The sequence below is a fragment of the Pseudomonas tremae genome (assembly GCF_001401155.1).
Taxonomy (GTDB): Bacteria; Pseudomonadota; Gammaproteobacteria; order Pseudomonadales; family Pseudomonadaceae; genus Aquipseudomonas; species Aquipseudomonas tremae.
The window spans coordinates 1-57,671 of record NZ_LJRO01000305.1; the positions used below are offsets into that span (position 1 = coordinate 1).

Consider the following 57,671-nt stretch of genomic DNA (forward strand, 5'->3'; position numbering starts at 1 on the left):
AGCGCGGGCACCTTGCAAGTGGGCAACGGCGGCACTCAGGGTTCGATCTTGGGCAATGTGTTGAATAACGCAGCGCTGGTCTTCAATCGCAGCGACTTAACGACCTTCGGCGGCGCCATAACAGGCTCGGGAAGTGTCAAGCAAACCGGTGGCGGCACGTTAAGCCTGACGGGTGTCAGCAACTACCTCGGCGGCACGTTTCTGGATGCGGGTGCCCTGTCGATCGGCAATGCCAGTGCAATAGGTTCCGGCACCCTTGCCATGGCGGAAAATACCCAAATCAACTTTGCCAGCAGCTTCAACCTGCCCAACCGTATCACCCTCACTGGCGACCCTTATGTGGATGTCGCAGCAGGCGCGACTACCGAGCTCAGCAACGTAATCGCCGATGGCAGCCTGCCCGGCGATCTGGTTAAGCTAGGGGCAGGCACTCTGGTGCTCAGCGGTGCCGATACCTACACCGGCGCCACTGAAGTCAGCGCGGGTGTTCTGAGTGTGCAAGGCAGCTTGGCCAGCAAGGTGACAGTTGATAACGGTGCACTGCTGATGGGGTTGGGTTCCGTGGGCGGGCTTAACGTGTTGGCTGGCTCTACGGTAGCCACAGGCGGCACGGTCATTGGCACCCTGACCGTGAATGGCAACCTGAATGTGGCTGCTGGCTCGGCCTACCGGGTCAATATCAACGACGTTGGGCAAGGTGATCTGCTCAATGTCCACGGTAGAGCCTCATTGGCGGGTGGCTCGGTTCATGTTGCTTCCAGCGGAACGCGCTGGAGCCTTAGCCATCGCTACGTGCTGGTTACCGCGAGCGGCGGTGTGACCGGGCAATTCACTGATGCCACCGCTGACTTTGTATTTTTGACCCCCAATCTTAGCTATGACGCCAGCAACGTATACCTGACGCTGGCACGCAACGACTTCAGTTTCGCGTCGGTAGGTAACACGCAAAACCGACGGGCTACGGCGGTTGGGCTGGAGTCCCTGAACCACGACTCCGATCTGTACCAGGCCATCCTGCCGCTGAATGCGAGTGCCGCGCAGTCTGCATTCGACAGCCTGGCTGGGGCCAGCCTGGCCAGCACGCGTACAGCGATTATCGAAGACAGCCGCTACGTAGGTGATGCCATTGGCCAGCACCTGCTTGAGCCTGCTACGTCGCCAGCTTCGGGTGCCAACGTGTGGTCAAGTACCTGGGGGCATTGGGGTGGCGATGCAGGCAATCCCAACGCAACAGCCCAGCACTACAATGGCAGCGGACTGGTGGTGGGGGTAGATGGGCAATTGTCGGACCTGCGCGTCGGTACGTTGGTCGGCCAGCATCAGCTGGACAACAGTGCGGGCGGCGGCAGCCGTGCCAGCAGCACAGCGACTGACTTGGGCGTGTATGCCGACACCGACCTTGGCGCGCTGCATGTTCAAGGCGGCGCTGCCTACAGCTGGTACGACACCAACAGCCATCGGAATATCGACTTCGCACCCTACGCTGGAAATGCCGATGCCCACTATGGCAGCGGCGTGGCTCAAGGGTTTATTGACACCGGGTACCGCTTCAGCTTTGGTGATGTGGCGCTGACACCCTTCGTCAATGTGGCCCGCGTGTTGATGCATCAAGACGGCTACCACGAGCACCACAGCGACACCGCCCTTGATGTACGTGGCAGCAGCAGTACCGTCAACTACGGCACCCTTGGCCTGCGCGCCAGCTACAGGGCCAGCGCTGGCACCGAACTCCACGCCAGCCTGGGTGAACAGCATGCCTGGGGTGACATCATGCCCGTCAATGAACAGCGTTTTGCCAGTGGTGGCGACAACTTTCAGGTCGTCGGAGTACCAGTAGCCCGCAATACGGCGGTTGGGAAGTTGGGCGTTGACTTTGCCGCTAGCCCAGCGTTAACCCTAAACTTGAATGCTCATGAGCAGTTAGGTAATGGCAGCACTGATCATGATGTGCGCTTGTCGGCGGAATATCGGTTCTGAGTAACGCGCGGTGCACCTCTGAAAAAAACTGTAGTGCCAGCGCCCTAGGAGAATTGCATCAAATGAAGGACAGACCACATGTACAGGCAATGGCCGACTACTTTCGAACTGATCCAGCTTATGCAGCGGAGTTGCTTGCCGAAGTCCGTTCGGACGGTGACCAGGACGAGCTGGCTATTTTGCTGCGACAAATGGACGAGGCATTCGTGATCGACTACAAACTTCCCGGCTCCGCGTCCGTGGAACAGCCATGAAACAGTCAGCTTGGACGCACGACGGCAGGCCGGTGGATGCGGCTTCTATCCCCAACGCCTAAATGCATCAGATGACATGCTTAGCTCCCTGCTTTTCAAAAATTCAGACCAAACACTAACTGAATTTCAGCTCATTGCCAGCCCGACATGTGCTTGGGCTGTCGGACGTTGAAGGGTGATCATGAGCCTTGCCAATGGACCGGCGTTTCTGATTTGGAGACATGCGAACATCATTCATACACTGGATGGTATATTTCATGGTTTCTGAATTTGATTTATTTATAACTAGTTGATTTAAATGTAATTTAATCTTCTATTGATAATAGAGTGGGAATGATTGGACGTCCGGCACCAACTAGCAAGAAATGCCCTGGAGCCCGCGTAATTGCGGGCTTTTGGCTTTTTGGGTCTGGCAAATTCTGGCAGCTTTGTGCATCGCCAAACACCGTGTTTATGTGGTATCGGGCGCTGACTGAGCCAAATGCCATGCTTGGTGCTCGATACCATGTCGCCTTATTAGGGAAGGGCATGGTATCAAAACTCATCATTAACCCCGGTTTCATTGGGTTTTAACCTGGTGCATGAGTGCTTTTCTGCGCATGGTATTTTTTTCCATGGAATCCCACTGCAAGCAGGGTCAACCTGATCGGCGATTACCTCTGGCGGCAGAGCCGCAAGCTGGAAGAGGGTAAATTCAGGCGTTACGACAAGTCGGAAAACCCTAACGTACGATTTTTTCCGAATTCTGTAGGCCCCCAGGCAGAACTTTTTCTTCCCTCGTGCCACTCATGGTTGATTTTACGGGTGAGTTGACCCGCTTCCAGAAAGCCGAAGAGGATCAGTATCATGGTGGGTATCAGTGGTAGAGCAGGGCCATCGGGCGCTTACTATAGTGGGCACACAGACCCTGAGCCAGCATCCGGGCGCGCACGCGATTCCAGCAGCGAAGCCAGCTCCTCGAACAGCCCGCAGGTGCCGCCCTCTTCTAACGCGCCCGCATCTCCGATACCAGCCGGACGTCAGAGGCTTTTGCGATCCAGGCCGTTGTCGAGCCAAACCAGAGAGTGGCTCGAGCAGGGCATGCCGACAGGGGAAGGCACTGGAGCGCGCAACAGGCCGCAAGCATCTGCTGATGCAGCAGCGCCGCATGCAGGTACAGCAGCAAGACGCACAACGCAGGCACCTGCTGATGCAGCAGCGCCGCATGCAGGTACAGCAGCAAGACGCACAACGCAAGCACCTGCTGATGCAGCAGCGCCGCGTGCAGGTACAGCAGCAAGACGCACAACGCAGGCACCTGCTGATGTCCGCGTACCGCGCGAAGGGGCAGTGGCACGCGCCAATAGGATCGTTCAGCAATTGGTCAGTGCGGGCGCTGATCTTGCCCATACTCGCAGGATGTTTCGCAATGCCATCAATGGGCACGGGGTAGCTTTTTCTGCAGCCGAACAGCGTATTTTGCTGGAGCATTTCCCTGACATGCTAGCGACTGGAATCAGCCAAAACTCAGAGCTTGCCACTGAGCTCCGTGATGCGCTCCGTAGCGCGGTTCGCCAACAGGCAGCACAGGCAGCACCGGCTGTGACGCCAACGCCGCCGAGGGCCAACCCTGCGGCATCATCAGCGGGCAGCAGCCAACGTTCGTTATTTGGACGGTTCGCCCGGTTGATGACGCCGAACCAGGGACGGTCCTCGAACACTGCCACCTCTCAGGCGTCGGTAGACAGGCGCCCGGCACGCGTCAATCAGGTACAAACACCCCCTGACAGGACTGCGATGCGCAATCTTGGCGATAATATGGCCAATGTCGCACTGCAGGCATTTGCTGAACAGGGGGGGCGATCTGGAGCGCCTGCGCGCTGCTATTGAAAGTTATGTAATGCAACGCCATCTGATACCCGAGGATATAGGGCGCAGGTTGCAGAGTGTGGGTATTCTCCCAACTATTGACTCTAACGAAAGCATTCTAAACAACCCCCTGCTTAATTTGAATGTTGCGCTAAACCGCAGGTTAGGTGCGTCTCCGGTCGTTGAACGAGCGCCTCGTCCAGCCGTCCCCACTACAACTGATCGGAGGTCTATGTCGGCTGCTGAGATGAATAGACGCACAGCCCTGAATATATCCTCACAATTTAGTCAGCTGCGTACGATCTCGAAGGCTGAATCCGAAGAATTGGGTTTCAAGGATGCGGCAGACCATGGCTTGGAAGACGCGACGCACTGTCTTTTTGGTGGGGAATTGTCGCTGGGCAATCGGGGTCAACAGGTGATAGGTCTGGCGTCGATACCTTACGGCCAGGAGGGAGATAAGGAACTGGTGTTCATGGATATGAAAAAACTTGCCCAATACCTTGCAGGCGATCCTAGGCATCCGATGCACAGGCAACCGCTTAACGAAGGCAATATCGCTAGTTACGCCTTTAGGATCGTTCCGTGATCGCGCGTACAGCAAAAACCTGGTATGCCGGCCTCTATGTATAGGAATTTCAATAATTCCTATACAGGGTCATGAACTGAAAAAACATCATCGACGCCCTGCCAACGTGGCGTCGATGTTGGCAAAAAAACTCTTTTCACCCCCCACCGGCGCCGAAAAAGGGATCGAAAGCGACTTTTCTGTCCCTTTTCGAGAATCTTGACGCGCCTCTCTCGTATCATGCCTGCACGTATCTGTTGCCGCTGACCGAAAACTGACCCAGTAGGGGTTTTAATAACAAACCGCCGAAATTTCCGTCGTCCCATCACACCCGGTCTGCAGAATCAGCGCTACTGTGTTGTCCACCCGAAGGCTTCGATATTCGCATCCGCCAAAACCAAGGAACCCGTTCATGAAATCCCGATTTTCTTTCAGCTCATCTCTCCTGATCATGCTGTCGCTGACAGGGTGCGCAGTGAATATGGATGCTTCAAAGCACGATCAGTCTGGAGAAAACGCTCTTTATGGCAGTTGGCATGTTGCAGGCGTAGCGGTATCAGACTCGGGCGTGCAAGCGCTTGAAACTGATGATCCAAGCCTCATGGGCCGACGTCTCAGTTTCAGCCACGACCAACTTGCATGGAAGGCTCCAACAGACTCGACGGAAGATGTATGCAGGGGGCCTGTTTTTCACAAGCTTCCGGCGATGTCCGGAGCTGAACTAGAGCCGCAACTCCATAAGCTTGGCATCGAAAAAGCTGTGCTCTATGGCGTTGAATGCAAATCTGGAAGCTGGGGTCCTTTTGATAAAGAAACCCCGGTATTTTTTATGGCACAGGATGGGTCGCTAGCTCTTTCCTGGTATGACGGCGGAATGCTGAAGCTCGTGCGAGACTGATCACGGAAAGGTCTCGCTGCCGCTCAAGCCATGTGCCTGTGGGGCGAGACCTTGGAAGGGAGTAGTTTTGGCGTCTGCGAATATACGGAGGAGTGCACAGTGGCCTGCATCGAGAGATACTTGCGCGCTGTCTTTTCAAGCAGTTTCAGGCGCTGCTTCCACTGACCAGTCATTCATCCAGCAGAAGCTGCACCACCCCCATTCAATCAATTAAAAACTCACCTGCCCGGAAAAGAGCTGGATTTGGGTTTCTCATAAAAAACCGTCTCTCCCGGCGTCCTGTCCATTACATCAATCAGTTTGAGCCAGGTATCCAGGTCATCCGTGCTGATCTTCGTATCGCGCTTGTCCTTTTTCCAGAGGTTATCCAGCAAGTCGAAGAAGCCCTTGTCGTTGAGGATAAACTCTGCAGCCGCTTTTTCCTTCTCGTCGCCGCTGTTTAGAATCTTCTCGAAGTCTTTCTTGCTGACGATATCGTCCTTGCCGTTCCAGTCGTCCCATTTCTCGCGGATAGTTTCGATCTCTTCCTTGTGCGCGTCGTAATACGCCTTGTTGTATACGTCCATTGGCAAGCCGTTGGTGTTCTCGCCAATGATGCCGTTTTTGTCTTTATGCGCGCTTTCGTCCAGACGGATCATCGACGAGCCTTGATCCTGAGGGGTTTCAAGGAAGTGTTTCCACTCATCGGTCTGGTAATCGAAGATGCTCTGATCGGTGGGTGCATCCCGGCCTTCGTATTCGTAGAAGCTGTAGCGTCCGTACTCCAGCTTGTCGCCCCAGTCTTCTTGAGCGAAGCCCAGGTTGGCCTGATCCTTGAACCATTGGCCTTCCTTGTCGGTGGCCTTTTGTTTTTTCTGGTGATCGACGAACACGCTGATGATGCCGGTAATGATCCCCAAGCCTGCGGTTACCAGAAATAGCGGCGCGGTTGCACCAGCTAACGCGCCGATAGCGCTCGCAGTTCTGCTGAATGCCACGGCAATCCCGATGCCGGCCGCGGCAGTGCCTGCGGCACCCGAAACGATTTGCAGACTGCCATTGGCAATCTCCAGGTCGCTGCCTGTCTTGATGCCATTTTTGATGGCGATCCCGCCCATGACGATGTCGGCGATGCTCATGACGTCCGGTGCGATGCCGAGTACCTTGACCACTGTACCGGCGATGCGCGCCGAGACACTGGACGACACCTTGCCCGCTCCTTCCGGTGCGGCACTTGCAGCGCCTTGTGTAACAGATTGTGGGTCTACCAGACCTGCACCCCCTGCATTGCCAGCCACGGCCTGACCCACCGAGTTGCGCATGCTATCGACGACGTCATCAGCCTGGATCGGGTGATTATCGGCCTCGAGCATCACATTGATCGACTCGCGATCGATCTCGTCGTTGCCAAGCATTTCACTCAAGTTGACTCGATCGTTTTCCGCCGGAACCGGCTGGCCATTACGCTCCAGTTGATCTTCAATCCCGGCAGTGAATGCTTCACGAGTCGGCGGGGTGATGTCCTCTGCAACGAAGCGCTGCACGGCGGCGTCGTAAAGTTCGTATAACGAGTCGCTGTAGCTGGCGTAACCAGAGCCGGAAGCAGAGTCCGGAACCGGCGTTGTGGCAGCACGCTCCATCTCGACTGCCATGCTGTTCAGACTTTCAGCATCCAGGGCTGGAAGGTCGATTGAGGCGCGCTGAGAATTGATGCTCTGCACCACCGCATCCTGATTGATATTCAGCCTCAGGTCTTCGGCCAATTCGTTCAGATTGGCGTACTTCGAATAATCTGCGGGCGGGTTGCCGCCAGAGCGGGTCACGATCTCGTCGAGCAGTTCGCGACTGACATCCTGCGCGAGCGGCCCTGCATCGTTGACCTCATTGATAAGGCCAATCTGATCCATCACGTCGCCGATACTGCTACCAGCTCTGATGCTGTCCAACTCGTAAACGCTGTTCAGCCGACTTTCCAGACCGTCATCCACAGCAGGGACGTTGTTGGTCGCCTTCTCGTCTTCGATCTTTTTGCCCCACAAACCTTCCTTGCCCCATATTTCCGGTATGGTCTTGCTCAGCCCGATCAGCTCCGCAACGTTGGTCTTTGTAAACAACTCGAACACGCCGGTTTTTTCGAACTGCGCGCCGGAGCCCAGGAAGGTGATGAAGTCTTTGGCAATAGCCAGGCGCTCCAGAGGATCGTCCGCTAGCTGGCCGTTCTTGGCCGTCAACATGTAGATGGCGCCACCCAGGGAGGTAAAGCCAGCTGCAGTACCGAATACGCCGCTCTGGTTGAGTTTGCCGATAGCTTTCTTGAAACCCTCTTTATCCTCGGCACCCACGTATTTATCGGCCATGTAGTCGTTGTACTTGTCCAGCGTAATTTCGTTGTTTTTTAGTTTGGTCGTCTGCTCCAGAAAGTCAGTGGCCTTTTTCTTGTCGTTTATCATTTCATTGATAAACTTCTCGATCGTCTCCTGGGTACGGCGGGGGATATCGGCCATACCTTTGATACCCTGTTTGAGGGCAGAGAAAATGTCCTTCAGGGCCAGTTCTTTATATTCATCAGGGATGCCGCCGGGGTCAGCCATCAACTTGTCGACTTCGGCCATCACGCTGTTTTTTTGCAGTTCATTCTGCGCGTCTTTCGCCAACTGCGGATCGAGAAGTTCCAGGCTGGAAAGCAAACGTGCAACGTCAGATTGTCCTTCGGACTTTTTACCGGCCTTGTCCAGATCAGCGAGGTAGTCGACAAACTCGCTGCTGACCAACTTATCGTGCAGGTCTTTGGCCAGTGCTTCCTTGTCGCCACCGCTGACTTTCTCGATGGCGGCGTCCATCTCGGCCTGATATTCCTTGCCTATCTTGTCTTTCTCGCCATCGCCATTGGCAAACAGCTCCGTCAACGCCTTATCGATGTTATTGCCGTTGAGGATGTCCTGCATGTCAGCATTGGTCAGAGTTTCGCCTTCGCTGTCGAACCTGCGCCATGACTCGGCGCCGCGAGGTTCTTCGATATAAGGCGTGATGGTGCGCCCACTCTCCATCCCGGCCTTGGCTTGAATGGCCATGACCAGTTTGTAAACATCGCTGTCCTTGTCGACTTTCTTGTCATCGACCAGTTTTTGGTACTTGTCCATCAGGTTTTTTGTAGCGAGTTCGACCACGGTCAGGTCTTCGGAATTCTTGTCCTTTTCGTCAGACTTCACCCCTGTGGGTTTACTGAGAAGATCCAGTTCGTCGAGATTGCCTAGGCCGTATTGATCACGGATCTTCTGCACATCGCTCTGAACGCCTGCGCTGCTCTTGTCGGCAACCCGGTCGTACAGCTCTTTGTTTTGGTATTCGGAGACCACATATTGTTTGCCGTCTCGGCTCTCGAACTCAATCACACCGTTGCCCAGTTCGTCCTTGGTGCCGGCCTTGATGATGTCGTGATCCGCGACATAGACATTCTCGTCTGCCACTTCCCGCCCGTTATCAGTAACGCGGTTTTCCACGGTGACGCGCGACAGTCCCATTTGCTGCGCAGCAGTAAATAACTCTGGTGTCAGAGCCTTGGAAACAGTGACCTTCTCGCCGTCTTGTTTGACGTAGGTAATGACGTCGGCCGTTTCAAGCTGGCCTTGCCATTCGAAGTTCTTGATATCACCCCATGCAGGCAGCTCGGTATTGCGATCGGCGACCTGAGTGCCGTCAGTGATGGCTTTTTCGACTTGCGATTTTTGCGCTGGTGCTTGGCCAAGGGCATCGAGTTGCTTAAGGAACTGATACAACTTTGGATTGGTCGATGCCGCCACTACAACACCTTGCCCATCACGCTCATAACGCATATCGCCGTTTTCCTCGACCGAGACGCTAGTGCCTTCAACAGGCGGCCACTGTTCATTGTCGGTAGCAGTACGGTCCGGTTTTTTCTGCTCATTGCCTTTGGCCGATACGATGCTGCGCTTGAGCTTCGATTCGAAATCCACAAGACCTTCGCGGGGGAGCGTATCGTTTTTGGGCGTGATGTTCATGAGCGCCTCGTCAGGTAAGGCGAGCCTTGACAGGCAAGGCCGCAAGAAAGCGAAAAAGGAGTTTCGCGATTCTTACTGCGATCACCTGCAAATCGTTGTGAAAAGTTGTGAAACGTTGTGCCATTGATTAAAGCGATGGTGGTTTTGTCACACTCGTCAGAGGACTTGTACCCAGGCTGACATGAGCAATGGAGCCCTTCGTCTGGGCTGGTATCGACCCATCAGCAATGCCAGAATGAAAGTGACCCGAATCCAGGAATTCGGATTTTTACGGCACGGACGCGTACAGGCCGTCATCAAGCCTGTTTAAGGGATTTATGGTTTCTATCTATGTGTGTGGCGAAAACAAGCCTCGACGGGTCAGCGACTGGGTTATAAAAAAGAATACTCAGGACGAATTCACGCTGACGTGTCATTACCCCTCTCAACCGTCTGACGACAGCCCGCTTAGCGACTGTAAGATCGTTCCCACCCTTGAGCTGAAGGGCATGCTTCTTCTGAAAAAAGGAAGCGCTGTGCTCAATCCCGTCGAGAAGGTGGAGATATATGGCGAAAAATACGCGCTCGTTCAGTATCCGAAAAGCCTGAAAAAATACCTGTTCAAGATGGACAACATCGAACTTGTTTCACCGACGTCGATCACCGATGAACCTGCATTCACTTATTTTCGCTCTGTGGCTGAAGCTCGGGTTAGCAACGCGGCTGATGATGACAAAAAGGGCATCGCCGAAAATGTTGCTCGCCAGATGGGGAGCCTTTCGTTGTCTCCGGCCACAGCGCTACATGCCTACTGTAAAAGGCAGCAAGCAAAACTGGACTCGCCGGGGAAGTTTATCTTTCCATTCGGGCTTAACGAAAGTCAGCTCAAGGCAGTCGAGCAGGCTTTCAGTTCGCAAATAAGTGTGATCGAAGGACCACCCGGTACTGGCAAGACGCAAACAATCTTGAACGTCATTGCCAATATTCTCTTGCAAGGGAAAACCGTGGCGGTGGTGTCCAATAACAATCCTGCGGTCGAGAATGTCTATGAAAAGCTGGGCAAGTGCGGGCTGGGCTATCTGGTTGCGAGGTTGGGTAGCCAAAAAAACCAGAAAGCATTTTTTGCCGATTTGTCTTCTCGGCCTTCAGCAGGCCTTGAGCCTGCGCCTTCAATTGAAAGTATCCAGAGCGTTCTGCAGCAACTCAAACGCTGTCTGAGCGCGCAAAATGCAGTGGCCCAGTTACAGATCGAAATTAACGAGCTGGAGATAGAACGGCGCTACCTTCTTGAGTGGCAGCAGGAAAATGGAATCGTGCCTGTCCATGACAGGTACAGGTTGTCGCCACGAAAAACGACGGATTTGATGGCCTACCTGCCGCGCATTCCCGGTGATCGGATCCGGATCAAGGACCGGATCGGGTTGCTGTTCAACTTCAGAATAGTGCGCACCCGGTCGCTGAAAGACCGGGAGAAGCGCATGTCAGCTTTTTATAGCTTGCAGCTTCATTACTACGACGCGGTGCTGCAGAAGAAAAAGTCCGAACTGTCTGGTCATGAGGAAGCGCTTAGGGTCGGTAATTTCAAGGCACTGCTGGAAGAGCTGACGGCCTCTTCGATGCACTATCTGAAACACCATTTGCAGTCTCATATTCCTGATGATGACAGCTTCGATATCAATTACAAAAAGCGGCTCGATGCGTTTTTAAAGCGCTATCCGGTCATCGGCAGCAGTACGCATTCGATCGTCAATTCCCTTGGGGGCAGGGCGGTTCTGGACTATGTCATCATCGATGAGGCCTCGCAGCAGGACATTGTCCCCGGCGTACTGGCGCTGAGTTGCGCGAAGAATCTTATTATCGTGGGTGATCGAAAGCAGCTTGCCCATATTCCGGAGAAACTGGGACTGGAGGCGCCAGCTCCTTGGTATGACTGCGAGAAGTACAGCATGCTGGACTCATGCATCAGTGCATTCGGGGATTCAATCCCGATGACATTGCTCAAAGAGCATTACCGATGTCATCCGCGGATCATTCAGTTCTGCAATCAGCAGTTCTATAACAATCAGCTTGTTCCGATGACGCAGGACGGCGGCGAACAGGCACTGACGCTGGTGGTAACCGCCAAGGGAAACCATACGCGCAACAATTCCAACCTGAGAGAACTGGACTCATTATTGGCGGTGCTCGAGGGCAATGGGGAAAGTCTCTGGGAAGGCGAGGATGGAAGAGGGTTTATCGCACCTTTCAAGAATCAGGCGGTACTTTCCAGTTCGTGTCTGCCAGCAGATTTCGTTAATGACACTGTGCATAAATTTCAAGGGCGAGAGTGCGACGAGATCGTTTTTTCTACCGTTCTGGACAAGCATAAAAGCCCGAAACGCTTGAGCTTTGTAGACGATGCTCGCATGGTTAATGTGGCAGTTTCCAGAGCCAAGAGCAGGTTCACGCTGGTCACGGGCGACAACGTATTCAAGGCTGGTAATGGCCATATCGCCGCACTTATCCGCTACATGGAATATTACGCAGAGAACGGGCAGGTGCATCGTGCGCCGGTTATCTCCGCGTTCGATCTGCTCTACAAAGAGTTCGACCAATCACTGGAACGCTTGGACCAGAGGCTCGACCCTGAAGACGTATCAGTCAAGTCCGAACGAATTGTGGCGCAGATACTTCGTGAGGCGCTGGAACACAAAGCCCGTCAAGGCATCATGTTTCATCGCGAGGTTCTGCTCAAACAACTTGTGTCGGTAACCCGCGCCGACTTCACCACACGAGAGCTGGAGTTCATGAACAACGCGGCCCGCTGTGATTTTGTGCTCTATTTCAAGGTGGGGAAAAGCCCGTTGGGTGTCATTGAAGTCGACGGCGGTCACCATAACGATCCTGTACAGATTGAGCGCGACGCTGTGAAAAACAGCATTCTGAGTAAATGCGCTATCCCCTTGCTTCGTTTGCGGACTATCGAAAGCCATATCGAAGAAAAAGTAGCAGCGTTTCTGGATCAATGGACGCCACGCGCAACGGATGAAGATTCTGCAACTGCGCCGCCTTGAAAGTCATCACGTCAGGCGAGCAATTCTTCTCTCCACTGGCGAGCATTTCCAGGGCAGCAAGGCTTCGTGAGCCGAGCGCCGAAAAGCGGAAACAAGCAACAGATGTCAGTTGATCTCGGAACCCATTCGCGCTGGGTGACCACCGATGAGTGCGTTCATGCTGAAAATCCGAGAACTGAATTGAGCGCTAACTTGATCAGGAATAATTGATAAAAAAATTCTGAGGAGTAAGTGATGAAAGCTTCAAGATCTATCAGTGCGCCCAAGGCTACCGAAGTCCTGGCTGATGACTCTAAACGCAAAGACAAGAATGCAGGCTCCCTCGCGTCTGATGCTGGCAGTCGTGGTGCCCCTGATAAAAAGTCAGACGAAAAAAGTGGTTCGCGTCTGGACAAGGCTACTTCAGCCGTAAACTTTGCATCGTCGCTCGTCAATGCGGGAACAAAAAGCTATACCGCCCACCAGACACTGAGCGATGGTCTGCATAAGGCAAATAAGCCAGAACAAGAAAATGTTACTTTCGCGTCTTCCGATGAGCGCGCTGAACTACAGAGCCCGGCTGTCAGCCAGGTAAGCGCTGACCAAAAGTCTGGTTCTTTAGCAGCCTTTGCAGATTTACTCACGCAGTTGCGTTCAACGGCTACGCGGTTATTAGATGACATTAGCGCCAAGCCAGTGCCACAGGTAGCCATCAATCGGCACGATACACCGCCGCCTCCGGAAAAGGAGTACCCGGGTGTTGTCAACGCTGATGGCTCGATCATCGAGACGGAAAAGGATTTGTCTGACAAACCGAGTGATGCTTCAGGCCGGCCGCGGGGCGATACCCGCACTGCGGAGCAAATTATCGATGCCAATCCGATTCTGAAAAACCTGGGTGATCAGAAAGATATAAAACGTACTGAAGCCTACGCCAGGATAGGTGACTGGACTCAAAACAATGCTGATCCAAAAGCCCGGGCGGATGCTGCATACAATGCCGCCAAAGTGCTCAACTGGATCAATAGCTCAGATCAGGCAGATGGCGCCCCTCGCCAATGCACGAACGACAGTGACTTGCAGGGTATTACCCACGACGGTGATGCCAGGCATGGTACTGAAGCAGGTAATTGGAAAGACTTCGTCGAGCAGGGCTACGCAGCGCTGAAGGGCGATCATCGTCTGGATAAAGCCAATGATTCACATGTTCGGCCTGACGGTTCAAACAAGGACAATTTTCAGGCGTTTGCAGGAGAGGCAGGTAAAAAGCTATGGCCTTTGCCGGCCGCCAGTAATGTGTTGGTCGCGGTAGGTGACTCGAAAGGCGGATTGACAGGTGCTTTGAAAGCCGGTGCAGGTGCGGCGGCGCAGACAGGCATTGCGGCTGCTGAAGGTGCTGCAGGCGGGGTCAAGGGTGGACGTGCCAGTTCGGCTTCCGTAGTTGCTCTGGGTGCTGCGGGGGCAATGTCCGAGTCTCAGGCCGCGCCGGATTCGGTAAAGACCATTGCTGGCATGGTGTAGAGCCATATGCCCTTTTTTGATCACCCGACAGGTGTTGATAAAAGGGGCATTTAGCACCCGAGGAAATGCACCGCTTATAGTCTTGATACGTTTCTACAAACAGGCATAGCTACACAATCACAGCCTGAAGTTGCTGTTTTGTGCGCGCTTCTTCATATAAGGCATGGCTGGAACGAGCCAGGCAGCAATAACCTCTCGCGACTCTGACGGCCGCAGCGTTCGTCGCTGCTTTGCCGGCTTGTTTAAGCCCCAACATCAGTTCGCACCCTCTGCTCTTATCTTTCCCCAAATGCAGGTGTATCGTATTCGCCCTTCGCATCTGCTCGCAGGTGCCCTCAGTTTTCGTTTCAGAGGTCCCGCCGTTCATGTCCTTCACCCGTCGTCAAATCCTCACAGGCATTGCCGGTCTTGCCGTAGTCGGCCTTGGAGCAGGCGGTGCTTCGCGTTACTGGATGGGACGTCGCGAATCGGAGGCTGGTTCGGACTTTGTGCTGATCGCCGCTCCGCTGGATGTGGAGCTGGTGGCGGGCCACAAGACGCCTGCCTGGGCATTTGGCGGTTCTGCGCCAGGTACCGAGTTGCGGGTGCGGCAGGGCGAGTGGTTGCGGTTGCGCTTCATCAATCAGTTGCCGGTCGAAACCACCATTCACTGGCATGGTATCCGGTTGCCGCTGGAGATGGACGGCGTGCCTTACGTTTCGCAGCTGCCGGTCAAGCCGGGTGAGTATTTCGATTACAAATTCCGTGTGCCGGACGCCGGTAGCTACTGGTATCACCCGCACGTCAGCAGCAGCGAAGAGCTGGGACGTGGGCTGGTCGGGCCGTTGATCGTAGAAGAGCGCGAACCGACCGGCTTTGCCCATGAGCGCACGGTCAGTCTGAAAAGCTGGCATGTGGACGAAGAGGGCGCATTCACCGAGTTCAGCGTGCTGCGTGAAGCGGCGCGTGAAGGCACGGCTGGGCGGTTATCTACGTTGAACGGCGTTGCGCAGGCCGTCATCGATCTGCCAGCCGGACAGATTACCCGAGTGCGGCTGCTCAACCTCGACAATACCGTGACCTATCGGCTCAATCTGCCGGACGCCGAGGCGCAGATTTATGCGCTGGATGGCAACCCGGTCACACCGCGCCCGTTTGGTGAAGAATACTGGCTGGGGCCGGGCATGCGCATCTGCCTGGCAATCAAGGCACCGCCTGCGGGTGAGGAGATTTCATTGCGCAACGGCCCGGTGCGTCTGGGGACATTTCGTTCGGTTGCCAATAATGATGCTCCCGGCTCGTGGCCGCCCGAGCTGCCAGCCAATCCGGTATCCGAGCCCGATCTGGATAAAGCCGAGAAAATCAATTTCAATTTCGAGTGGGTTGGTTCGATGTCGGTCAACACCGGCAATGGCAAGCCACCCAGCCTGTGGCAGATCAACGGCCAGGCCTGGGATATTACCGACAAGACCTGTGCTGATCGCCCCATCGCCAAACTGAAGCTCGGCAACAGCTACATTTTCGAACTGAAGAACATGACGCAGTATCAGCACCCGATTCACCTGCATGGCATGAGTTTCAAGGTGATTGCGTCCAATCGGCGCAAGATCATCCCTTACTTTACCGATACCTTCCTGCTGGGCCGCAATGAGCGGGCGCGGGTCGCGCTGGTGGCGGATAACCCAGGGGTGTGGATGTTCCATTGCCACGTCATCGATCACATGGAAACCGGCCTGATGGCCGCCATTGAGGTGGCGTGATGAGGCAGCCGCCGATCATTGACCGCAGTAACGACCAGTACTTTATGCGCGAAGCGTTGGCGTTGGCGGCCCAGGGTGCGTTGCTGGGTGAAGTTCCAGTCGGCGCGGTTGTAGTTCACAACGGTGAGATTATCGGCCGTGGTTACAATTGCCCGATCAGCGGCAGCGACCCCAGCGCTCATGCCGAGATGGTTGCGATTCGCGAGTCTGCAAAGGCGCTGGACAATTACCGGCTGCCGGGCAGCACGCTTTACGTGACACTTGAACCGTGCAGCATGTGCGCCGGGTTAATCGTGCATTCGCGTGTGGCGCGCGTGGTCTACGGCGCGCTTGAACCCAAGGCGGGCATTGTTCAGAGCCAAGGGCAGTTTTTCAGTCAGGCCTTTCTCAACCATCGCGTCCTGTTCGAAGGCGGAGTGCTGGGCGAGGAGTGTGGCGCGATGCTGAGCGAATTTTTCAGAATGCGCCGAGCGGCCAGAGAGGCGAGTAAAGGCCAGGCGAGTTAGAGCGCCGGTTTTTCTTCGTTGCTGGCAGGCGCCGGACCGGGCGGTACGGCGGGTTGCGTCTTGTCGACACCTGGCACGTGCAGATTGCCATCGGCCACTTGGCTGCCTTCAAGCTGCGGCTGAGTGACCCAGGTCAGAATGTCGTAATAGCGGCGAATGTTGGCAACGAAATGCACCGGCTCACCGCCTCGGGCATAGCCGTATCGGGTTTTGCTGTACCACTTCTTTTGTGCCAGACGCGGCAGCATTTTTTTCACGTCGAGCCATTTATCGGGATTCAGCCCCTCGGTTTGGGCGAGTTTGCGCGCATCTTCGAGGTGGCCGCTACCAATGTTGTAGGAAGCGAGAGCCAGCCATGTGCGATCCGGCTCTTTAATAGAGTCGTCCAGTTGATCCTTCACGTAGGCAAAATACTTTGCCCCGCCTTGAATGCTTTGTCGGGCATCCAGCCGGTTGGTCACGCCCATGGCTTGAGCCGTGTTCTGGGTGAGCATCATCAGGCCGCGCACACCGGTTTTTGACGTCACTGCCGGTTGCCACATCGATTCCTGATAGCCGATAGCGGCCAGCAACCTCCAGTCGACTTGCTCTTTCTTGGCAGATAACTGGAAGTGCTTTTCGTATTTGGGCAGGCGCTCCTGCAGGTGCTGGGCGAAGGTATAGGCGCCGACGTAGCCAAGTACGTCAACGTGCCCGTAGTAGCGGTCCTTGAGGCGCTGCAGCGTGCCGTTCTTCTCGACCTTGTCGAGGTAGGCATTGATTTCGTTGAGCAGGCTGTTGTCTTCCCCCGGAGCAACGACCCAGCGCTGTTGGCGGGCCTCGCCCAGGTCGAACGCGACGCGTACGTTGGGGAAATACACCTGATTCATCGCCAGTTCGTTGGAGTCGACCAGTGTCAGGTCAATCTGGCCCTCATCCACCATCCGCAGGAGATCGACGACCTCGACCGCGTCCGACTCTTCATATTCAATGGCAGGATTCTTTTCCTTGAGCGCCGCCAGCTGTTCGGCATGGGCGCTCCCCTTGAGCACCACTATACGTTTGCCCACCAGCTCGGCGGGGTCAGTCGGGCGCGACTGGCCATTGCGGTACACAACCTGAGGGGTGACTTCCAGATAGGAGTGCGAGAAACGCGCCTGTTGCTTGCGCTTTGGCGTGTCGATCAGCCCGGCTGCGCCAAGCACCGGGCCGCCCGGTTTGTTCATCTGATCGAACAGATCGTCGAGATTGTCGGCCGTTTCGATTTTCAGTTCGACGCCCAGATCTTCGGCGAAACGCTTGACCAGCTCGTACTCGAAGCCGGTTTCACCGTTGCGATCCTGGAAATAAGTCGCCGGGCTGTTACGGGTGATCACGCGCAGAACACCGTCCTCCTTGACTCGTTCCAGTGTGGTGGGTTTCTCCACGCAGGCGCCGAGCATCAGGAAGAGTCCGGTTGCGATGAGCCACTTGGCGCAACGTGGGCGGAAATCTGGTCTGAAGAACATCGGTGCAGTATACGCAAAGCGCACCGGGCGCCATATCTCGACAGTGATGCTTGCGTCTGATAGGCGAAGGTATTTTTCAGGCATTTGTCGGCTTTTTTCGAGCGCAGCGACATTTGGGCGCATGAGGGGCTGCCGTTTTGAGTGATCAAAGGCCCGGTTTAGGCTAGAATACGCGGCCTCAAAGCACACCCCTTCTCGAGGCTGTCCCGAAGATGTTGATCCTGCGCGGTGCTCCTGCCCTTTCTGCCTTTCGCCACAGCAAATTACTGGAACAACTGAAACAAAAAGTTTCAGCTGTCAGTGGCTTGTACGCCGAATTCGCCCACTTCGCTGACGTCACCGACGTTCTGACCAGCGAAGAACAGCAGGTTCTCGACCGTCTCCTGAAATACGGCCCAAGCGTGCCGGTTCAAGAGCCGAGTGGTCGTCTGTTTCTGGTGTTGCCACGTTTTGGCACCATTTCTCCCTGGTCGAGCAAGGCCAGCGATATCGCTCGCAACTGCGGTCTGAGCAAAATTCAGCGCATCGAGCGCGGGATTGCCTTCTATGTAGAAGGCCAGTTCAGTGAAACAGAAGCTCAGGCCATCGCCGACAGCCTGCACGACCGCATGACGCAGCTGGTATTGGGTGATCACGACCAGGCCGCGGGTCTGTTCAGTCACGCTCAGCCAAAGCCGCTGACCGCTGTGGACATTCTGGGAGGCGGTCGTGCTGCGCTGGAGAAGGCCAACGTCGAACTGGGCCTGGCCCTTGCCGAAGATGAAATCGATTACCTGATCACCAGCTTCAATGGCCTGGGGCGCAACCCTCATGACATCGAGCTGATGATGTTTGCCCAGGCGAACTCCGAGCATTGCCGCCACAAGATTTTCAACGCCAGTTGGGACATCGACGGGCAAAGCCAGGAAAAAAGCCTGTTCGGCATGATCAAGAACACCTATCAGATGCACAGCGAAGGTGTGCTGTCCGCTTACAAGGACAACGCGTCGGTGATCGTCGGCAACGTCGCCGGGCGCTTCTTCCCGGACCCTGAAACCCGCCAGTACGGTGCGGTACAGGAGCCGGTGCACATTCTGATGAAGGTCGAGACCCATAACCACCCGACTGCGATCGCTCCGTTTCCTGGCGCAGCCACCGGTTCCGGCGGCGAGATTCGCGACGAAGGTGCAACCGGTCGCGGCGCCAAGCCCAAGGCCGGTCTGACCGGTTTCACCGTGTCCAACTTGCAGATCCCCGGTTTCGTGCAGCCTTGGGAAGTGCCTTATGGCAAGCCCGAGCGCATCGTGACGGCGCTGGACATCATGATTGAAGGCCCGCTGGGTGGCGCGGCGTTCAATAACGAGTTCGGCCGTCCTGCACTGACGGGTTATTTCCGCACCTTCGAGCAATCCATTACTACGCCGCATGGTGATGAGGTGCGTGGTTACCACAAGCCGATCATGCTGGCAGGCGGTATGGGCAATATCCGCGAAGATCACGTCCAGAAGGGCGAGATTACTGTCGGTTCCAAGCTGATCGTGCTGGGCGGTCCGGCCATGCTGATCGGTCTGGGCGGCGGCGCGGCGTCTTCGATGGCGACTGGCACCAGCTCTGCAGACCTTGATTTCGCTTCTGTTCAGCGTGAAAACCCTGAAATGGAGCGTCGTTGTCAGGAAGTCATCGACCGCTGCTGGCAGCTGGGCGATCGCAACCCGATCAGCTTTATCCATGACGTCGGTGCCGGTGGTTTGTCCAATGCCTTCCCTGAACTGGTCAATGATGGCGATCGCGGCGGTCGTTTCGAGCTGCGTAACGTGCCCAATGACGAGCCGGGCATGGCCCCGCTGGAAATCTGGAGCAACGAATCACAGGAGCGTTATGTGCTCGCGGTCGGCGTCGAAGACTTCGAGCGCTTCAAGGCTATCTGTGAGCGTGAGCGCTGCCCGTTTGCAGTGGTCGGCGAAGCCACTGCCGAGCCACAACTGACCGTGACCGACAGCCACTTCGGCAACAGCCCGGTGGACATGCCGCTGGAAGTGCTGCTCGGCAAGGCGCCGCGCATGCACCGCTCGGTCGAGCGTGAAGCCGAGATCGGCGATGATTTCGACCCGAGTACGCTGGACATCGAAGAAAGTGTGCAGCGTGTGCTTCGTCACCCGGCCGTGGCCAGCAAAAGCTTCCTGATTACCATCGGTGACCGCAGCATCACAGGCCTTGTGGCTCGCGATCAGATGGTCGGCCCCTGGCAGGTGCCTGTGGCTGATTGCGCCGTGACGGCGACCAGCTTTGACGTCAACACCGGTGAAGCAATGGCTATGGGCGAGCGCACACCGCTGGCGCTGCTGGATGCCCCGGCTTCGGGCCGCATGGCGATCGGCGAGACGCTGACTAACATTGCCGCCTCGCGTATTGCCAAGCTGTCCGACATCAAGCTGTCGGCTAACTGGATGTCGGCTGCCGGGCATCCCGGCGAAGATGCGCGTCTGTATGACACCGTGAAAGCGGTCGGCATGGAGCTTTGCCCGGAACTGGGGATTACTATTCCAGTGGGCAAGGACTCGATGTCCATGAAGACCCGATGGAGCGACGAAGGCACCGAGAAAAGTGTGACTTCGCCGCTGTCGCTTATCGTGACCGGCTTTGCGCCGGTGGTCGATATCCGTCAGACCCTCACGCCCGAACTGCGCATGGACAAGGGCATCACTGACCTGATCCTGATCGACCTGGGTCGTGGCCAGAACCGCATGGGCGCCTCGATCCTTGCGCAGACGCACGGCAAACTTGGGCGCGTCGCACCGGATGTCGACGATGCGGAAGACCTGAAAGCATTCTTCACCGTGATTCAGGGCCTGAACGCCGATGGCCATATTCTTTCCTACCACGACCGTTCTGATGGCGGTCTGCTGGTCAGCACGCTGGAAATGGCGTTCGCCGGTCACTGCGGCCTTAACCTGCACCTCGACGGTCTGGCTGACAATGTTTCAGAAATCGCGGCCATCCTGTTCAATGAAGAGCTGGGTGCGGTCATCCAGGTTCGTCAGGACGCTACGCCTCTGGTGCTGACGCAATTCAGCGCGGCTGGTCTGGCGGATTGCGTTGCGGTGATCGGGCAGCCGATCAATAACGACGAAGTGTCGATCAGCTTCCACGGCGAGCCGGTGTTCAGCGGCCAGCGCCGTCTGTTGCAGCGTCAATGGGCCGAGACCAGCTACCAGATCCAGCGCCTGCGCGACAACGCCGAGTGTGCCGATCAGGAGTTCGACGCACTGCTGGAAGAAGATAACCCGGGTTTGACTGTCAAACTGGGCTTCGACGTCAACGAAGATATCGCTGCGCCTTACATCAAGACTGGTATCCGCCCTCAAGTGGCCGTTCTGCGCGAGCAGGGCGTCAACGGTCAGGTCGAGATGGCTGCAGCCTTTGACCGCGCCGGTTTCAACGCAATCGACGTACACATGAGTGACATCCTCGCCGGTCGTGTCGATCTGAACGACTTCAAGGGCATGGTGGCTTGTGGCGGCTTTTCTTACGGCGACGTGTTGGGTGCCGGCGAAGGCTGGGCCAAGTCGGCGTTGTTCAACAGCCGCGCGCGTGATGCGTTCCAGGGCTTCTTCGAGCGTTCCGACAGCTTTACGCTGGGCGTGTGCAATGGCTGCCAGATGCTCTCCAATCTGCATGAGCTGATTCCAGGGAGCGAGTTCTGGCCGCACTTTGTACGTAACCGCTCCGAGCAATTCGAAGCGCGCGTGGCAATGGTGCAGGTGCAGGAGTCGGCGTCGATCTTCCTGCAAGGCATGGCCGGTTCGCGCATGCCTATCGCCATCGCGCACGGCGAAGGTCATGCGGAATTCCGCAACGACGATGCGCTGCTCGAGGCAGACGTCTCCGGTACCGTGGCACTGCGTTTCGTGGACAACCACGGCAAGGTCACAGAAGCCTATCCGGCCAACCCGAATGGCTCGCCACGGGGTATCGGCGGCATGACCACCCTCGACGGTCGCGTCACCATCATGATGCCGCACCCGGAGCGGGTGTTCCGCGCGGTGCAGAACTCGTGGCGTCCAGAGGACTGGAATGAAGATGCGGCCTGGATGCGCATGTTCCGCAATGCGCGGGCGTGGGTTAACTAAGGCTCGTGTACAAGCTCGCTTTCTTTGTGCCAGCGAGCCATGTAAACGAGGTCAAGAGCGCTGTATTCGCAGCTGGTGCAGGGCGAATCGGTGCTTACGATCAATGCTCATGGCAGGTACTCGGCCAAGGCCAGTTCCGCCCGCTGAATGGCAGTCAGCCATTTCTCGGGCAGAGTGGCGTGGTCGAGCAGGTGGACGAATGGAAAGTCGAGCTGGTCGTTGCGGACGAACTGATCGCGCAAGCGGTAGTGGCGCTCAAACAGAGTCATCCCTATGAAACGCCTGCTTACGAAGTATGGCGTCTGGAAGAGTTCTGAGGCGCATCCAGGGCTGGACGCAGAGCGTCCGGAAAGGCATTGCAACGCTGAGCGTCAGGCTGATTATTGTGCCAATGCTCCGCGTTGGCATGCAGTTCTAGACGCTCTGCGTCTGGTCTTGATTGCGTGGGGCAGCGCTCTAACCCTTTGCAATGATCAGGGCCGAATTTCGATCATTGTCCCGTCTTTCACCAAGTCCCAGACTTCGCGCATGTCGTTGTTCTTCATCGCAATGCAGCCGTTGGTCCAGTCGAGGGTGTGGAAATACCACTCTGGATATTCCTCATCCACCGGCGTGCCGTGGATCATGATCATGCTGCCCGGTTTGACGCCTTCGTTGCGCGCCCGCGCCGAGTCGGTGATGTTCGGGTAGGAAATGTGCATCGACAGGTTGTAATTGTTACTGGGCTTGCGCCAGTCGAGCCAGTAGAAACCCTCCGGAGTACGTTGATCGCCTTCCTGAAGTTTGGTGCCCTTGGGGTTTTTACCCAAGGAGATGCGATAGGTCTTCAAGGCTTCACCGTCGCTGATCAACTGCAACTGACGCGCCGATTTGAGTACCAGCACCTTGTCGATCTTCTTGCTGGCAATGCTTTCGGTATTGATAACTTTATTGTTGATGATTTTCTGTTCGCTGCCCTTGGGCACAATAGTCTGCGTGAAAGCAGCCTGCGACAGTGGCAAGAATGACATGCAGAAGAACGCGAGCAACCAGCGCATTACGATTTCCCTGACGGCCTTGATTCATGGATAACGATCGTTATCGATGACAGGCCGATGTTATTTGCAGCCCTGGCTCAGGTGTCCAGCATCGGACGTGACGGGGGGAGGGCGCTGGTATGAACCGGGTAAGTCTGCCGACGCCGATCCGCGAAGAAGCATTCTAGAGTACGCCTGACCGTCATGAAAGCCAGGTCCGCCCACGGAATGTCGGCTTCGTCGAATAACTGCACTTCCAGGCTCTCTATACCGGCGGAGAACGTTTCGGAGGCCATTTCTGCACGATAAAAAACATGCACCTGATTGATATGCGGAACATCAATCAGCGTATACAAGTGTAGCCCGGCCAATGTGGCGCAGGCTTCTTCGACGGTTTCCCGACGCGCGGCCTGCTCGACGGTTTCGCCGTTTTCCATGAAACCGGCCGGCAATGTCCAGAAGCCCAGACGCGGCTCGATGGCGCGACGGCAGAGCAAAACCTTTTCACCCAGCGTCACCAGACAGCCCGCGACAATATTCGGGTTCTGGTAATGGATGGTATGACAATGCTCGCAGACGTACCGCAAACGACTGTCGCCCTCGGGGATACGCTGAATGACCGGGTTGCCGCACTGGCTGCAGAATTTCATGTTTTCAGTCGATAGTGAACGCAGTCGCTATCTTGGCCTGTCGTGCCGCAGCTCGGCAACCCTCGGGTTTATCTGAGTTGCCTTGCAGGGGGTTGGGCACGACGTTGCTTTGGTGCATGATGCCAGACAGGCAACAGAACGAGATTTCCCATGCTGGATGAGCTACTTCGCCGAGTCGTCAGTCACACGCCAGAGACTCTCGACACGGATCAAGGCTTCCCCGAGGCGGCCGTGCTGGTGCCTGTCACCCGCAGCGAACAACCCGAGCTGATCCTCACCCTGCGTGCCAGCGGCCTGTCGACTCATGGCGGTGAGGTGGCTTTTCCGGGTGGTCGACGCGATCCGGGCGATCCCGATCTGATCTTCACGGCTTTGCGCGAGGCGGAAGAGGAAATTGGCCTGCCTCCCGGCCTTGTCGAAATTATCGGTCCGCTCAGCCCGTTGATCTCCAAGCACGGGATCAAGGTCACACCCTATGTGGGGGTCATCCCCGATTTTGTCGAGTACCGCCCCAATGATGGCGAGATCGCGGCAGTGTTCAGCGTACCCCTCGAGTTCTTTCGTCAGGACACCCGCGAGCATACGCACCGCATCGATTACGAGGGCCGGAGCTGGTATGTGCCCAGTTATCGCTATGGCGGTTACAAGATCTGGGGGCTGACCGCGATCATGATCGTCGAACTGGTCAATGTGCTGTACGACAGTAAAATCAGCCTGCATCATCCGCCTGAACGCTCGACCACCTGAGCTGACGATTGCTACATCACCTGTAACCATCATCTGTAACAAGCCGAGCCATGAGCGGCCAGTCTGAGGTAACCGCATGAAGTTTCGCCTGGGAGAATCCCGTGTTCAGACCGACCCGCAAAGCTGGGTCGCGCCCAGTGCCGTGCTTATCGGCAATGTCAGGCTTGAGGCCGGAGCGAGTGTCTGGTTCAACACCGTTTTGCGCGGCGATAACGAGCTGATCCACATCGGTGAAAACAGCAATGTGCAAGACGGCACGGTGATGCACACCGACATGGGGTCGCCGCTGGCGATCGGCAGGGGCGTGACCATCGGTCACAATGCCATGCTGCACGGCTGCAGTGTCGACGACTATAGCCTGATCGGTATCAATGCGGTCATTCTCAACGGAGCAAAAATTGGCAAATACTGCATCATTGGCGCTAACTCGCTGATTGCAGAGGGCAAGGTCATTCCTGACGGCTCGCTGGTCATGGGTTCACCAGGCAAAGTGATACGCGAACTCACCGATGTGCAGAAGAAGATGCTTGAGGCCAGCGCCGCCCACTACGTTCACAATGCCCGGCGCTATGCCCGCGACCTGGCCGTGCAGGAAGATTGATGAGTAACGATTCCACAGATTCCATAGTTGAAAAGCCAGTCCGTTCCCCGTGCGTCAGCATCTGTGCGCTGGATGAGCAGGATATTTGCACCGGTTGCCAGCGCACCGTGGACGAGATCACACGGTGGAGTCGAATGAGCAACGACGAGCGTCGCGTCGTGCTGGGGCTGTGTGACGAGCGTGCCAGGGCCAGCGGGCTGATGTGGACGGTGGGCGGGGCACACTGATCATGCTTTTTCTGCTCGCCTACATCGGCAGCGTCGTGCTGATTAATTTCGCTTTTTCCAGTGCGCCGCATCTGGACATGATCTGGTCAGCGTGGGGCGGTCTGGTATTTGTGCTGCGCGACATGGTGCAGATTCGCTTCGGGCATGGCGCAATCGTCGCCATGCTGGCGGCGCTCGTGCTGTCTTATGTCACCAGCGATCCCACTATCGCGCTGGCCAGTGCCACGGCGTTTGCCGTATCCGAGTGCATCGACTGGCTGGTCTTCAGCATCACCAAGCGGCCGTTGCGTGACCGTTTGTGGATCAGCTCTGCACTAAGCATTCCGCTCGATACCTTCATCTTCTTCGGCATGATTGATGCCTTGACCGCCCCCGTCGTGCTGACCGCGCTGATCTCCAAGTTCGCCGGTGTCACTATTGTCTGGATGATCATGGCCTGGCGTGCGCGCAACAGTGCCTGCGCCGGTTGAAACCCATTTGTCCGGGCTTCATGGTAAATTGCGCGCCTTTCTTCACTGCGGTTGCTCGCATTAGGCGTGCAGCTCTCGATATCTGCTTCACGAGGACCTGAGATGACTCGAATCGGAACTCCACTGTCGCCCACCGCGACTCGCGTACTGTTCTGCGGCAGCGGCGAACTGGGCAAGGAAGTCGTGATCGAACTGCAGCGCCTCGGCGTTGAGGTGATCGCTGTTGACCGTTATGAGAACGCACCCGCCATGCAGGTCGCGCATCGCAGCCACGTCATCAACATGCTCGATGGCGCGGCCTTGCGTGCCGTCATCGAGGCTGAGAAGCCGCATTTCATCGTTCCGGAAATCGAAGCGATTGCCACTGCAACGCTGGTCGAGCTCGAAGCTGAAGGCTTCACGGTCATTCCGACTGCACGTGCCGCTCAGCTGACCATGAACCGCGAAGGCATTCGCCGTCTGGCGGCGGAAGAATTGAAGCTGCCGACCTCGCCGTATCACTTTGCCGACACCTTCGAGGCTTACAGCAATGCTGTCGAAGACCTGGGTTTCCCATGCGTGGTCAAGCCGGTCATGAGTTCTTCGGGCAAAGGGCAAAGCCTGCTGAAAAGCGCCGATGATGTGCAAAAGGCTTGGGATTACGCTCAGGAAGGCGGCCGTGCCGGCAAAGGGCGCGTCATCGTCGAAGGCTTTATCGACTTCGATTACGAGATCACCCTGCTGACCGTGCGTCACGTGGGCGGCACCACATTCTGTGCACCAGTGGGCCATCGTCAGGAGAAAGGTGACTATCAGGAGTCCTGGCAGCCACAGGTCATGAGCCCTGTAGCCCTGGCAGAGTCGGAGCGTGTTGCCAAGGCGGTGACCGAGGCTCTCGGTGGGCGTGGCATGTTCGGCGTCGAATTGTTCATCAAGGGTGATCAGGTGTGGTTCAGCGAAGTCTCGCCGCGCCCGCATGACACTGGACTGGTTACCTTGATTTCTCAGGACCTTTCCCAGTTTGCTCTGCACGCTCGTGCCATTCTGGGTCTGCCGATCCCGTTGATTCGCCAGTTTGGTCCATCGGCCTCGGCAGTGATTCTGGTCGAAGGTCACTCTACGCAGACCGCCTTCGCCAACCTGGGCGCCGCGCTGGCAGAACCGGACACGGCGTTGCGTCTGTTTGGCAAGCCGGAAGTCGCCGGTCAACGTCGAATGGGCGTTGCCCTGGCTCGTGACGAGTCGATCGAAGCTGCGCGTGCCAAAGCGACACGGGCCGCTCAAGCGGTCAAGGTAGAACTGTAGGTCGTAAGCCCAAGGCTGCAGAAAAGGGCGTCCGGCCCTTTCTGCAGCCTGCAGTTCAAAGCTCTGTGTCTTTCGTTTCCTTCAGGCTCAAGACCGCCAGCACGCTGATCAGCGCTGCTGCAGAAACATACCCGCCGACCCAGCTCAAGCCGCCCATCGCTACCAGTTTCTGGGCAAAGAAGGGGGCCACCGAGGCGCCCACGATTCCACCCAGGTTGTAAGCGGCGGATGCGCCCGTGTAACGAATCTGCGTCGGAAACAGCTCTGGCAGCAGAGCGCCCATCGGGGCAAAGGTGATGCCCATCAAAAACAGTTCGATACAGAGGAACAGGGCCACTGCCCAGGTGCTGCCGTGGGTCAGCAGCGGCTCCATGATGAAGCCCGACAGAATTGCCAGCACGCCACCGACAACCAGCACCGGCTTGCGCCCGAAGCGATCACTTGCCAGTGCCGCCAGCGGTGTGGCCGCGGCCATGAACAACACGGCAAAGCACAGCAGCCCGAGGAATGTTTCGCGGGTATAGCCCAGGGTCGAAACGCCATAGCTCAGCGAAAACACGGTCGAGATATAAAACAGCGCGTAGCACACCACCATCGATGCCGCACCCAGAAGCATGGGTCTCCAGTGCTGACCGAAGGTTTCCACGATAGGCAGGCTGACGCGTTGTTGGCTTGCCATCGCTTTGGCGAAGACCGGCGTCTCTTCCAGTTTCAGGCGTACGTAGAGCCCGACCATGACTAGCACTGCGCTGAGCAGAAACGGGATTCGCCAGCCCCACTCGCGGAACTGATCGTCGTTCAGCGTCATGGCCAGTGCCAGAAACAGACCGTTTGCGGCCAGAAATCCGATTGATGGGCCCAGTTGCGGAAACATGCCGAACCAGGCGCGCTTGCCCTTTGGCGCGTTCTCGGTCGCCAGCAGGGCTGCGCCGCCCCATTCACCGCCCAGCCCCAGCCCCTGACCGAAGCGCAGTACGCAGAGCAGAATCGGCGCCCATGCGCCGATGGTCGCATAGCCCGGCAAAACTCCGATCAGTGTGGTGCAGATCCCCATTAGCAGCAGTGACGCGACCAGTGTCGACTTGCGCCCTATGCGGTCACCGAAGTGGCCGAACAGCGCTGACCCCAAAGGACGTGCAAGAAAGGCGATGCCGAAGGTCAGAAACGACGAGAGCATTTGCGCAGTGCCTGACGTCTGCGGGAAAAACACCGGGCCGATCACCAGTGCGGCTGCCGTGGCGTAAACGTAGAAGTCGTAGAACTCGATGGCCGTGCCAATGAAGCTGGCAGTGGCTACGCGGGTTGTTGAGTTGACTGGAGTAGCGAGCGCGTCATTACCTTCACGGGCGAGCAGAGTATTGGTCATGCGGACTCCCTGACAGTCATCTCGCCGGTCGGCCTGCGCCGTGCCCCGGCAAGCGTTGATTATTATGGTTGGGGTGAAGCGCGGGGGAGAATAACGCGAAGAGTGGGGCGAAAGGCAATGGTGGCGCCCGTGAATCTATTTTAACGTGCCCGCCAGCGTGTTGTGCCACATGGCTACCCGAGTGACGCGGTTGTCCTCGGTCTCGAGTATCTCCAGGCGGTAAGGCCCGATTTTCAGGCAGACCGGAGCCTCGGGAATGGTCTCTAGCGCTTCTGTAACCAGCCCGTTGAGGGTCTTCGGACCATCGGACGGCAGGTGCCAGCCGAGGCTTTTGTTCAGCTCGCGAATGGACGCTGCACCCTCGACTTCGAGGCGTCCGTCTTCCTGGCGTTTGACGTGAGGGTTGTCCAGCCTCTGCTCGCTCTCGAACTCGCCGACGATTTCTTCGAGAATGTCTTCGAGGGTAACAATGCCCAGCACTTCGCCGTACTCATCCACCACCACGCCAAGGCGGCGTTGCTGCTTGTGAAAGTTCAACAGCTGCAATTGCAGCGGGGTGCTTTCGGGGACGAAATAAGGCTCGTAGCAGACCGCCAGCAATTGCTCCTTGGTCAGCGTGGCTTTGGGCAGCAGATGGCTGATGTCGCGAGTGTTGATGACCCCTTGTACCTGATTGATATCGTTGTGATAGACCGGCAGGCGCGTGTGACGGGAAATGATCAGGCGTTCGATGATCAGTTCTATCGGGTCATCAAGGTTGACGCCGTCAACGTCATTGCGGGGTATCAGGATGTCATTGACGGTAATGCTGTCCAGCGCACGGATGCCCGAAAGCACGTTGATACGCGGGTTATGTTCCTGAACAATCTCTTGCTGAACGGCCTTGTGCGAATCGTCATCGAAGGCCTGGCTCTGAGGTTGTACGTGGCGTGACGGAAACGGGCGCAGAAGGGTCTTGGCAAGCACGTTGAACACGTAGGCCAGCGGCCAGACGATCTTCATCGGAATGCGCAATACGCCATTGCCCAGCATCAGGGTCTCTACCGGATGGCGGTTTGCGAGGCGTCGCGGTATGTATTCGGCAAAAACCAGCATGACGCTGAACGTGGCCAGCCACGCCACGGTCGGTCCGTTGTAGAACCAGTACCCGGCAGCGATGAGTGTGACAATGACGGTGATCAACACCTTGATCAGGGTGTTGCACAGAATCAGGCTGTTCAGGTTGAAAGCCAGATCGGGAAGCGTCGCCGCTTCGTCCTTGCGGCTGGCGGCGCGCAGTGTCTTGAGCTGATGGTGAGCGGTTTCGACTGCCGTCAGCAGGGCGGCCCAGAGAGTCAGCAGGGCGACTACGCCAAGCAGCGGGCCGAGCGGCAAGTTATCCATTATCAGAGGCCATCAGATGTGCAGAATGAATTCGCGTACCAGCTTGCTGCCGAAATAGGCCAGCATCAGCAGGCAGAAACCGCCCAGGGTCCAGCGAATAGCCTTGTGCCCACGCCATCCGAGACGGTTGCGTCCCCACAGCAACACGCTGAATACAATCCAGGCCAGGCAGGCGAGCAGGGTCTTGTGCACCAGATGCTGGGCAAACAGGTTCTCGACGAACAGCCACCCGGAGAGCAGCGACAGCGACAGCAGTATCCAGCCAGCCCACAGGAAGCCGAACAGCAGGCTTTCCATGGTCTGCAATGGCGGGAAGTTTCTGATCAGTCCGGTCGGATGCTTGTTCTTGAGCTGATGGTCCTGCACCAATACCAGCAAAGCCTGAAAGACCGCGATGGTGAACATCCCGTAAGCCAGCAGCGAGAGCAGGATGTGGCTGAGGATGCCCGGTTCTTCCATGATCGGCTGCACCGTACCGCTGGGCGCGAATTGCGCCAGCAGCACGGTGATCATACCGAGCGGGAACAGCAGCACCAGCAGGTTTTCCACTGGTATGCGCGACGTGGCGATCAGTGTGACGGCGATCACCGAGGCGGCAATGAGGCTGGCCGAGTTGAAAAAGTCCAGCCCAAGGCCGACGGAGTGCGTCAGTTGGGAAAACAGACCTAAGGCGTGCGCAATGACCGCGAGCGTGCCGAGCAGGCACAGCAGCCGTTTGTCGGGCCTGGCGGTCTGGCTCAGGCGCACGCCCTGGTAGGCGGTCGCGGCGGCATAAAGGGCGGCGGCGGCGAGGCTGGGAAGCAGGCTGGGTGGCAAAGGGGACATAGATCCTGATGGACGGGCCTGGAAAGACGCTGAGTTTGGCATATAACCGGTAAATCACGAAAGACCAGAGAAGCAGTCTGCGTGGTGTCCGTGTGACGGAGTCTTCGCTATAATCCGCGACCTGCTCACGCCGCAGGCTCGCCGAGCGCCATTTCTGCATTACGGGCCGGGCCGCATCAACCGGGGTTCGACGAGAGCCTGAAAGGATCGCGCATGTTTGAAAATCTGACTGACCGCCTCTCGCAGACGCTGCGCCATGTAACTGGCAAGGCCAAGCTTAACGAGGACAATATCAAAGATACCTTGCGCGAAGTGCGTATGGCGTTGCTTGAAGCCGACGTCGCCTTGCCGGTGGTCAAAGACTTCGTCAACAGTGTCAGGGAGCGCGCCGTCGGTACCGAGGTGTCGCGCAGCCTGACGCCGGGTCAGGCGTTCGTGAAGATCGTCCAGGCCGAACTCGAAAGCCTGATGGGCGCCGCCAACGAAGACCTGGTGCTCAATGTCACTCCGCCTGCCGTGATCCTGATGGCGGGCCTGCAGGGTGCGGGCAAGACCACCACGGCTGGCAAGCTGGCGCGCTTCCTTAAAGAGCGCAAGAAAAAAACCGTCATGGTGGTGTCGGTCGACGTGTACCGTCCTGCCGCCATCAAGCAGCTCGAAACGCTGGCCAACGACATCGGCGTCACGTTCTTTGCTTCCGATATCAGTCAGAAGCCTGTCGAGATCGCGCAGGCTGCCATAAAAGAAGCGAAGCTCAAGTTCATCGACGTCGTGATCGTCGATACCGCCGGTCGTCTGCACGTCGATGTCGAGATGATGGGCGAGATTCAGGCGCTGCACGCTGCGACCAAGCCAGCCGAAACGCTGTTCGTGGTCGATGCCATGACCGGCCAGGATGCGGCCAATACCGCCAAGGCCTTCGGCGATGCGTTGCCGCTGACCGGTGTGATCCTTACCAAGGTCGACGGCGATGCTCGTGGCGGTGCTGCACTGTCGGTGCGTGCAATCACCGGCAAGCCGATCAAGTTCATTGGTATGGGCGAGAAGAGCGAGGCGCTGGAGCCGTTCCACCCGGACCGTATCGCCTCGCGGATTCTAGGCATGGGCGACGTGCTCAGCCTGATCGAGCAGGCCGAACAGACCCTCGACAAGGACAAGGCCGACAAGCTTGCCAAAAAGCTCAAGAAGGGCAAGGGCTTCGATCTCGAAGACTTCCGCGATCAGTTGCAACAGATGAAGAACATGGGCGGTCTCGGCGGCCTGATGGACAAGCTGCCGAGCATTGGTGGCGTCAACCTGTCGCAGATGGGCAATGCCCAGGGCGCGGCAGAGAAGCAATTCAAGCAGATGGAAGCCATCATCAACTCGATGACCCCTGCCGAACGTCGGGATCCCGAGCTGATCAGCGGTTCGCGCAAGCGCCGGATCGCCATGGGTTCCGGGACCCAGGTCCAGGACATCGGGCGTCTGATCAAGCAGCACAAGCAGATGCAGAAGATGATGAAAAAGTTCTCCGCCAAGGGCGGAATGGCAAAAATGATGCGCGGCATGGGCGGAATGCTGCCCGGCGGCGGCATGCCGAAAATGTAATTGTGTCGCGTGCAAGAGGTTTTGCATGCGTTTCATTCGGGAGGTGACTCCCGTCCAGCCCGTGTCATGCGGGCTTATACTCGCTGTCTTGATGACAGCTCCTTGGCAAATCTGGAAGGCATGCCGATAGGCGCCGGAAAAAGACATTTGCAAAAGTCCGGATATTCCTTAGAATATGCGGCCTTTCGGGCACCTATGCCCGCTGTGCATCTTAGATTTGCAGCACCGACTACAGGAACGATGTTCAATGCTAACCATCCGTCTTGCCCTTGGCGGCTCCAAAAAGCGCCCGTTTTACCACTTGACCGTAACCGACAGCCGCAACGCTCGTGACGGTTCCCACAAGGAACAGATCGGCTTCTTCAACCCGGTTGCCCGTGGTCAGGAAATCCGTTTGTCCGTTAACGAAGAACGCGTCAACTACTGGTTGAGCGTGGGTGCACAAACTTCCGAGCGCGTTGCCCAACTGCTGAAAGAGCACAACAAGACCAAGGCCGCGGCCTGAGTCTTATGAGCGCGACGCCTGCATCTGCCGACGATCTGATCGTCATTGGCAAGATTTACTCGGTTCATGGCGTTCGCGGCGAAGTGAAGGTGTATTCCTTTACTGATCCGATTGGAAACCTGTTGGACTACAAAACCTGGACGCTTCGGCGCGAAGGCAGCGTTGACAAACAGGTGGAGCTGGTCAGCGGACGCTTGCAGAGCAAGTTTCTGGTCGTAAAGCTCAAGGGTCTCGATGATCGCGAAGAAGCTCGTCTTCTCTCCGGTTACGACATCTGCGTGCCGCGCAACCTGTTCCCTGATCTGGACGATGGCGAGTACTACTGGTACCAGCTTGAAGGCCTAAAGGTCATCGACCAACTCGGGCAACTGCTCGGTAAAATCGATCACCTGCTCGAAACCGGTTCAAACGATGTAATGGTTGTAAAGCCCTGCGCGGGCAGCCTTGATGATCGTGAACGCCTGTTGCCCTATACGGAGCAATGCGTGTTGGCAATCGACATGGCCGCTGGCGAGATGAAGGTGGAATGGGACGCGGACTTCTGAATGCCATGGCCGGTCTGCGCATAGAAGTCATCAGTCTGTTTCCTGAAATGTTTTCCGCCATCAGCGAATACGGCATTACCAGCCGTGCGGTGAAGCAAGGGCTGTTGAAGCTCACTTGTTGGAATCCGCGGGATTACACCACTGATCGCCATCACACTGTGGATGATCGCCCATTTGGCGGTGGTCCGGGCATGGTGATGAAGATCAAGCCCCTTGAAGATGCTCTGGTTCAGGCCAGGCAAGCGGCGGGGGATGCGGCGAAGGTGATTTACCTGTCGCCACAAGGCCGACAGCTGAATCAGTCTGCGGTACGCGAACTGGCGCAGGAGGAAGCGATTATCCTCATCGCCGGTCGTTATGAAGGCATTGACGAGCGTTTTATTGATGCTCATGTCGATGAAGAGTGGTCGATTGGTGACTATGTTCTTTCCGGTGGCGAGCTGCCGGCGATGGTCCTGATTGACGCGGTTACGCGGCTGCTGCCTGGAGCTTTAGGGCATGTGGACTCCGCGGAGGAAGATTCCTTCACGGACGGTCTGCTGGATTGCCCGCATTACACCCGACCTGAGGTGTATGCGGATCAGCGTGTTCCCGACGTGTTGCTTAGTGGCAATCACGCGCACATCCGGCGTTGGCGTTTACAGCAGTCCCTCGGGCGGACCTATGAACGACGCGCTGATCTTCTGGAAAGCCGCTCGCTTTCTGGAGAAGAGAAGAAGCTGCTGGCGGAATACATCCGCGAGCGGGACGATAGTTAACGTATCGATGGTCGATCCAGACGGATTACCTTAGGAGCACCAGCATGACTAACAAAATCATTCTTGCCCTCGAAGCAGAGCAGATGACCAAAGAGATCCCTACCTTTGCACCAGGCGACACCGTTGTCGTTCAGGTTAAAGTGAAGGAAGGCGACCGCGCTCGTCTGCAAGCATTCGAAGGCGTTGTCATTGCCAAGCGTAACCGTGGCGTGAACAGTGCTTTCACTGTTCGTAAAATCTCCAACGGTGTTGGCGTTGAGCGTACTTTCCAGACTTACAGCCCGCAAATCGACAGCATGGCGGTGAAACGTCGCGGTGACGTTCGCAAGGCCAAGCTGTACTACCTGCGTGACCTGTCCGGTAAAGCAGCGCGCATCAAGGAAAAACTGTCCTGATACAGTTTTTCGATGCATAAAAAAGGCAGCCTCAGGGCTGCCTTTTTGCTGTCTGTTATCTGATGATTTGCTCTTGGCTTATTCCCACATGTAACGAGTAAAAATGGCTGCCATCAACCATCCGCTGATTGACCGGTTTCTGGACGCCCTCTGGCTCGAAAAGGGCCTGTCCGATAACACCCGCGACTCTTATCGCAGCGATCTTGCGCTGTTCAACGGCTGGCTGCAGGAACGCAACGTCGATCTGCCCGTTGCCGGGCGCGAAGTGATCCTCGATCACCTTGCGTGGCGCGTGGAAAATGCCTACAAGCCGCGTTCTACCGCGCGTTTTCTGTCCGGCGCGCGCGGCTTTTATCGCTACCTGCTGCGCGAAAAGCTGATTGCCGTCGATCCCACCCTGCAGATCGACATGCCTCAGCTGGGCAAGCCGTTGCCCAAGTCGCTCTCCGAAGCCGACGTCGAAGCATTGCTCGCCGCTCCTGACCTGAGTGAGCCAATCGGTGAGCGTGATCGTGCCATGCTTGAGGTGCTGTATGCCTGTGGTCTGCGCGTGACCGAACTGATCAGCCTGACACTGGAACAGGTCAACCTGCGCCAGGGCGTGCTGCGAGTGATGGGCAAGGGCAGCAAGGAGCGGTTGGTGCCGATGGGGGAGGAAGCGATTGTCTGGGTCGAGCGTTACATGCGTGGCGCCCGTGATGAGTTGTTAGGCGGAAAGCCCAGCGACGTGCTGTTCCCCAGCACCCGCGGCGACCAGATGACCCGTCAGACGTTCTGGCACCGTATCAAGCACCAGGCAACGGTTGCTGGTATCGGCAAATCCTTGTCGCCGCACACCCTGCGTCACGCCTTCGCGACTCATTTGCTCAACCACGGCGCCGACCTGCGCGTGGTGCAGATGCTCCTGGGGCATAGCGATCTGTCGACGACCCAGATCTACACCCATGTTGCGCGTGCGCGGTTGCAGGAAATGCATGCAAAGCATCATCCTCGGGGTTGAATGCTCGCGCTTTTCGCGAAAAGTCTTACATCAGTGCAGAGCGGCCTTTAAGCCCTAATGTGGTAGGCTTTGCCGGTTTCGCAGAACAAGGCCTGACCCTTCTGTTTTCAGCAGCCGTCAGCCTGTCCGCCGTCATAGGAGTTTTCATGCGTTTGCCCCAGATTTTCGCTGCCGCCGCTTTCATGCTGGCCGGTACTTTCAGTATGTTCGCCGCCGCAGATACCGCACCTGACCAGGCCATCCGCAAGACACTGGATTCGCTCCAGCTGGAACTGCCGGTCGAGAGCATTTCGCCGAGCCCGCTCAATGGCCTTTACGAAGTGAAGCTCAAGGGCGGTCGCGTGCTGTACGCCAGCGCCGACGGCCAGTTCGTGATGCAGGGCTACCTGTTCCAGGTGCAGAACGGCAAGCCGGTCAACCTGACCGAAAAGACCGAGCGTCTGGCCATTTCCAAGACGATCAATGGCATTCCGCTTTCCGATATGGTCATTTACCCGGCTGTCGGCGAGACCAAGTCGCACATCACGGTATTCACCGACACCACCTGCCCGTACTGCCACAAGCTGCACGAGGAAGTCGCGCAGCTGAACAAGATGGGGGTCGAAGTGCGTTACATGGCCTTCCCCCGTCAGGGGCTGGGTTCTCCGGGTGACGAGCAGTTGCAGGCTGTCTGGTGCTCCAAGGATCGCAAGTCTGCCATGGACCGTATGGTCGACGGCAAGGACATCAAGGCCGCCAAGTGCGACAACCCGGTCAGCAAGCAATATGAAATCGGCCAGTCTATCGGCGTGAACGGCACACCTGCGATTGTTCTGGCCGATGGTCAGGTCATTCCGGGCTACCAGCCTGCTGCTCAGGTCGCCAAACTGGCGATGGGCGCCAAATAGCACTGCGTCGCGTGAGGCGCAATCCTGGCGCCTCGTCTCATTTGTGGTCGCATGGTGACATGCGGCGGTTTTCCACGGCTGATTCATAATCGGCCGTTTTTCGGGGAGTTCATCAGTGAAACCGGTCAAAGTAGGCATCTGTGGGCTGGGTACTGTCGGTGGCGGTACTTTCAACGTACTTCAACGTAACGCCGAGGAGATTGCCCGTCGTGCCGGGCGTGGAATCGAAGTGGCGCAAATTGCGGTTCGTACACCCAATCCCAACTGCCAGATTGCCGGTACCCCTACCACCAGCGACGTGTTCGCGGTTGCGACCAACCCTGAAATCGATATCGTCGTGGAACTGATCGGTGGTTACACCGTTGCGCGTGAACTGGTGCTCAAGGCCATCGAAAACGGCAAGCATGTGGTCACGGCCAACAAGGCGCTGATCGCCGTTCACGGCAACGAGATTTTCGCCAAGGCCCGTGAAAAGGGTGTGATCGTTGCGTTTGAAGCGGCTGTCGCCGGTGGCATTCCGGTCATCAAGGCCATCCGTGAAGGTCTGTCGGCGAACCGTATCAACTGGCTCGCAGGCATCATCAACGGTACAGGCAATTTTATCCTCACCGAGATGCGCGAAAAGGGTCGCACCTTTCCGGATGTGCTGGCTGAAGCTCAGGCGCTGGGTTATGCAGAGGCCGATCCGACATTCGACGTCGAAGGCATCGACGCTGCCCACAAGCTGACCATCCTGGCGTCCATTGCCTTTGGTATCCCGTTGCAGTTCGACAAGGCTTACACCGAAGGCATTACCAAGCTCACCACTGCAGATGTGAACTACGCCGAAGCGCTGGGCTACCGCATCAAGCACCTGGGTGTCGCGCGCAGCACGGCACAGGGCATCGAACTGCGTGTACACCCCACGCTGATCCCGGCCGATCGCCTGATTGCCAATGTCAACGGCGTGATGAACGCGGTGATGGTCAACGGCGATGCCTCCGGTTCTACCCTGTTTTATGGCGCCGGTGCCGGTATGGAGCCGACCGCATCGTCAGTCATCGCCGATCTGGTGGACGTCGTGCGGGCCATGACCTCTGACCCGGAAAACCGCGTGCCTCACCTGGCCTTCCAGCCTGATTCATTGTCCGCTCACCCGATTCTGCCGATCGAAGCCTGCGAAAGCGCCTATTACCTGCGCATCCAGGCAAAGGATCATCCGGGTGTGCTGGCGCAGGTGGCGAGCATTCTGTCCGAGCGCGGCATCAACATCGAATCGATCATGCAGAAGGAAGTCGAAGAACACGATGGCCTGGTGCCGATGATCCTGCTGACGCACCGCGTGGTGGAACAACGCATCAATGACGCCATCCAGGCACTGGAAGCGCTTCAGGACGTGGTAGGGCCGGTGGTTCGTATTCGCGTCGAGCACCTTAACTAACGTCGTTTGCAAGCTGTCGGTTACAGGCTGCAAGCACCAGACGACCAGATGCACGTCAGGCGTCAGTTGTTTTGAATTTGAGGCTTGAAGCCTGAAGCCCGGCGCTTCAAGCTTCAAGCTCACACCAAAGGTTTGATCCCATGCGCTATATCAGTACTCGCGGGCAGGCACCGGCCCTTAATTTCGAAGAGGTTCTGTTGACTGGTCTGGCCAGTGATGGCGGCCTCTATGTGCCTGAAAACCTGCCTCGTTTCACTCAGGAAGAGATCGCTTCCTGGGCGGGGCTGCCTTATCACGAACTGGCTTTCCGGGTGATGCGCCCGTTTGTGACAGGCAGCGTCCCGGATGCCGATTTCAAGCAGATCCTCGAAGAGACCTACAGCGTCTTTACCCACAGCGCGGTCGCGCCTCTGCGCCAGTTGAATGGCAACGAGTGGGTACTTGAGCTGTTCCACGGTCCGACCCTGGCGTTCAAGGACTTCGCACTGCAACTGCTCGGCCGTCTGTTGGACTATATGCTGGCCAAGCGTGGCGAGCGCGTGGTGATCATGGGCGCCACCTCGGGCGACACCGGGTCTGCAGCCATCGAAGGCTGCCGTCGTTGCGATAACGTCGACATCTTCATCCTGCATCCGAACAACCGGGTCTCGGACGTTCAACGTCGACAGATGACGACCATCTTCGGCGATAACATCCATAACATCGCCGTCGAAGGCAACTTTGACGACTGCCAGGAAATGGTCAAGGCCAGCTTCGCCGACCAGAGCTTCCTGAAGGGCACGCCTCTGGTGGCCGTCAACTCGATCAACTGGGCGCGCATCATGGCCCAGATCGTTTACTACTTTCATGCCTCGCTGCAACTGGGAGGCCCGGCGCGCTCTGTATCTTTCTCGGTTCCGACCGGCAACTTCGGCGATATCTTCGCGGGTTATCTGGCGCGCAACATGGGGCTGCCGATCAATCAACTGATCGTCGCCACCAACCGCAACGACATCCTGCACCGTTTCATGAGCGGTAATCAGTACGTCAAGGAAACCCTGTACTCCACGCTGTCGCCTTCAATGGACATCATGGTTTCGTCGAATTTCGAGCGTTTGCTGTTCGACATGCATGGTCGCAAGGGCTCGGCAATTGCCGAACTGATGAGCACGTTCAGACAGGGCGGCGGTTTCAGCGTCGAAGAAGAGCGTTGGACCGAGACCCGTAAACTGTTCGATTCGCTGGCGGTCAGTGACGAGGACACTTGCAAGACCATCGCCGAGGTATTCGAGAGCACCGGCGAGCTGCTTGATCCCCATACCGCTATCGGCGTGAAGGCTGCCCGTGAGTGTCGTCGCAGCCTGGATACGCCGATGGTGATCCTTGGCACAGCTCATCCGGTCAAATTCCCGGAAGCAGTGGAGAAGGCGGGCGTAGGAAAAGCGCTTGAGCTACCTGCACATTTGTCTGATTTGTTCGAGCGGGACGAACGCTGCACCGTACTGCCGAATGACCTGAAAGCCATACAGGCCTTTGTCAGCCAGCACGGCAACCGCGGCAAACCGCTCTGACAGAAGCGTCGTGTAACAACTTTAGGCCCGCCACTTGGCGGGCCTTTGTGTTTCTACGTGCCAAACTTCGCTGGTTTTTCGAACCAGAGAGTTGAGTCATTCGTGGGCAAGCAGGCAAGCAGACAGGACGTAGTCAGGGAGACGGGCAGCACGATGAGAGGCCGCGCATGGCGCATGGCATGGATGCTGTTGGCGCTGTTTCTTGCGCGTTCGGTCGATGCAGCCCAGAGCCTGCCATTCACTCTCACCGCCCCGTTCGTGGTGTCTGAGGACCTCGTCATCAAGGCCAGGGATCGCGCATGGCTGGACCAGCGCAAGGCACTCAGGGTCGGCATTGCGATTGCCGATTACGAGCCGATCGATATTACCAGCGATCGTAATCGCTATCAGGGCATCAGCGCCGACTACCTGGGTCTGGTCAGTGATCAGTTGAATATACCGATGCAGGTCGTCGGTTTCACCAGACGTGAAGAGGCCATTGATGCACTGCGCGCGGGCAGGATCGATCTGCTGACCAGCGCCAACGGGTTCGAGCGAGGCGTGCCAGGGCTGTCGTTCTCGAGCGAGTACATGCCGGACCGGTCAGTGGTGGTCGGTCGGGGCAACGATCTGAGTCCGCCATCGAGCCTGGCCGGCAAAAAGGCCGTACTGCTCGACGGGTACGCCGATTCCGAGGTGGTGCACCGCGTCTATCCAGACAGCGAGATCATCATTGCCCCCAACCTCTACAGCGCGCTGGAGGCTCTCAGCCAGGGGGAGGCTGACGTTTTTATCGGCAACGAGGTGATCGTGCGCACTTACACCGCGCTGCGACCTTATCTGGGCTTGCAGATCAAGTTTGAAAGCCGCTTGCCGCCTGTCGGGTTTTCCTTTGCCATGCGCGGTGACGAGCAGCGCTTGCTGAGCCTGATTGATCAGGCACTCGGCAGTATCGCCCCTTCGGTCAGCCGTGAGGTGCTCGGGCGCTGGACTCTGGGCCTTGGGGCGGACGTAGACGGGCAGCGCATACGTCTGACCGGCGCAGAGCGCCGCTGGTTGCTCAAGCATCCGAAGGTGACGGTTTCTACCACGCAGCATCCACCCTACATCTACAAGGACAAAAATGGCCAGTGGGTGGGGCTCAATGTCGACGTGCTGGCGCGTATCTCGCGCATGACCGGCTTGCAGTTCGAACATCAGGAAGTGCCCTCCACGCAGCAGAGTATTGATCTGCTTCGCTCTGGCCTGGCAGACATGAACACCTCGCTGGCCGAAAATGCCGAACGACGACGGTATCTGGACTTCACCTATTCGTTTGGTGGCAACAGCTGGATGTTCGTGGTGCGCTCCGATCGCTCGTCGCGGATATCGCTTGCCAGTCTGGACGGACAGGTGCTTGCGCTGCCTGCGCGGCACGCGCTTGAGGACATGATCAGGCAAGAATACCCGCTGATCAAACTCCGCCTGGTGGACACCTACGAGCAGGCACGCGCACTGGTCGAAAATGGTGCTGCAGAGGCGACCATTCAAAACGAAGCGGGCGCCTACCTGTTCCCCTCGGGGCAGTTGAAAGTGGCGCGCAGTGTCGATGGCAAGTGGTCCCCTGACAGGTTTTCAGTGGTCAAATCCCAACCCGAACTGCTGAGCATTCTGAACAAGGCGCTGGAAGAGTTCCCGGTCGCCGAGCTGCGCTCTATTCGTTTGAAATGGTTGGGATCGACCCTGCCTCAGCCTTCGCTTTGGTCGCGGATACCGCAATGGGTGTTCTGGGTTGTGGCGCTTGCAGTGCTTACCGGGCTGGTATCGCTGGCCTGGAGCAGCCGTCTGAACGCGCAGATTCGCCAGCGACTCAAGGCTGAGCAACAGCTCAATGATCAACTGGCATTCAAGCATGCCTTGCTCGACGGCATCCCCAACCCCATTTATGTGCGTGACCTGAAAGGGCGTCTGATCTCGTGTAATCGCAGCTACGAGCAAGCGCTGGACATCAGCTTCGAACAGATGAACGGGCGACGCCTGACAGATGTTCATCTCATTCCGCGGTCATTGGCCGAACAGATGCATGCCGACTACCTCAAGCTGCTGGAAAATCATCAACCGGTCTTTTCCGACCGCACGATCGAGTTGTCCGGAAGACGCATGGACGTCTGGCAATGGACGGTGCCTTTCTTCGCCGCCGACGGGCAATTACAGGGGCTGCTGGGTGGCTGGATCGACATCACCGAGCGCAAGCAACTGGAGCAGCAACTCGAAGACGCCATGCGTCAGGCAGCCGATGCCAACGAGGCGAAAAGTCTATTCCTGGCCAGCATGAGCCACGAAATTCGGACGCCGATGAGCGCAATCACCGGTTTGCTCGAGCTGGAATGCGAGCAGGCGCTACGCCAGGGTCAGGCACCATCCCAAGGCTTGCAGATTGCCCTTAGGTCGGCCACGGAGCTCGTGGCATTGATCGGCGAGAGCCTTGATCTGGCCAGGATCGAAGCAGGTGGCATGCAGTTGTCACTGTCGGTGACGTCGCTGCAGGCAGTATTCGAGGGAGCCATTGAACTGTTTTCGGCGCAGGCCAGGGAAAAAGGTCTGGAACTGCATCTGCAGTTCAATGAACAGGCGCGGGGCGACTATTGGCTGGACTCGCTGAGGCTGCGTCAGGTGTTGCATAACCTGCTGGGCAATGCCTTGAAGTTCACTCACCAGGGGGAGGTTGTCGTCAGTGTGGATGTCTCGGATGTTTCGGCCGATGCTTCGCGGGTGCGAATCTGTATTCAGGACAGCGGTGCCGGTATTGAGCCGGAGCGTCAGCAGCAGATATTTCAGCCCTTTATCCAGGCCAATGGCGACACGGCTGCACGCTATGGCGGCAGCGGGCTTGGACTGAGCATCACCCGTCAACTGGTGGAACTGATGACAGGCGATATCAGCCTGCATAGCGAGCCGGGAAAGGGCACGCGGGTAACCATCGACATACCGCTTGCACGTGTCACCGGGCCGCTTGAGCCCATTGAGGATGCTCGGCAGGTGTACGCAGACACTCGCAGCCTGCGTCTGATAGTGGTCGATGACATGTCGGCCAACAGGCTGGTGCTCACCCGGCAACTGGAGTTTCTCGGCCATCGGGTGGTGGCGGTTTCGGACGGGGAGGCCGCCTTGGCGATATGGCGCGAAGAACTGTTCGATGCCGTAATCACCGATTGCAACATGCCAGGCATCAGCGGCTACGCATTGACCCAGGCCATTCGACAGATCGAGCAGAAAGAACGCCGCCGGCGCTGCCCTGTTATCGGCAGCACCGCCAACGCTCTGATTGATGAGGCCGGGCGCTGTGAACAGGCCGGCATGGACGGGCTGTTGATCAAGCCGCTGTCTCTGGCGCGTCTGGCCCAGGAGCTGACAGACCGGGTGTCTGAGCCGACCTTCGACATACGCTCGCTGCAAGACATGACCCAGGCCAATCCGGAGCAGATGGACCGGTTGTTAAGCGAACTCTGGAAAAACCTGCGACATGAGCATGACTTGCTGGAGCCTGCGGTATTGGCAAGCGACTGGAAGACGCTGGGTGCCTGCCTGCATCGGCTCAAGGGTGCTGCCAGCCTGGTGGACGCCGTGCCCTTGGCCAAAGCGTGTGCTGCGCTGGATGAAAGCGTTCGGCTGCAATCCGCGGCTGGCCTTGCCGAGCGCTGGCTGACGCTGGAAACGGCCATGACCTGCCTGCGCGCTGATATCGAGCTGCAACTGGCAGCGGTGCCTGAAATGACGCCGTCTCGCGATTGAGCTTTGCGGAACCGGTTCTGCAAAAAACGCCGTGATCGCCAGCGCTTTTAAGACATGTCTTATGGGGCATGTCTGCGCGAGGGACTAAAATCAGTGTTCTGCTGTTCCGATGCTTTCAATCCCGTAGGCGTGACCGTGCATACACTCAAGGTTCTGATTCTCGAAGACCACCCGTTCCAGCTGATGGCCTTGCACCAGATGCTCAATGCCAATCAGGTCTTTGATGTGCTGGCCGCTGACAGCGTCGAAGCTGCGAAACAGTCATTGCACAGCCGCGGCCCTATCGACATCGCGATCTGCGACTTGCAGATGGAAGGGCCTGACGGTCTTGAACTGATCCGCTTTCTGGCTGAAAGCGGGCAGGCGAGGGCGCTGATCATCCTGAGTGTTTCCGCCACTTGCGTACTGGAGGGCGTTGCGCAACTGGCACTCAATCAAGGCATAAAGGTGCTGGGTTACTTGCAGAAACCCGCTTCAGCCGCCGCGCTGTGCGAATTGCTCAAGGCTTATGGGCCTGGTCGTGCCGAGTCGACGGTGCCTACGCCATCGCCTGCAAGCTGCGCTCCCGAAACTTTGTCTGCGCCAGAGCTGTTTGCCATGATAGGCCAGGACGCAGCCGGCGCAACCTCTGTGGCGGAGCAGTGGATTGCCTATTTTCAACCCAAGGTCAGCCTGCGCGGCGAGTTGCTGGGGGTAGAAGCGCTGGTTCGCTGGCAGCACCCTGTGCATGGCCTGCTGGCCCCCGGGCGGTTCATGGCCACCATCGAAGCCAAAGGGCTGACCGCTGCGCTGACCTGGCGGGTGCTGGATCAGGCACTGCAATTATCTGCGCAAGTCCTGCGAGAGCAGGGTATGGCGTTGCCGGTCGCCGTCAACATCGACCCGCACGTGCTTCATCAAGCGGATTTCGCCGAGCAGATCATCCAGGCCCTTGCGCGTCATGGCGTACCGGCAAGTGCCCTGACCCTCGAAATTCTCGAGCAGGATGCCGCCCGGCCTGAAAACTGGCAGCTGGAGAGCCTGTTGAGGCTGTGCATGCAGGGCTGCAGGTTGTCCATTGATGACTTCGGCATGGGCGCATCGAATATCGAAAGGCTGCTGCAACTGCCGTTTTCCGAACTGAAAATCCCGACCGAGTTTGTGCGTGGCATGGCCGATGATGCGCGCAAGTCCGCTGTAGTTGCCGGGGCAATGCTCATGGCGCAACGCCTGTCCATGTCAGTGGTGGTTGAAGGCGTAGAGACGGTAGACGATTTTCACAGTGTGCTGGCGTTGGGCGACCCTGCGGTTCAGGGGTATTTCATTGCCCGTCCGATGCCGACGTCCGAGCTGTTGCACTGGATGGCCTCACGTGATGAAACGCGCCGACAGGCGGTGCTGGAGTGACTCTCGCACTCAAGACATCCCGCTTTCCTGCAGGTAAATGAATAATGTTGCGTCGTTGGCCAGGCCGAGTTTGCGCATGGCTCCGATTTTCTGCGCACTGACCGTCTGTTTGCTGCGATTGAGCTGTGCGGCGATCTGGCCGACCGTATGACCGGCCGCAAGCAGGCGCAGCACTTCCAGCTCCTTGGGCGACAGGCGCTCGGACGGCCGCATTGGCTGAGGTCCATGCGGGTGTATTTCTCTCAGAACCCTGCGCACTGAATCGGAAACAAACACCTCACCGAGCCGCGCACTTTTGATCGCCATCGGCAGTTCCCCGGTCAGGCTGGCCTTGCTCAATAACCCTCGCACACCGATGTCCAGCATGGACTGAAACAACCCGTCGTTGCTCAACGTTGTCACCACAACCACGGGCAGCGCCGGAAAGTCCCGGCGGATGCGCTGCAGCAGGCGCAAGCCGTCGCTTTGCTGTTCGACGGGCATCATGAAATCAGTCACCAGCACATCACAGCGGTGCTGCGTCAGCGCCTGCAGCAGTTCATCCGGGTTATGGGCTTGAGCCACCACGTTCGCCAGGCCATGCCGTTCCAGTACTACCCGCAGACCAATGAGGAAAATAGGGTGGTCATCCGCCACGATGACGCGCAACGGGCGATCGGTTGAATCGCTCAAGGTGTGCCTCCGTCATAAATGGGCTGGACGTATTTCAGGTGATCCAGCTGTTTATAACAGGAGGGAAGGGCATGCACGCTACGTAGGACCTGTAGCGGAATTTTGTCGTCTTTTCCTACCTGTCCGGTTTCATACTTGGGGTGACTCGTTTTTTCCGTGTCACATTCAACAGGCATGCTCGAAATAACAAGCAGTGCCGTGATCGGCCGATAGAAAGAACTTTTTTCTATCAGCGATGGTCATTTGTTGGCACCTTTGCATTCAAACTGTTGAGTGGTGATCCGGATGGAAAATATCAGCTTACTGCTAAGCGAAGCGCTGGCGCCTTACCAGGCCACTATCGGGCCGGCGGGTTCTCGGGGCGAGCGTCTGGTGACTCTGGAAGATAAAGCGGGTGCCTGTGTGATCAAGCGTACATTCAGCGCCGATCAATTGAACGATAAACGTCAGCTCACCGACGTGGTGGACGGCCTGCGCCGAGACCTGATGGTCGCTGAAGGCCGTATCGAGCCTTGTGTCATTGCGGCCATGCGCAACCTTGCAACCAGCCGTGCCTTTGCCGGCGCACGTTCATTTGCTTAACAGACGCTTAACGGCCTTCAACAGGCCCGGAACCTGACGGGTTCGCGGTAATCCTATCCATTATGCCAGTCTTGATCACTGTGCTCCGCTGATCAGGGGCTGGCGTACTGACCCAAGTGGTCATGTTTGCCCCGGCCAGACCCCCTCTGTCCGGGGTTTCTTTTGCCTGCTCAGTTCTTTTCCAGCAGCGCTTTTACCTCCTCCAGATAGCCAGCCCGCTGGGCGGGATCCAGCCATTGTGCGTAGAGCTTCATAAGTCTGGATTCACGCAATACACGCATTTCGTTATTGATCTTGGCGATGGCCTGCTCGCCTTCAGGTGACCGGCTGCAACTGATATAGATGAATTGGTAGGCCGGGTTTCCCTTGATCGGTATAAAACTCAGTTCTTCGGGCAATATGCCTTGTTGCATGGCTTGATAACGAGCTTCCGGCCAGAAGCTGATAAACGCCTGCAGACGCCCGAGACGTTCCATTTGCAGGAGGCTGCCGATGGCGTCGTTGCCATAGTGCGGGATCAGCGTGTCTTCATCGACTGTGCGCAGAGTATGGTCGATCAGCTCACCGTAGCTGCGTTCTGCAACCACCCCCAGCCTGATTGCGTGGCTGTCCATCAGCGCCACAAAGTCGATTTTTCCGTCTTCCATGAAAGGGGCAAACGTCTCCACGTCCTCTTTGCGCACGATCAGGCCGCTGCTCATGATGGCAACAATGGGGATGGAGAACAGCAGGGTCCTGGCGCGTTCCTCGGTCCACAACATGGTCGGGTCGCAGCTCAGAGAGGTCGCGTCATTCAGCATCTGCAGGCCCCTGGCACGATTGACCCGCATCAGCACATGGTCGTATTCGGGCATTCTTGCGGTCAGCAATGGCATGAGCTGATCGATCGCTCCCTGCCCGCGCATCGTTCCGGAGAAGATCGTCGACGGGGGTATGTCGCGCATCAGCCAAGTCAGCGTTTCTCGTGCCTGACAGACACCCGACAGGGTCGTCAGCGCAATGACGAGCATCAATCGAGCCGCTGTACAGTGCGAGGCAGGAAGGGGCATTCGCGGGTGTCATCCTCGAAAAAGGGTCAACAATCTGAGTGGGGTGGCAGGTCTTTGAATGGCGCGGCACCAGTGGCGTCACATTCAAGCACCCAAAGCCGTCTTCAGGCTGGCAGCCTGACGTGTCCGCAGAGACTGTTGCAAAGTATCAAGATGTATCAGGATTTTGTTTCAGACTATCGTTTTTTTGATGTGCCGCAAATCAGTGAAGCACGGCCCGGACTTTGGTGCCTGCGCGAGCAAATTCCTTCGCGGGGCGCGCATCGGTTAGACTTGCGGTCTTCCCTCCAGACTCTAGAAGCCCGTTCATGGCCCAGCCGTCCACGACCTACAAATTCGAACTCAACCTGACAGACCTCGACCGCGGGGTTTACGAAAGCGTCAAGCAGACCATCGCCCGGCACCCATCGGAGACCGAAGAACGCATGACCGTGCGTCTGCTGGCCTATGCCTTCTGGTACAACGAGCAGCTGTCGTTCGGTCGTGGTCTGTCCGATGTGGACGAGCCGGCACTCTGGGAAAAGAGCCTGGATGATCGCGTCCTGCACTGGATCGAAGTGGGGCAGCCTGACGCCGACCGCCTGACCTGGTGTTCGCGGCGTACCGAGCGCACCAGCCTGCTTGCCTACGGCAGCCTGCGCGTCTGGGAAGGCAAGGTCATCCCGGCGATCAAGAACCTGAAAAACGTCAACATCGCAGCAGTCCCGCAGGACGTACTGGAAGTGCTGGCCAAAGACATGCCGCGGGTCATCAAGTGGGATGTGATGATCAGTGAAGGTACTGTGTTCGTTACCGATGACCGTGGCCAGCATGAAGTCCAGTTGCAGTGGCTTGCTGGCGAGCGTGGTTGACCGCAGCCTGCCTGTATCGAACGTATTGTCCATCGACACCCTGAAGAGAATCAGCTGACCCGCATGCGCATTGAACCCCGTCTGTTGCCCGACACCTTGCCGTTTCTCGGTGACCTGCCGCCCTTGCTCACTCGTCTGTACGCCTCCAGAGGCGTGTCCTGCGAGGCAGAGCTGGACAAGAGTCTGGCGCGACTGATCCCTTATCAACAGCTCAAGGGCATCGATGCAGCGGTCGATCTGCTGGTGACCGCACTGCGTGAAGGCCAGCGGATGCTGATCGTCGGCGACTTCGATGCCGACGGCGCTACCGCCAGCACCGTGGGTGTTCTGGGCCTGCGCCTGTTGGGGGCGGGGGCTGCGCATGTCGATTATCTGGTGCCCAACCGGTTCGAGTACGGCTATGGGCTGACGCCGGAAATCGTCGAGGTCGCATTGCAGCGCGAGCCACAGCTGCTGATCACGGTCGATAACGGCATCTCCAGCGTCGAAGGCGTGGCCGCAGCCAAGGCGGCAGGGTTGCAGGTTCTGGTCACCGATCACCATTTACCCGGCCATGAGCTTCCAGCGGCGGACGCCATCGTCAATCCCAATCAGCCAGGCTGTACCTTTCCCAGCAAATCGCTGGCAGGGGTCGGGGTGATTTTCTATGTGCTGATGGCCTTGCGCGCGCGGCTGCGTGAAACCGGCTGGTTCGATAGCAATCAGCGTGCCCAGCCTAATCTGGGCGAACTGCTTGATCTGGTCGCGCTGGGCAGTGTGGCCGACGTGGTTCCTCTGGATGCCAACAACCGCATTCTGGTGCATCAGGGCTTGATGCGTATCCGGGCCGGGCGCGCACGTCCGGGCTTGCGCGCGATTCTCGAAGTCGCACGGCGCGAGCCTGCGCGCATCACCTCGACCGATCTGGGGTTCATTATCGGCCCGCGCCTGAACGCAGCAGGGCGCTTGGACGACATGAGCCTGGGCATTGAATGCCTGCTTTGCGACGACCCGACGCTGGCGCGGGAAATGGCCGTGCGGCTGGATGAACTGAATCAGAACCGCAAGTCCATCGAGCAGGGCATGCAGCGCGAGGCGCTCGCCCAGCTCAAGGATCTGCCGCTTGAATCGATGCCGTTTGGCCTGTGTCTGTTCGATGCCGAGTGGCATCAGGGTGTCATCGGCATTCTGGCCTCGCGTCTCAAAGAGCGTTACCACCGACCGAGCATTGCCTTCGCGAGTGCGGGCGAGGGCGTCCTAAAGGGCTCTGCGCGTTCGGTGCCGGGCTTTCATATCCGCGATGCGCTGGACGCTGTGGCAGCGCGTCATCCGCAACTGATCAGCAAGTTCGGCGGGCACGCGATGGCGGCCGGTCTGTCGCTGCCTGAGGAGCACTTCCCGGCGTTTGCCGAGGCGTTCGACCAGGAAGTGCGTCGCCAGCTTGAAGAGCAGGACCTGACCGGGCGCTTGCTGTCCGATGGCTCGCTGGCTGTCGAAGAGTTTCATCTGGAACTGGCCCGCGCACTGCGCAATGGCGGCCCCTGGGGGCAGCATTTCCCCGAGCCGTTGTTCCACGGCGTGTTTCAGCTGGTCGAGCAACGGGTCGTGGGCGAACGCCATTTGAAGATGGTGCTCAAGACCGAATGCGGCAGCGTGAAGCTGGATGGCATTGCGTTTGGCGTGGACCGCGACATCTGGCCCAACCCCAATATTCGCTGGGTAGAACTGGCCTACAAGCTCGACCTCAACGAGTTTCGCGGCAACGAAACCGTACAGCTGATGGTGGTGCATCTCGCACCACGCTGACAATCAGCAGGAACCGCTCTCGCTGCCGGGTTGTCGACAACAGACGGTCCAGTGGAATCTGTTGCCTGTATGAACAGAGCCTGGACTCCCGGATTTTCAACACGAGAGGTCACCATGAGCCTGCTGCTAGAACCCTACACCCTGCGCCAACTGACCCTTCGCAACCGCATTGCCGTGTCGCCTATGTGCCAATACTCCAGTGTTGATGGCCTGGCCAATGACTGGCATCTGGTCCATCTTGGCAGCCGCGCCGTTGGCGGTGCCGGACTGGTCATCAGCGAAGCAATGGCGGTTACGCCTGAAGGTCGCATCACTCCCGAAGACCTCGGTCTGTGGAACGATGAGCAGATCGAACCGCTGCAACGCATTACTCGCTTCATCAATGCCCAAGGCGCCGTCGCGGGCATTCAACTGTCGCATGCCGGGCGCAAGGCCAGTACCTGGCGTCCGTGGCTGGGCAAGCATGGCAATGTGCCTTTGACTGAGGGCGGCTGGACGCCGGTCGGTCCATCGGCGATTGCTTTTGATCCGCAGCACACCGCGCCTGTGCAACTGAGCGAAACGCAGATTCAGGAGCTGATCAAGGCCTTTGTCGATTCCGCACGTCGCGCGCTGACGGCAGGCTTCAAAGTGGTCGAAATTCACGCCGCGCACGGTTACCTGCTGCATCAGTTTCTCTCGCCAATCAGCAATCAGCGCACCGATCAATACGGCGGATCTTTCGAGAACCGCATTCGCCTGACGCTGCAAGTCACCGAAGCGGTACGTGCCGTGTGGCCCGCAGAGCTGCCGTTGTTCGTTCGCGTGTCCGCTACCGATTGGGTGGAAGATGGCTGGAACGCCGATGAAACCGTCGAACTGGCTCGTCGACTGAAAGCGCTGGGCACCGACTTGATCGACGTGTCTTCAGGTGGTACTTCCGCCAACGCCGAAATTCCTGTAGGCCCCGGCTATCAGACCCGATTTGCCGAGCGGGTTCGCAAGGAGTCCGGGATCGCCAGCGGTACTGTGGGGATGATCACCGATCCGGCTCAGGCAGAGCATATTTTGCGTACCGGACAGGCCGATATCATTCTGTTGGCCCGTGAGCTGCTGCGTGATCCGTACTGGCCATTGCGTGCCGATGAAGATCTGGGCGGACGCCTGGCAACCTGGCCTGCGCAGTACCAGCGCGCCACGCATCGTGACCAGCCGATTCATGAGTCTGATCTGCGCGATTGATCGCTGATCAGGGCATTGAATGAAATGAGCGCCATATGGCGCTCATTTTTTTCACTCACCTTCCAGCAGTTCGGTTACTCGGCTGATCAACTCAGCGATGGCGAACGGTTTTGGCAGCACATGCATGCCGGGCTCCAGCGTGTCGTGTGCCAGCGCGGCGTTTTCTGCGTAGCCGGTCACGAACAGGATTTTCAGATCGGGCCTCACTTCCCGCGCAGCGTCTGCGACCTGACGACCATTCATGCCGCCTGGCAGGCCAACATCGGTCACCAGCAAGTCGATGGCGGTTTTTGATTGCAGGATGCTCAGCGCATCAGCGCCGCGCTCGGCTTGCAATACCGCATAGCCCAGGTCTTCAAGCAGTTCGACAATCAGCAGTCGGACGGCAGGTTCGTCGTCGACGACCAGAATCGTCTCGTCGCCGGTATTTTGCATCGGCACTTGCAGCAGTGAATCTTCCAGCGCAGGGGTTTGGGCCTCACCTTCGTGTATCGGCAGCAAAATGCAGACGCTCGAGCCGTCTCCGACTTTCGAGGTGATGCTGACACCGCCACCTGATTGCCGCGCAAAACCATAGATCATTGACAGGCCGAGGCCTGTGCCCATGCCCAGTGGCTTGGTAGTAAAGAACGGATCGAAGGCCCGCCCGATGACGTCTTCCTCCATGCCGCTGCCCGTGTCACTGACTGACAATTCGACGTAGCGGCCCACAGGCAGCCCATGTTTCGCGGCTTCCGCAGCATTCAGGTTGCGATTGCCGGTTCGAATCAGCAACTGCCCGCCATCGGGCATGGCGTCCTTGGCGTTAATGCACAGGTTGAGTAGCGAGTTTTCCAGTTGGTGCGGGTCTACCAGGGTTGACCACAGGCCTTGCGAAGGCGTGACCTGCATATCGATGCCGGGGCCTACGGTTCGTCTGATCAGCTCGTCCATGCCGGCCACCAACCGGTCGATGTCGATGGCAACCGGGGCCAGTGTCTGCCTGCGTGAAAACGCCAGCAACCGATGTGTCAGTGACGCAGCGCGTCTTGAACCTTCCAGGGCTGCGTTGATATAGCGATCCAGCTCGGTGAAGCGCTCTTGACGTATTCTCGACAGCAGCAGCTCCATGTTGCCGGTCACGCCCATCAGCATGTTGTTGAAGTCGTGTGCCAGGCCGCCGGTCAGTTGTCCGACCGCCTCCATTTTCTGAGACTGGATCAGTGTTTCCTGTGCGACGCGCAGGGCTTCGATGCGATCCTTTTCATGGGTCAGGTGCTTGCCCAGCGCAAAAATGATTCCGTTGCCTGGTGCAGCGGTCCAGCCGAACCAGCGATATGTCCCGTCAACGTGCTGATAGCGGTTTTCAAACAGCGGCAGGACATGGCTTGCAGCGTGGGTCAGCGCATGTTCTGTATTACTGACGTCGTCCGGGTGGAGCAGGGTCAGGATCGAGCTGCCCAGCAGCTCGTCTTCCGTACGACCGAGGATCGCGTTCCAGGCAGGGTTCACTCTCAGGAAAATACCGTTGAAATCGAGAATTGCCAGCGGGTCGGGAGACATTTCCCAGAACGTGTCCAGTTCGAGCGTACGTTGCTCTAGCGTAGCTGCCTGGCGTTTTTCCAGGGTGATCAGTTCGTCGATCAGGTCCAGGCGTTTGCGTTCGCTTTCCTGCAGGGCCCGTTGATTGAGAACCAGATTGGTGGTTTCGTTGGTGATGCAAAACATGCCGACGGTTATGCCGTGTTCGTCTATCACCGGCGAAAAGGAAAATGTCCACCACGTTTGCTCTGGCGCACCGTAGCGCGCCATGCTCAGCGGCAGATCCTTGAAGTGGCATGCCTTGCCTTCCAGTGCATCTATCACCAGCGGGGCTACCTGATCCCAGACGTCAGCCCACAGGTCCGGGATAAGCGCGCCGATTGCGTCATCCTTGCGCGGGCCGAGGATCGGGGTGTAGGCGTCGTTGTGGAAAAACACCAGGTCTGGCCCCCAGAGCAGGTACATCGACTCTGGCGAATTAAGAATAAGGTTCAGGGTGTTTTTCAGTGACGCAGGCCAGCGCTCGATCGGCCCGAGCGATGTTCGGCTCCAGTCTTTAGAGCGAATGGTCTCAGCCGCCTTGCTGTCACTTGCCGGGAAACTTATGGGGGAAATCAACTCAGGCAAGCTCCTCGCGGCTGCATTTTACTGCAAGGCATTCGAATGACATGTTTTATCGGACTAATCAATTCAAATCGATGCATTATTACTGTTTGCTTTTTCCAAACGCACATTATTGACCCTGCCCGGCAGGCCGGGGTTGCACGCATTTAGCAGAATAAGTTGAACGAGCGGATGAGCGGATGTTGCCCGCAGCAGCCGTAACATTCGGAAGCACACCAGGGAGAGGGGGCGGGGGACTTCTGGTTAACCTGCGGGTCAATAAATCATCTGACAACCGCCATCGGAGGTTTCTTGTGAATACGCGTGGTTTACTCGATCAACTGCTCAAGTCCGGGCAGAGCATGTTACAGGACAAGACAAGTGGCAAATCCGGCAAGTCGTCTTCGGGAGGCGATGCGCTCATGAATGGCCTGGGCAGTTTGCTTGGCGGCGGTCAGGGCAAAGGGCAGGGCGGGCTGGGAAGTCTTCTGTCCGGTGCTGGTGGTGGCGCACTGGCCGCTGGAGCGATGGGGCTGCTCAAGGGCAAACGGTCGCGTGGCATGGGTGGCAAGGTGCTGACCTACGGCGGGCTGGCAGCGTTGGGTGTGCTGGCCTACAAGGCATATAACAACTGGCAGGCCAGCCAGGGTGTTGCCGGCCAGCGTGAACCGCAGACCATCGATCGTCTGCCTGAGGCTGAGGCCGAGCAGCACAGTCAAGCCATCCTGCGCGCGCTGGTTGCCGCTGCCAAAGCTGACGGTCACGTCGATGAACGCGAGCGTGAGCTTATTGAGGGCGAGTTCAGCAAACTGGGTACTGATCAGGAACTGCAGCATTGGCTTGAGGCAGAATTGAAAAAGCCTCTGGACCCGGCTGATGTGGCACGTGCCGCAAGCACACCGGAAATGGCTGCCGAAATGTACATCGCCAGCGTGATGCTGGTGGATGATGAGCAATTCATGGAGCGCGCCTACCTCGACGAACTGGCGCGTCAGTTGAAGCTTGAGCCCGGGCTCAAGGCCGAGCTGGAAGGGCAGGTCAGAAACGCCTAGCAGCCCGCCTTTGGCAACGAGCCGACTGATATCTGCAACGGTATCAGCCGGCCCTCTGATCAACTGTTTTCCAGTCCCTCGGCGTTGGTCAGTTCTCTGATCAGCGCTGCTTGCTGATCCTTGAAGTGCGCCTCGAACTCTCGAATCCTCCCCTCATATTCCTCGCTGTCCAGAGTAATGTTGCGCTGTTCGAACTCATCGGTCAGTCGTGTCAGCCCGGTTCTGTAGATTTGCTCGAGTGCGTCGAATCTTCCCCTGTAGGTTTCTCGCAGGTAGCCGACCCAATAATCCTGTTGCGCAGCAAAGTCGAGAAAGGGTGCGCCTTGTTCCCCGGACTGCACGCGCAGCAGCGCAGTGTCCAGTTCCCCTGGCTGAATAGCAGCATGGGCTTCGAAAAGCATGCCTTCAGGCGGCACAGGCAAGTCCAGTGCGCTTGCCCAGCGCGTGCGGTACGCCAGACGCACTTCGGCTTCGTCTCTGCCGCCAGCCTGTTCGCGCGCTGCCGCGTCCAGCTCCGACAGACGATAAAGCCGGGTAGTGAGGCGGTAGAGTGAAGCACCGCGCTGTTCAGGCACGATGTCCTGGACTGTCTGGCGAGTGAACACCAGAACTTCCATCTGATTGAACTCCAGCAGGATGCCGTCCGGGCACGTGTGGTTGCTGCGGAACAGTCTGAGCGGCTCTTCTGCAATTGCGTTGAGTGTCATGCGCAGTGGCGGGTCTTGATTCACGGTGTACAGCACTCGCCAGACACGTTCCTGCAATGCGGCTCGACTGGCAGTATTACGATAATCGGCGCTGTGGCGCAGCGAGCTGATCAGCTCCAGCAGGTTGCCGGTGTGTTCCCCGGCTTCAAGCTGTTCCCATATCTGTCGGCGCTCGCCGTTCAACGGGCTGGAATCATCCAGCCAGGGCTCCACGGTGACTGGATCCGGAGTGGAAGAGCGACTTGCACTGGACATGTAGTCTGACAGCGAGCCGTCGGAATCCTCGTCTTGCGCCCATTCCATCGTGCTTAGTTCAGGCGGCACGTCCATGTCAAAGGTGTAAGCGTTCCCGTAACGCTCTGACAGCAGTGCGCTACGTATGGTTGTTTCGGAGAGCGGATTGTTCAGCAGGCTGATTTCCATATGAGACTGGCTTTCAGGATTGGCAAGAACGTGGTCCGGCAGTTCGCTGAGCATATTGCCTTCCAGCAGCAGCGTCCTCAGCGGCCCAGGCACGAGGTCATTCAGCCAGACTGGCCATTCGCTCATTCCGACACTGTTCAACGACAGCCAGGCCAGAGCATTGTCTCGCAGGCCTGCCACGCTGTTGATGGCCCCCAGCCGATTGTTATCCAGTTCCAGTCGCTCAAGGGTCGGAATGCGACTTAGGAAATCGATATGGTGTTGACCGATCAACATCCCTTGGTCGTTGAGAATCAGCGAGCGCAGGAACCTGAGTTCCAGCAGTGCTTGTGGCAGTTGGACCAGCGGTACGACATGCCCATTCATTTCCAGCGAACTGAGTTCAGTCAATGGGCGCAGCAACTGGTCGAGATCAGACACCGTCCCGGTGATTCTGCTCAGGTGCAAGTGGCGCACCTGGCGATAGAAAAACTCCGGCAGGTTTCTCGGGAAATGGGCCAGTGCGATGTCGGCAAGACGCAGCGGCGTGTGGATCTGCCCCAGGCTGAAAGTTCGCCAGTGATCAATCAGTACCGAGCCGATCTGGCGTCTTGCCCCGATGGTATGCTCACTGGGAATGGCCAGCGAGCTTGATGCATGGACCCACTGATCGAGCGCTACGGACAGTTCGGCGCCCTGCAGCAACTGCATGTTGACAGCCGCCTGTATGGCAAGGGGGGTGTCCATGACAAACCGGAACGAGCGGTCGGCTACCGACTCGGTAATGCGTGCCTGTATCGCGGAATTCCGGGAAAGGCTGTTGCCGCGTAGATCGATCAATGTCTGGCGACCAGTACCGGGCGGATTTTCAAGAATCCGGCCCGGAAGCTCTGTCAGGTTGTTTTGCGCCACCGAGAGTTCGCGCACGTTGTTCGGGAGCAGATCTGTCAGCCATGAAGGCCAGCGGTGCATACCGACCCGCTCCAGCACCAGTCGATCCAGATGCAGCCAGTTCAGGTCCATTGGCAGCACGCAGACTATTCGATTGCCGCTGAGGTCGAGCATTCTCAGATCAGTCATGCTGCGAAAGTGGTTCATCTGCGTCTGGTCCAGAAAGATGCTCTGGTTGATCAGCCCAAGCTCGGTCAACTGCGGCAGCATGCTGGACACCCAATAGGGCAGGTTGAGAAAGACCGACGACTGCGGATCCAGACCGGCGCCGGGTTCGCTGATCAGGTGCAGTGAACGCATATTGGGGAAACGTTGCAGGAAATGCCCCAGCTCGAAACTGTTGGTCAACTGGCGAGGCAGGCTCACCTCTGCGGATTGCGCAACTGCAGTGCCCGGCTGAACCCTTGCTTCGATCGAGATATTCTCCAGGTGCAGCCCAGTGACGCGGGCATGGACAAAGTCCGGCAGATACCGGGGGAAATCGGTCAGGGACACATGCTGCAGACGCAGCGGCTCGAAAGTGCGTCCGATCTCGGGCAGATTGTTAAGGCGCCAATGGTTCCAGATGGCGTCGCTGATACGCTCTCGACTGTCTATGTGCGCCTGACTCATGGGCGGCAACGTGATGATTTCATCTGTCCAGGCGATAAGGCTTGCCCGCAAATCCAGTTGCTCGCTCAGCAGAGTATTGAGTCGCTGGTCGATTTCTCTGTTATTCCAACCGGTATGACGCAGGCGGCTGAGAATGTCCTCCGGGAACGCGTCCTCCAGCTCCAGGGTACGGATCTTGTCCAGCAGGCTTTCGTCGGTTATGTGCCAGTCGGTCTCGCTGCGACCACTCAACGGATAGCCCACCCGACCGTCAGCCAGGCGCATGGGTGACCTGGAACCTGGTTTGATGGCCTGCATGTTCAGCAATTTGGCGAGCTCCTGGCGCGGCAGGGGATTGTCCTGAATGAGCGTCGCCAGCTCCAGTTTCTGGCCGGTATGGGTAAAGCCCAGCTGCATGCGCTCGGCGTCCGGCAGTGCATGAAGCACAGACGAATACATATCATCCAGCCCCTGCAGATGATGGTCTTCAGCATCGCGGGCCTGATATAGGTCGCCGTCTTTTATCAGTATTTTGCGAATTGGTGCATCCTGCGGGCCAATGCTGTCGACCAGCGTGCCGCCGAAAAAGCGGTTATGCACCTCGAGCCTGATCTGTGGCGGCCACTGCGGCAAGGCTTCAAGACTGTGCAGAACAAGGCGGTCGGTATCGGCACTGGACACGGAGGTCAGATAAAGCCCTTCATAAGCTCGCACCAGCCTGACGTGCTGCAGATACACGCTGGCCTCTTCGGCAATTCGCAAGGGTACGCGACGCTCCGTTGTCAGTTGAGTCAGCTCCGTCGGCGTTGCGTGGCGGGTCAGTTCGTTCACCACAGCAGTTGGCAGCCCGGGAAACGCCTTGTGCAGGGTTTGCGCGCTGTCTGCCTCAGCGACGGCAAGCGCACGGTAGTGTGATTCGAACAGCCAGGCTCTGGTCGCGCGGGCGCGTGCTGTCAGTAGCGCCCGCAATGTGGTCACTCGCGCTGACATACCCGGCTGGCCGGCCCCGAACTCTTCGTCGAGCAGAGTGCCAATTTCACGGTTGCTCAACTTTTCCAGAACCTGGCGCAGGGCATCCTGGCGCAGGGCGTCAGGCTGGTCGACACGTACCGTGATGCTGTCGCGAGTAACAGCCTCCTGCGTTGGCGGGAACGTTTGAATGGGCGCGCCCTGGGCATCCACCAGCGTCAGCGCCCGGTTGTTCGGCCAGCGAGGATCCTGGCTCAGCAGTTCAAGTTGCAGAGGGGTTGAAGCGCTTGCATCGTTTGCTGCCATCTGCTCGATGAACCGATCGATTTGCTGGTCCAGCCTGAAACGCAGCGCGGTGTCCTCAAGCAGTGCAGGCGGGCGGGCCTGATCAGTCAGCGCCTGACGCAAAACTGATTCGGGCGAGTTGCTGACGCTCAGCAGGTG

The 57,671-nt window shown here is 57.6% G+C and carries 41 protein-coding genes and 3 pseudogenes (1 of these 44 running past the window's edge); 32 read left to right on the forward strand and 12 right to left on the reverse strand.

Features of this window, described 5'->3' with window-relative positions:
• A partial coding sequence (locus ALO43_RS16970; RefSeq protein ID WP_157062326.1) for an autotransporter outer membrane beta-barrel domain-containing protein occupies positions 1-1,977 on the forward strand: 1,977 nt, incomplete at its 5' end.
• A gap of 62 nt (positions 1,978-2,039) precedes the next feature.
• On the forward strand, positions 2,040-2,231 hold the full coding sequence (locus tag ALO43_RS16975; protein WP_053480429.1) for a hypothetical protein: 192 nt from the start codon (positions 2,040-2,042) through the stop codon (positions 2,229-2,231).
• A gap of 985 nt (positions 2,232-3,216) precedes the next feature.
• Here ALO43_RS16975 and ALO43_RS31870 read toward each other — a convergent pair.
• Positions 3,217-3,567 (reverse strand): hypothetical protein, encoded by a 351-nt coding sequence (locus ALO43_RS31870; RefSeq protein WP_157062327.1) that lies wholly within the window; start codon positions 3,565-3,567, stop codon positions 3,217-3,219.
• Positions 3,568-4,035: 468 nt separating this feature from the next.
• On the opposite strand from ALO43_RS31870, the pseudogene ALO43_RS31875 reads away from it, so the two are divergent.
• The 3 genes and pseudogenes from ALO43_RS31875 to ALO43_RS16985 all read left to right on the forward strand — a co-directional run.
• Positions 4,036-4,197 (forward strand): annotated as a pseudogene (locus ALO43_RS31875) (hypothetical protein); the annotation flags it as partial.
• A gap of 114 nt (positions 4,198-4,311) precedes the next feature.
• The gene (locus ALO43_RS31880; protein ID WP_268949297.1) at positions 4,312-4,668 is read left to right on the forward strand and encodes a hypothetical protein; all 357 of its coding nucleotides are present in this window, start codon (positions 4,312-4,314) and stop codon (positions 4,666-4,668) included.
• A gap of 391 nt (positions 4,669-5,059) precedes the next feature.
• Positions 5,060-5,545 (forward strand): hypothetical protein, encoded by a 486-nt coding sequence (locus ALO43_RS16985; protein WP_024670489.1) that lies wholly within the window; start codon positions 5,060-5,062, stop codon positions 5,543-5,545.
• 218 nt (positions 5,546-5,763) lie between these two features.
• On the opposite strand, the gene ALO43_RS16990 is transcribed toward ALO43_RS16985, so the two are convergent.
• Positions 5,764-9,543 (reverse strand): hypothetical protein, encoded by a 3,780-nt coding sequence (locus tag ALO43_RS16990; RefSeq protein ID WP_054997842.1) that lies wholly within the window; start codon positions 9,541-9,543, stop codon positions 5,764-5,766.
• A gap of 317 nt (positions 9,544-9,860) precedes the next feature.
• On the opposite strand from ALO43_RS16990, the gene ALO43_RS16995 reads away from it, so the two are divergent.
• From ALO43_RS16995 to tadA, 4 genes are all read left to right on the forward strand, one after another.
• A complete protein-coding gene (locus tag ALO43_RS16995; protein ID WP_054997843.1) occupies positions 9,861-12,575 on the forward strand; it encodes an AAA domain-containing protein in 2,715 nt (904 codons plus the stop codon).
• A gap of 234 nt (positions 12,576-12,809) precedes the next feature.
• Positions 12,810-14,075 carry a hypothetical protein gene (locus ALO43_RS17000; protein ID WP_024671779.1) on the forward strand — a complete coding sequence of 422 codons (1,266 nt, stop codon included), beginning with the start codon at positions 12,810-12,812 and terminating at the stop codon, positions 14,073-14,075.
• A 365-nt stretch (positions 14,076-14,440) separates the two neighbouring features.
• Entirely contained in the window at positions 14,441-15,814 is a 1,374-nt protein-coding gene (locus tag ALO43_RS17010; RefSeq protein ID WP_005891670.1) for a multicopper oxidase family protein, read from the forward strand.
• On the forward strand, positions 15,814-16,320 hold the full coding sequence (gene tadA, locus ALO43_RS17015; RefSeq protein ID WP_005891672.1) for a tRNA adenosine(34) deaminase TadA: 507 nt from the start codon (positions 15,814-15,816) through the stop codon (positions 16,318-16,320). The genes ALO43_RS17010 and tadA overlap by 1 nt, the downstream gene beginning before the upstream one ends.
• On the opposite strand, the gene mltF is transcribed toward tadA, so the two are convergent.
• Positions 16,317-17,807, reverse strand: coding sequence for a membrane-bound lytic murein transglycosylase MltF (mltF, locus tag ALO43_RS17020; RefSeq protein WP_042932433.1), 1,491 nt, complete (start codon positions 17,805-17,807; stop codon positions 16,317-16,319). The two genes, tadA and mltF, sit on opposite strands and share 4 nt — an antisense overlap.
• A gap of 212 nt (positions 17,808-18,019) precedes the next feature.
• Between mltF and purL the strand changes: the two genes are divergently transcribed.
• Entirely contained in the window at positions 18,020-21,916 is a 3,897-nt protein-coding gene (gene purL, locus ALO43_RS17025; RefSeq protein WP_005891676.1) for a phosphoribosylformylglycinamidine synthase, read from the forward strand.
• Positions 21,917-21,921: 5 nt separating this feature from the next.
• A complete protein-coding gene (locus ALO43_RS17030; protein WP_054997844.1) occupies positions 21,922-22,233 on the forward strand; it encodes a YqfO family protein in 312 nt (103 codons plus the stop codon).
• 156 nt (positions 22,234-22,389) lie between these two features.
• Here ALO43_RS17030 and ALO43_RS17035 read toward each other — a convergent pair.
• A pseudogene (locus ALO43_RS17035) lies at positions 22,390-22,809 on the reverse strand (L,D-transpeptidase family protein); the annotation flags it as partial.
• 221 nt (positions 22,810-23,030) lie between these two features.
• Positions 23,031-23,582, reverse strand: a complete 552-nt coding sequence (locus tag ALO43_RS17040) for an NUDIX hydrolase (protein ID WP_005891679.1) — start codon at positions 23,580-23,582, stop codon at positions 23,031-23,033.
• Positions 23,583-23,732: 150 nt separating this feature from the next.
• Here ALO43_RS17040 and ALO43_RS17045 point away from each other — a divergent pair, with 150 nt between their 5' ends.
• The 5 genes from ALO43_RS17045 (at position 23,733) to purT (ending at position 26,911) form a co-directional block, all read left to right on the forward strand.
• Complete coding sequence (locus ALO43_RS17045) at positions 23,733-24,329, forward strand: CoA pyrophosphatase (protein ID WP_024671787.1); 597 nt, start codon at positions 23,733-23,735, stop codon at positions 24,327-24,329.
• 76 nt (positions 24,330-24,405) lie between these two features.
• Positions 24,406-24,930 carry a gamma carbonic anhydrase family protein gene (locus tag ALO43_RS17050; RefSeq protein WP_005891681.1) on the forward strand — a complete coding sequence of 175 codons (525 nt, stop codon included), beginning with the start codon at positions 24,406-24,408 and terminating at the stop codon, positions 24,928-24,930.
• Positions 24,930-25,157 (forward strand): DUF1289 domain-containing protein, encoded by a 228-nt coding sequence (locus ALO43_RS17055; RefSeq protein ID WP_054997845.1) that lies wholly within the window; start codon positions 24,930-24,932, stop codon positions 25,155-25,157. The genes ALO43_RS17050 and ALO43_RS17055 overlap by 1 nt, the downstream gene beginning before the upstream one ends.
• A gap of 2 nt (positions 25,158-25,159) precedes the next feature.
• Positions 25,160-25,627, forward strand: a complete 468-nt coding sequence (locus ALO43_RS17060) for a VUT family protein (protein WP_005891683.1) — start codon at positions 25,160-25,162, stop codon at positions 25,625-25,627.
• A 102-nt stretch (positions 25,628-25,729) separates the two neighbouring features.
• Complete coding sequence (gene purT / locus ALO43_RS17065; protein ID WP_005891684.1) at positions 25,730-26,911, forward strand: formate-dependent phosphoribosylglycinamide formyltransferase; 1,182 nt, start codon at positions 25,730-25,732, stop codon at positions 26,909-26,911.
• Positions 26,912-26,966: 55 nt separating this feature from the next.
• On the opposite strand, the gene ALO43_RS17070 is transcribed toward purT, so the two are convergent.
• From ALO43_RS17070 to ALO43_RS17080, 3 genes are all read right to left on the reverse strand, one after another.
• Complete coding sequence (locus tag ALO43_RS17070; RefSeq protein WP_024691346.1) at positions 26,967-28,277, reverse strand: MFS transporter; 1,311 nt, start codon at positions 28,275-28,277, stop codon at positions 26,967-26,969.
• A 135-nt stretch (positions 28,278-28,412) separates the two neighbouring features.
• Positions 28,413-29,660: a CNNM domain-containing protein gene (locus ALO43_RS17075; protein WP_053480437.1), complete on the reverse strand. Its 1,248-nt coding sequence runs from the start codon at positions 29,658-29,660 to the stop codon at positions 28,413-28,415.
• Between the two features lie 12 nt (positions 29,661-29,672).
• Complete coding sequence (locus tag ALO43_RS17080; RefSeq protein WP_005891690.1) at positions 29,673-30,485, reverse strand: cytochrome C assembly family protein; 813 nt, start codon at positions 30,483-30,485, stop codon at positions 29,673-29,675.
• Positions 30,486-30,698: 213 nt separating this feature from the next.
• Here ALO43_RS17080 and ffh point away from each other — a divergent pair, with 213 nt between their 5' ends.
• The 11 genes and pseudogenes from ffh (at position 30,699) to ALO43_RS17135 (ending at position 44,308) form a co-directional block, all read left to right on the forward strand.
• A complete protein-coding gene (ffh, locus tag ALO43_RS17085) occupies positions 30,699-32,075 on the forward strand; it encodes a signal recognition particle protein (RefSeq protein ID WP_024671790.1) in 1,377 nt (458 codons plus the stop codon).
• 247 nt (positions 32,076-32,322) lie between these two features.
• Positions 32,323-32,580 (forward strand): 30S ribosomal protein S16, encoded by a 258-nt coding sequence (gene rpsP, locus ALO43_RS17090; RefSeq protein ID WP_003377687.1) that lies wholly within the window; start codon positions 32,323-32,325, stop codon positions 32,578-32,580.
• A gap of 5 nt (positions 32,581-32,585) precedes the next feature.
• The gene (gene rimM / locus ALO43_RS17095; RefSeq protein WP_005891695.1) at positions 32,586-33,125 is read left to right on the forward strand and encodes a ribosome maturation factor RimM; all 540 of its coding nucleotides are present in this window, start codon (positions 32,586-32,588) and stop codon (positions 33,123-33,125) included.
• A 5-nt stretch (positions 33,126-33,130) separates the two neighbouring features.
• Positions 33,131-33,883, forward strand: coding sequence for a tRNA (guanosine(37)-N1)-methyltransferase TrmD (trmD, locus tag ALO43_RS17100; RefSeq protein WP_005891697.1), 753 nt, complete (start codon positions 33,131-33,133; stop codon positions 33,881-33,883).
• 44 nt (positions 33,884-33,927) lie between these two features.
• Positions 33,928-34,278 (forward strand): 50S ribosomal protein L19, encoded by a 351-nt coding sequence (rplS, locus tag ALO43_RS17105; RefSeq protein ID WP_004878874.1) that lies wholly within the window; start codon positions 33,928-33,930, stop codon positions 34,276-34,278.
• Positions 34,279-34,381: 103 nt separating this feature from the next.
• The gene (xerD, locus tag ALO43_RS17110; protein ID WP_005891699.1) at positions 34,382-35,278 is read left to right on the forward strand and encodes a site-specific tyrosine recombinase XerD; all 897 of its coding nucleotides are present in this window, start codon (positions 34,382-34,384) and stop codon (positions 35,276-35,278) included.
• Between the two features lie 146 nt (positions 35,279-35,424).
• Positions 35,425-36,165 carry a bifunctional protein-disulfide isomerase/oxidoreductase DsbC gene (gene dsbC / locus ALO43_RS17115; protein ID WP_024671793.1) on the forward strand — a complete coding sequence of 247 codons (741 nt, stop codon included), beginning with the start codon at positions 35,425-35,427 and terminating at the stop codon, positions 36,163-36,165.
• Between the two features lie 115 nt (positions 36,166-36,280).
• Positions 36,281-37,585 carry a homoserine dehydrogenase gene (locus tag ALO43_RS17120; RefSeq protein WP_005891701.1) on the forward strand — a complete coding sequence of 435 codons (1,305 nt, stop codon included), beginning with the start codon at positions 36,281-36,283 and terminating at the stop codon, positions 37,583-37,585.
• A 140-nt stretch (positions 37,586-37,725) separates the two neighbouring features.
• Entirely contained in the window at positions 37,726-39,135 is a 1,410-nt protein-coding gene (gene thrC, locus ALO43_RS17125; protein ID WP_005891702.1) for a threonine synthase, read from the forward strand.
• A gap of 174 nt (positions 39,136-39,309) precedes the next feature.
• Positions 39,310-42,885 (forward strand): ATP-binding protein, encoded by a 3,576-nt coding sequence (locus ALO43_RS17130; RefSeq protein WP_054997846.1) that lies wholly within the window; start codon positions 39,310-39,312, stop codon positions 42,883-42,885.
• A 135-nt stretch (positions 42,886-43,020) separates the two neighbouring features.
• A pseudogene (locus ALO43_RS17135) lies at positions 43,021-44,308 on the forward strand (EAL domain-containing response regulator).
• On the opposite strand, the gene ALO43_RS17140 reads toward ALO43_RS17135, so the two are convergent.
• Positions 44,281-44,943, reverse strand: coding sequence for a response regulator (locus ALO43_RS17140; protein WP_054997847.1), 663 nt, complete (start codon positions 44,941-44,943; stop codon positions 44,281-44,283). The pseudogene ALO43_RS17135 and the gene ALO43_RS17140 overlap by 28 nt on opposite strands.
• Before the next feature lie 285 nt (positions 44,944-45,228).
• Here ALO43_RS17140 and ALO43_RS17145 point away from each other — a divergent pair, with 285 nt between their 5' ends.
• Positions 45,229-45,525: a DUF3509 domain-containing protein gene (locus ALO43_RS17145; protein WP_005891711.1), complete on the forward strand. Its 297-nt coding sequence runs from the start codon at positions 45,229-45,231 to the stop codon at positions 45,523-45,525.
• A 170-nt stretch (positions 45,526-45,695) separates the two neighbouring features.
• Here the strand turns inward: ALO43_RS17145 and ALO43_RS17150 are convergent, their stop codons facing one another.
• Positions 45,696-46,535, reverse strand: a complete 840-nt coding sequence (locus tag ALO43_RS17150; RefSeq protein ID WP_005891713.1) for a TIGR02285 family protein — start codon at positions 46,533-46,535, stop codon at positions 45,696-45,698.
• A gap of 347 nt (positions 46,536-46,882) precedes the next feature.
• Here ALO43_RS17150 and ALO43_RS17155 point away from each other — a divergent pair, with 347 nt between their 5' ends.
• The 3 genes from ALO43_RS17155 (at position 46,883) to ALO43_RS17165 (ending at position 50,431) form a co-directional block, all read left to right on the forward strand.
• Complete coding sequence (locus ALO43_RS17155) at positions 46,883-47,425, forward strand: YaeQ family protein (RefSeq protein WP_002554774.1); 543 nt, start codon at positions 46,883-46,885, stop codon at positions 47,423-47,425.
• A gap of 63 nt (positions 47,426-47,488) precedes the next feature.
• Positions 47,489-49,210 (forward strand): single-stranded-DNA-specific exonuclease RecJ, encoded by a 1,722-nt coding sequence (gene recJ / locus ALO43_RS17160; RefSeq protein WP_024671796.1) that lies wholly within the window; start codon positions 47,489-47,491, stop codon positions 49,208-49,210.
• A 114-nt stretch (positions 49,211-49,324) separates the two neighbouring features.
• On the forward strand, positions 49,325-50,431 hold the full coding sequence (locus ALO43_RS17165) for an NADH:flavin oxidoreductase/NADH oxidase (protein WP_005891720.1): 1,107 nt from the start codon (positions 49,325-49,327) through the stop codon (positions 50,429-50,431).
• A gap of 51 nt (positions 50,432-50,482) precedes the next feature.
• Here the strand turns inward: ALO43_RS17165 and ALO43_RS17170 are convergent, their stop codons facing one another.
• Positions 50,483-52,570 carry a response regulator gene (locus tag ALO43_RS17170; RefSeq protein WP_054997848.1) on the reverse strand — a complete coding sequence of 696 codons (2,088 nt, stop codon included), beginning with the start codon at positions 52,568-52,570 and terminating at the stop codon, positions 50,483-50,485.
• 299 nt (positions 52,571-52,869) lie between these two features.
• Between ALO43_RS17170 and ALO43_RS17175 the strand changes: the two genes are divergently transcribed.
• Positions 52,870-53,607: a tellurite resistance TerB family protein gene (locus tag ALO43_RS17175; RefSeq protein ID WP_024671798.1), complete on the forward strand. Its 738-nt coding sequence runs from the start codon at positions 52,870-52,872 to the stop codon at positions 53,605-53,607.
• 59 nt (positions 53,608-53,666) lie between these two features.
• Here ALO43_RS17175 and ALO43_RS17180 read toward each other — a convergent pair whose 3' ends face one another.
• Positions 53,667-57,671: the 3' portion of an NEL-type E3 ubiquitin ligase domain-containing protein gene (locus ALO43_RS17180; RefSeq protein ID WP_054997849.1), read on the reverse strand. The gene runs 1,971 nt beyond the window's last position; the window shows 4,005 of its 5,976 coding nt (coding positions 1,972-5,976); its start codon lies off the right edge, out of view; the stop codon is at positions 53,667-53,669.

Coding starts and splice junctions, on each gene's coding strand:
- ALO43_RS17060 (WP_005891683.1), top strand. CDS start 25,160: ATGCTTTTTCTGCTCGCCTACATCGGCAGCGTCGTGCTGATTAATTTC.
- ALO43_RS17040 (WP_005891679.1), bottom strand. CDS start 23,582: ATGAAATTCTGCAGCCAGTGCGGCAACCCGGTCATTCAGCGTATCCCC.
- ALO43_RS16995 (WP_054997843.1), top strand. CDS start 9,861: ATGGTTTCTATCTATGTGTGTGGCGAAAACAAGCCTCGACGGGTCAGC.
- ALO43_RS16975 (WP_053480429.1), top strand. CDS start 2,040: ATGAAGGACAGACCACATGTACAGGCAATGGCCGACTACTTTCGAACT.
- rpsP (WP_003377687.1), top strand. CDS start 32,323: ATGCTAACCATCCGTCTTGCCCTTGGCGGCTCCAAAAAGCGCCCGTTT.
- ALO43_RS17130 (WP_054997846.1), top strand. CDS start 39,310: ATGGCATGGATGCTGTTGGCGCTGTTTCTTGCGCGTTCGGTCGATGCA.
- ALO43_RS17150 (WP_005891713.1), bottom strand. CDS start 46,535: ATGCTCGTCATTGCGCTGACGACCCTGTCGGGTGTCTGTCAGGCACGA.
- tadA (WP_005891672.1), top strand. CDS start 15,814: ATGAGGCAGCCGCCGATCATTGACCGCAGTAACGACCAGTACTTTATG.
- ALO43_RS31880 (WP_268949297.1), top strand. CDS start 4,312: ATGTCGGCTGCTGAGATGAATAGACGCACAGCCCTGAATATATCCTCA.
- ALO43_RS17165 (WP_005891720.1), top strand. CDS start 49,325: ATGAGCCTGCTGCTAGAACCCTACACCCTGCGCCAACTGACCCTTCGC.
- rplS (WP_004878874.1), top strand. CDS start 33,928: ATGACTAACAAAATCATTCTTGCCCTCGAAGCAGAGCAGATGACCAAA.
- rimM (WP_005891695.1), top strand. CDS start 32,586: ATGAGCGCGACGCCTGCATCTGCCGACGATCTGATCGTCATTGGCAAG.
- ALO43_RS17145 (WP_005891711.1), top strand. CDS start 45,229: ATGGAAAATATCAGCTTACTGCTAAGCGAAGCGCTGGCGCCTTACCAG.
- ALO43_RS17075 (WP_053480437.1), bottom strand. CDS start 29,660: ATGGATAACTTGCCGCTCGGCCCGCTGCTTGGCGTAGTCGCCCTGCTG.
- recJ (WP_024671796.1), top strand. CDS start 47,489: ATGCGCATTGAACCCCGTCTGTTGCCCGACACCTTGCCGTTTCTCGGT.
- ALO43_RS17155 (WP_002554774.1), top strand. CDS start 46,883: ATGGCCCAGCCGTCCACGACCTACAAATTCGAACTCAACCTGACAGAC.
- ALO43_RS17045 (WP_024671787.1), top strand. CDS start 23,733: ATGCTGGATGAGCTACTTCGCCGAGTCGTCAGTCACACGCCAGAGACT.
- purL (WP_005891676.1), top strand. CDS start 18,020: ATGTTGATCCTGCGCGGTGCTCCTGCCCTTTCTGCCTTTCGCCACAGC.
- ALO43_RS17070 (WP_024691346.1), bottom strand. CDS start 28,277: ATGACCAATACTCTGCTCGCCCGTGAAGGTAATGACGCGCTCGCTACT.
- ffh (WP_024671790.1), top strand. CDS start 30,699: ATGTTTGAAAATCTGACTGACCGCCTCTCGCAGACGCTGCGCCATGTA.
- ALO43_RS17055 (WP_054997845.1), top strand. CDS start 24,930: ATGAGTAACGATTCCACAGATTCCATAGTTGAAAAGCCAGTCCGTTCC.
- ALO43_RS17080 (WP_005891690.1), bottom strand. CDS start 30,485: ATGTCCCCTTTGCCACCCAGCCTGCTTCCCAGCCTCGCCGCCGCCGCC.
- ALO43_RS17000 (WP_024671779.1), top strand. CDS start 12,810: ATGAAAGCTTCAAGATCTATCAGTGCGCCCAAGGCTACCGAAGTCCTG.
- mltF (WP_042932433.1), bottom strand. CDS start 17,807: ATGTTCTTCAGACCAGATTTCCGCCCACGTTGCGCCAAGTGGCTCATC.
- dsbC (WP_024671793.1), top strand. CDS start 35,425: ATGCGTTTGCCCCAGATTTTCGCTGCCGCCGCTTTCATGCTGGCCGGT.
- xerD (WP_005891699.1), top strand. CDS start 34,382: ATGGCTGCCATCAACCATCCGCTGATTGACCGGTTTCTGGACGCCCTC.
- purT (WP_005891684.1), top strand. CDS start 25,730: ATGACTCGAATCGGAACTCCACTGTCGCCCACCGCGACTCGCGTACTG.
- ALO43_RS17050 (WP_005891681.1), top strand. CDS start 24,406: ATGAAGTTTCGCCTGGGAGAATCCCGTGTTCAGACCGACCCGCAAAGC.
- thrC (WP_005891702.1), top strand. CDS start 37,726: ATGCGCTATATCAGTACTCGCGGGCAGGCACCGGCCCTTAATTTCGAA.
- ALO43_RS17010 (WP_005891670.1), top strand. CDS start 14,441: ATGTCCTTCACCCGTCGTCAAATCCTCACAGGCATTGCCGGTCTTGCC.
- ALO43_RS16990 (WP_054997842.1), bottom strand. CDS start 9,543: ATGAACATCACGCCCAAAAACGATACGCTCCCCCGCGAAGGTCTTGTG.
- ALO43_RS16985 (WP_024670489.1), top strand. CDS start 5,060: ATGAAATCCCGATTTTCTTTCAGCTCATCTCTCCTGATCATGCTGTCG.
- trmD (WP_005891697.1), top strand. CDS start 33,131: ATGGCCGGTCTGCGCATAGAAGTCATCAGTCTGTTTCCTGAAATGTTT.